Genomic DNA, 57,671 nt, shown 5'->3' with positions numbered 1-57,671 from the left:
TTTTTTAAGAATATTGGATTGCCAATGTTGGCAATATGATACTATTTGCATTTTTTATTGTTTCACACACGGAAAGACCGTCAGTGCACGGTGCAAGTCCCTTTTATATATAAGGGCTTGCACCGTGCACTGAAATTGTAGCCGGAATCTTTCTAAAAGATTTTCAATCAAATATTTGGCGGCAGTTCATATTTTTTGTACCTTTGAACACGATAAATACAAGTGTGTATTTCTCATAACAGTATCTATGGGTACTCTCAAAATACTCTCTTGTGGCTACAATTTGGTTACAGAGAGAAAACTGGAAAGTATAAATTGCTATGATACAAGGAGTTGAGAAAAAGGTTCATTTTCCTCTCTCTCCGCTAATAGGCTTCAAAAGGGCTTCACAAGGGTTGTCAATTTAGCCTTCAAAAATTAGCTAATCGTTGTAAAATCAAGGTTTTACAACGATTTTTCTTTGTATATACCTCCATTGCCTGACGGCATAATCCTATATTTTGACAGTCATCTTTCGGTCAAATTCTGCTACACTTACTGCTACACAAAAATTGCAGTAGCAAAAAATGTAGCAGTGACGGGATTTTGAATACCATATTGACGGCGTCAACTCTTTCTTTTTCAATGTATTAAGTATTAACTTTGCAGCCGAGTGCTACACAAAAGAATGATGCATTATGAGAACAAATTTCAAGGTGTCCTTCTACCTACGTTCAAACTATGAGAACAAAGAAGGAAAGTCGCCTGTAATGCTCCGAGTATTCCTTAACGGAGAGATGGCTAATTTCGGATCTACGAAAATATTCGTGGACAAGTCGCTGTGGAATAACACTACCAGCAGGCTCAAAGGTCGGACGGCAGAAGCCTTATCCGCCAATGCCGCATTGGACTCCATTTCCACAATGCTGAATAACATTTACCACAAATTCGAGGATGATGAATCCTTGTCATTGGATAAAATCCGCTCATTCTTTGTCGGGAAAGACAGGGAGTACACGACCTTTCTCCCTATATTCGACAAGTTCAACGAAGATGTCAGACAGCGTGTCGGACATACCATCAGCAAGGACAGCCTGCAAAAGTACAGCGTTTTAAGAAGGCATTTCGCAGAATTCCTTATCTATAAGTATGGGAAGAAAGATATTGGACTGGCAGAGTTCACGCCATCCGTAGTACAGGATTTTGAGTTATATCTGAGTACGGCGGCTGGGTGTGCCTATAACACATCAGTCAAGAAATTGAAGGCACTGAAAACCGTGACCATCTATGCGCAAAAGCGTGGCTATCTTCTTCACGACCCATTCCTCAATCATCGTTTCCACTTGGAGCCGGTAAACCGTGGCTTCCTTACGGACGAGGAAATCATGAAGATTGCCAACAAAGAACTGGATATCCACCGCTTAGAACTAGTAAGGGACGTTTTCATCTTTTCATGTTTCACAGGTCTGGCATATATTGATGTTTCCAATCTCACACCGGACAATATCGTAACACTTGATGATAAGCAGTGGATTATGACCAAGAGACAGAAAACAAGTGTGGAGACAAATGTTTTATTGCTTGACATTCCCAAGAGTATCATTGCCAAGTACAGTCATAAGACCTATCGGGACGGCAAACTATTTCCCATCCTAACGAATCAGAAAACCAACGCATATTTAAAAGAAATTGCCGACCTTTGCGGTGTCAAGAAAAATCTGACCTTCCATCTTGCTAAACATTGCTTAATTTACAAGTAACTATATTTCAACGGATTGAAATAATGAAAAAGAAGAGTCGGTAACGATAAGGAAACCAGTAATACTCTATATTCTTCCTTATTTTGCATTTTCAAAGAATCGCTTTTGAATACGGCAAAGGTAATATTATCTACTGAGAAAAACGAAACTTTCTCCATTTTTGTTGTGACCATCTGGAATTTGATGCTGCCATTTTGACGCCAAGACTAGCAAGATGTTGACTTGGTATGATTTTTGCACTAAATAAAATATTGTTCCTATTCTATTACTGAGACACTAGGTATGGGATATGTTATTAACGTCTTTGCAAGAAGACTAGTATTAATTGGCCATTATGGCCCAAAAACGGATAAAGTATGAAGAATTTCAAAAAACCGATGTTGATGGCCCAAGGTTCTGTAAAAATGGCAGATTGCCGTCCTAATAGCAGACCTTGCGGTAGACCTTGTAATCCTCCTGGACCTGGAGGTCATCGCTAAATTTACATATCAGATGGAATCGTAGAGACTCCGTCTGATATGTTCAATTACTTCTTATGGCATACTATAAAATTAATCCTCTTGTACTTTTCCGTAATTACGGAGACTTTGGGTATATAACGGATAATCGAAATTTTGGCTATAATTTCACAGGTACTAATTTTATTCTCGGTGATCAAATTGTTTCAGAGACAGGTGCAGATATTCTATCTTGTCTCGAAAAACGCCCTCTTTCTCTCAAAGAAATTATGGATAGGGTTTCTTTGCTTTTTGAAATTGAAGAAGGATACGACTTACAGAAAGATATTGTTGAATTTCTTGATTTGCTAAACTTAAAAGGATTTGTGATAAAAGGCGAATCTCTACAAGAATGTAATAAGCATAATGTTTCTCATATTCGGGTAGTAAATGGGATCATTTCTCAAAATCTAAACAAAGGAGAATATGAGTTGATCGAAACTCAAGAGTTTTTGAGCAAACGTTTTGGAGAATCTCCTTTTCCAACCAGTATTCATGTGGAGGTTGTTAGTGAGTGTAATGAAAGATGCATTCATTGTTATATACCTCATGAGCTAAAAACAGAATTGATGGATGACAGATTCTTTTATAGCATTCTTGACCAAGCCCAAGAGATGAAGTTACTTCACATTACAATAAGTGGTGGAGAGCCAATGCTACATCCACACTTTATTGATTTTGTAAAGAAGTGTAGAGAATGCGACATGTCTGTCAATATTCTTTCTAACCTCACATTACTTGACGAGAATATGGTAAAGGAAATGAAAAAGAATCCCTTACTTAGCGTTCAAACTTCCATATACTCCATGAGACCAGAGATTCATGATGGGATTACTATGCATAAAAATAGTCTGAAGAAAACCTGTAGTTCTGTTCTTAAACTAATAGAGAATGGTATCCCCGTACAGTTAAGCTGTCCTATTATGAAGGCCAATTATGATAGTTATAAAAGCGTCCAACAGTGGGCGTTTGAGCATAATATTCCTGTAGGCTTCGATTATTCCATTATTGCCAAATACAATCATAATAAGGATAATCTAAACTGTAGACTATCAGACGCTGAACTATACGAATTCATTGCAGATAAGATGACCAACGATTCTTCTTATATGGAAGATATTGAAAAAGAAATCGCAGATAATAAAAAGAAATCTGCCGACGATTATATTTGTAGTGTTTGCAATTCCTCTATCTGTATTAGTTCTCAAGGAGATGTCTACCCTTGTGTGGGATGGTCCGATAGAATTGTAGGAAATCTAAATCAGGACACTCTTAAGAATATCTGGTTTAAGTCAGAAGAAATTAAAGAACTGCGTTCAATACGACGCAAGGATATTCAAGAATGCAAATCATGTACTCAGAAAGATTATTGTTCTGTTTGTATGGTTAGAAACTCGAATGAAAGTTCTATGGGCAACCCTTTTGAGGTGAGTAAGTATTTCTGCAATATTGCGAAAACAAAGAAGATATTGTATGAAAGTAAAAAACAATGATTGCGATAAGTAGTGTTTTGAATACAGACAACATAAGACTTCGTAGTGTTTGTTTTTTTTATTTGCAGCATTTTATGTCGGATTTGCTCTGTATAAATTGCAGAAAGAACTGCTATTTCTGTGGATATTTTTGTTTTATTTAATTGAATATTAAAAAATATAGGGCATACAATCAATGCTTGTATGCCTCGCTTTTTTAATGAAACAACTTCTTGTGTCTCTTTTTTTGCTTTAAATTCTATCTACTTATGCATTCTTTATTATAGAGTCTTATTTATGAATCCTGCTTCTCATTTTTTCTCTGCCATCTATGGTGTTTCTCAACATTAGTTCAAGTTTCTCTTTGAAAATTATTTTCGAGGATATTTGTGCGGAAATTTGAGGGATGTTGACGTAATAGTATGATTGTCAAATGCATTCTATCTGAGAGAAACGGGAAGGCCGAAATATAGGACTCATTTATATCATATTTTTGTTGCTTTAATAACAAAGTGGCGTATTACCCCCTAATCAAATATAAAGCAAAAAACATAGAAAAACAAGCAAATTAGAAAGATTAAATCAGAAAAATCAAAATATTTGTAGATCACAAAGAAAACAGGCGCAATCAAATGAATTATAGGTGATTACGTTTGGTTATTGTGACATTTGGATTAGATTCGATATTTTCGCGTCGGATGATTCGTTCTGTCTTCTTCGGCGAAGGTAGTTCCGGCGTACTGCGGGCAAGAAGGTCAAGCGGCAAGCCGTTAGGGCAACAATCTCCACACTTCCATTTCATTACAGGTAGTATTCTTGCCCTAAACCTTGTTGTCCTTGCCCCCTACCTCTTTGTTGCCTCGAAACGAAAACGACCAACCCGATGGAAAGACGCATAAAAATGTTGATAACGCGAGGACAGAGAAAAAGAAAAATGGAAACTCAACTCCCTCTTCTCTGGAATCCGCATAAAATCAAAACATCCGATTGGTCATTATTGAAGAGTAGCAGGATGTTGGCGAAAGGCGATTTACAATAGCTTCCTAAATTTCATCTCAGCCAATCTGTTGATTTCATCTTTGTAGGTCTCAAGGTGGTGGAGGATGATGTTCTCCACATAGATGCCGATGGTCATATCTCTGTTTCTCATCGACATGACTATCTCCGCCAACGTGTCTTGCAACTCTTTGGCAATATAGATGGTCTTGCGATTTTTCAAAGTGTTGCGACAGATGAAAAGTGACTCATAATCACCTTTGTCAGCCTTTCGCCTTTCTCTTCTTGGGGCTTTTGAAAAATCCTTTGACATTGGTTCGTCATTGGGACGTTCCGATTCAGTACACTGCTCTTCTGATTGAGAGCGTTTTATCTCGCTCTCTTTTCTTTTCATGGGAATACCCTGTGAAATAAGTTCTCGGATGGCAACGGGATCTACCTTGCCGTTTTGTTTTTCTGTCATACTTACTTTTATTGTTATACAATTCACTGTTCATTTCGTTGTCGGTATATTTACCGATGAAGATGAATACGTCCGCTATCGAAGATATGCCCAACAGTCGACTTGTACCAGCAGGGCTACATCCTTTCGTTCATACCCTTTCAGTGGAGATGTTCATTGGTGTCCATCAATACAATCATTCGATTGTATCTGCTTTCGCACATTCCCACGTTCAAGTGAAAGAATCAAGGACATGTTCTTTGATATACACCCTCGCTCATATCGCTCATCGAAACGTGATATTATCGAAGATGCATCCCTCCACCGACATATTCGACAGTGCAAATATATGGCTCGGAGATGCTGTAATCAGCGTGATTTCCTTTAGTGCGTACTTGTGGCGTTAATTTGGATAGTTGTGGCTTCATATGAGGTAACGGAGTTAGACACAACGCTTAGTAACTTTGCACCCAAGCGGTAAGCCGAAGCCTTCGAGGCATAAAACCTTTCTTTTAGAGAAAGAAATGCTCCGTTTTTCGGGATGGATTTATTTGCATCGGGCAAATAGCAAGGTATGTTTTATGCAGCACGACTCCGTTTTTGCAGCATAAAACCCTTGCTCCCCGAGAGAGCTGAAAAACTCCGAAGTCGTTTTTCTTGAAAGAGACAATATCATGTTTCGAATACTGCTTATGCCGTGAAACACTAAAATTCAAAGTAAGAAATGAAAATGAAGAAAATTCGGAGCGTACGCTCCAAAGAGAAGACAGAGAAGCGTGTTTCGGTCAATTTCACACCGACGGAATACGCTCATTTCCTCACGATGAAAGAGGAAAGCGGTGTACCAAGTCTGTCACTTTTCATCAAGGCAAGAATCTTTAATGAGACTTTTCGGGTGATAAAAGTGGATCGTTCGTTGCTTGACTATTATCAAAAGCTGACGACTTTGTATGGACAATTCCGCAGTGTGGGAGTCAATTACAACCAGACAGTAGTTGCAATGAAGAGCAACTTTACAGAGAAGAAAGCCTTTGCAATGCTCACAAAGTTGGAGAAACTGACACTTGAACTGGCAATAATCGGAGGGGAAATCGTGCAATTGACTCGTGAATTCCAAGAAAAATGGCAACATCGGCAGTAACCATTTTACATTGTACTGTTCTTTATGGATGAAAAAATCAGGCTTCCATCTCGTTTGGGGAAGCCTGATTGATTATTTGCATGCAATTACCGTTTTTTGAATTTTCCTCCTTTCAGGTCGCTCTCTACCATTCGTTTGTTCAGTTTCTCTCGGAGTTCGTCAAGGAAATATGTGCGACTGTCGTCCTTGCGACGTTTCATATTCATATAGACGTTGTAGCAGTTCTTGATTTCCACACCGAAGATTTCAGAAAGAGCGTCTGCCAGTTCCTCTACACCAATCTCTCCATCATTGATACAGTCGCAGGTGTCAAGGGCATAAAGTAGTTCCACCAAGTCTGTCGCCTTGCCTGTCCAGTGGAGTTTCTTGGTTGGTTTGACAGACAAAGCAGGAAGAAGCCCCTGCATTCGCATCTTCAGCAACTTCAACTCTGTGTCAATGACACTGAGTAGTTCTGACACATTTTTCCCCCTCTCCGTTTAAAGGATACGCCTTTTGCATAGCTTGTAAGCGACAGCGAGTGTAGCGGAGGATACGAAACAACGAGACAGTATCTTCTTCTGTATCACATAGAGCAACGACCTTCAATATAAAATTGTCCGATGCCTTTTGTACTTGCTCTTCTGTAGAGCAAGACGAAATTATCGTCTTGAAGTCTTCCGTTTGAGTGAGTCTCAGCATAATTATATCTTTTAAGTTCAACATTATATATTTTCTGTCGTGAGATGTGATTGATGACCTATCTCCCTGTGAATTCGGACGGCAAAAAGCAGCGTCATCAAGGTTGCAAAGACGTCGGCAATAGGCTGTGCATAAAGCACTCCATTTAGTTCCCAATACGATGGAAGCAGCAATATTATAGGGATAAAAAACAAACCTTGCCGTCCGATGTTTAGCAGAAGACTTTGCCTTGCTCTTCCGATTGCCATATATAGTGTGGAATACACAAATTGGAATCCGAAAGTGAAGAACATAATCGTATTGGCCCTAAGCGCAATTCTTGCTATTTCCTGCATTGTTTCGTCTTTACCGAAACAACTGATGATAGGAGAGGTAAAAATGACTATAAGAATACTCCAGAGCACACAAAACGAGGTTGTGAGTATCAGAGAACAGCACACCGCTTCCCTTAATCTTTGAAAATTGCCTGCCCCGTAGTTATAGCCTGCCATAGGTTGGAGTCCTTTTACAAATCCGAAAACTACGTTTGTTCCCAATGTGACGATTTTCAGGACGATACCCACAGCCGCAACAGCCTCTGCCCCATATTTCACAGCGGCTTTCTGCAACAAACTGATGGAAAGGGTCTGGAGTAGTTGCAAAAAGAGCATAGAGATACCAATCTTAATGATGTCTGCGTATATTCTTATCGTGGGAGCGAACAAGGCAAGAGATACTTTTACCTCTGCTTTCGTAAGGAAACGGATGTAAATAGCTGTCGTGATGATTCTTGAAAAAATAGTTGCCCATGCAGCACCTTCCACACCCCAATTGAAAGTGTAGATAAACAAGGGGTCTAATGCAACATTAACGATAGAGCCGATGATCATTGCCGACGCAGATGTCTTCGACGCACCTTGTGAAACAATGATATTGGACATGGACACATTCAATGTTCCTATGACACAACTGATGATAAAAAGCCTGCCGTAGGATTCTGCCAAACTTATCATCTCCTCGTTTGCTCCCATGAAAAGTAGGATGTCCGGCAGGAACGCATTGCACACAAAGGCAATGAGAGCTGCCAACATCACAGAGGTAATCACTGAGACGGAAGCGACCTGACTTGCCTTGACAACCTGTTTCGCTCCCAACAGACGGGATATATACACTCCGCCTCCGACACCGAACATCAGTCCTATCCCAAGAAATAACAACGATATAGGGAAAACAACAGATACAGCGGCGACAGGAAGAGTTCCAAGACGTGCAACCCAAAAAGTATCTACCACATTGTATATTGCCATAATCAGCATTGCGATGACAATAGGTATCCCCAACTTTGTCAGGGCTTTCATCATACTTCCTTCTCGCAAAATATTCACAGCGTTGTTCATCCTTATAATCCGTATCTTTTTAAGTGAATAAAGTTCGCTGCAAAGGTACGGTGGGATACAAGCTGTCACAATAGACGGATAATGGTAATGATAGCACTATTCGTGGTAAGTCCTTCTGAAGAACGTGGGAGAAACGCCTGCAACCTTGGTAAACAGCCGTGTGAAGTAGGAGTAATCGTTAAAGCCTAAACTATGTGCAATCTCTTTGATGGAATCTGTAGTATAGACCAATTGACGTTTAGCCAACAAAATAATCTCGTTTTGGATATGGTGGCTCACACTTGTCCCCAGAACAGAATTTACAGCTTCATTCAGGTAGGCAACGGTAATGTTCAGCCGCCCGGCATAGAATGATGGCGAACGTTTGCTTCGGATATTGCTTTCCAACAAATCCCGAAATTCCCATACTATTTCCTTGTGTCTGGTCACTGTCCCCTGCAATTTGGATTGAGCTATCGTTGCATTTACAATGTTCTCCACGACTAACCCTACAATGACGGTGGTCAGTCGCTGAACGACTGCTTTGGCAGATGGATTTTTCATGCCACTCAGTTTGCAGTCAAGAAGTGATAATAATAGTTTCTGTTCCGATATGTCGGATAGTTGTATTTGAGGGCGACCGTATCTCTCAAGCGTTCGTTTTTCCTCCTTATCCACCAATACCGAGTCGATAACCAAGAACTTTGCGGAAAGATTGAAAGCGTCGATGATACGGTGTACTTGTCCCGGACGGATGATAGCCAGGCTTCCTTTCCCGAAAGTGTATTCCTCAAAATCAATATTCAGACGGCATTGCCCATCCTCTATGAAGCCGAAGAAATAATAATCATCGGTATGGGAGAAAGCATATCTTTCTGAAGGTGTCGATGTCCGAAAGGCGACCGTCTTCAGATATACTCCGAATTCTGTGAGTTGCGAACTTCTATGGATGGGGAATCGGGACATTCTTTCTATTACTTTATTATTGACAATACGCTCTCAATGTTTCTCCTGCCATTGTTGAAATTTGCTCATCACGAAAAAAGCAGAGAGTAAACTAAGCACTGTAAGGATAATCCCGACAACTGACCATAAGAACATCTGTAAAGGAGATAGAATGGAAGTCTTTTCCAATTCAACAAAGGCATAGACACAATAAGGCAAAGTCAAAAATGTGGTAATGATAACAGGTATATATTTTCGGTATATTGTCCATTGAGCAAGATGTACTATAAGGTGGAAGGAATACCCTGCAAATGCAGCGAACCACCACTGATAAGCACCCAACCATACGGCACAGAAAGAAATGAGGGAAATCAGAATGAACTCGTGGGCAGTCCCAATGGCAAATGTGGCTGTGGAATAATCAAAATGTCTCCTGCGTGCAAGAAACCGCTCGAATTTCGGGAAACGCCTTTTCAATTCATCCCTATTTCTGTCTAGCCAATGCCTGAACATGATAATCTCTTCGTATTCGTGAAGCATGAACACAACAGGGAGAAGCAGCATTATTAATTCTAATTTCATCATATTGGTTTCCAAAAATCTATGGCTGTACTCTTTTCAACACGTTTCTTAAATCTCTGACATACTTGGCTTGCCGATATTTCAAATAAATCTTCACAAATGGAATCATAAACCATTTCTTAGGCTCAATGTGTTCTGTAAAGTCAATCGTAGCATTCTTTTCATTGCCACTGAAAACACCGATCCAATGTCCTTTCATATTGTCATTCTCCATGTCAAACTCCCAAAGACAAAAAGGTTCTTATCTTGTTACCGTGAAAGTTGTCTTATATCCACTCTTCGTTATTTCTACAAATTGCGTGTCTGATATGACCTCTATCTTTTCAACATCACTTCTCCACGAATAGTCTGTTAGCGATGTTACAACTTGCCAAACGCTCTGTAAATTGCACGAAAACGTGGCTTTTATGTTTGATATTACGACCATATAATTTCAGAAAAATAACTTTATCTCACAAATCCGTTTTTATAGAAATCATACCATGACGCAATGTTTTCCGGAGTATTGGCTTCCAGCAATAGAAGCATCTCTCGAGTGAATTCCAAATGCCCTACACCGTTTGCCGTAACAATATTCTTGTCACTAACAGCTTGTGCTTCCACATAGTTTTCTGCGTTAGTGTAAACGATATCGCCCCATTTTTTGAGTTGGTCGAGACCGTTGCCTGTATGCTTTACATTGTTCAGGAAACCGTGTGAACATAGGAATGAAACACCGTTACATATCGCCCCGATGATTTTACCTTTATCCAAAGCCTCCCGTACCAATGGTACGAAAAGTTCTGCTTCAGGAGAGTCCCAACGGTTGCCACCGATAAGCACTAAAGCGGCATAATCTTTCGGCATATTCTCGAAAGAATAATCGGGCAAGGTTCTGAAACCTCCGATGGAACGGACTGCGTCCGATGTCGGGGCAATGGTATGCACTTCGTATTTTATTTCACCGCCCGGTATCACGCCCACATGAAGAGTCGTGGAGAGAAAAGCCCCCTCCCAATCTGTGTATTCATTCAATATGATAAATAATACTTTCTGTTTCATTGATATATCTTTTTTACTTTAACAACTTCGCTGCAAGTTTATAAGTGAACATAATTCGAGGATTGGATAAATCCCATTGCTCCACCTCTTGCCGTATCAATTCTGCGTGCTTCTTGCTTATATCCCTTAGAGCGTTTCCTACGGATTTCCGAAGATATTTGCTCTCGTGTGCTTTATGCTTACTGATTAATGCAATAGCCACCGATGGATTTTCTTTGAAGAATGGGCGACTTGTCCAAATCCTCAGCCCTTCTGTTACGGCACGGACTACATTCGGATTATCGTCATTTATCCACTCTTCGATGAGAGATAAGGACATTTCATATCCTCTGCGTTTGCAAACCTCATCAAAAGCCTTTGCAAGCATTTCCTGAACTCGCCAATTCTCGTCTGTGCTGACTTGCTCTTTCAGAAAATAAAGGGCATCATCATTCGTTGTTGCCAATCTTCCCAATACCGTTGTTGCCAACATTCGGGCTTGATAGGCTTCGTGCTTAAACAATTCAAGAGCAAATTCAAAGCACTGTTCCTTTGAGTATGTCGAAAGGATTCCATCAGCCCCATCAAGGATGTGCTGAAAGCCATTCTTAATTGCTATAATATCACTTAATACTTTATCTATGCACATTACGGAATCAATAAATTATTTAAGGCCTTAGAGAGGGACGTTCCTCCTTTGAAAACTACTTTCTCGGCATTGACATTTTGAGACTTTCTCTGTAACGCACGAGTAATCCAATAAGCTTTCTCGATAAATTCTGGTCTTATATTCAAGATGTTTGCTGCAAAATTGGGTGGTTGGGCAAACAGAGGTTGATTTTCGTGCAGTTTCATCTTATATTCCATTTCTTTTGATTAGGCAATATTTCTTGCGGAATTGATAAGTTATAAAATGTCTGGTAATTAAGCGACATTTGCAATATCAGAACATCTTCGTTCGGATTCAACACTTCAAGCATTGCACCCAATAATGCGATTGTCTGCGGAGTGTATTTTAAAGCCAATTTTTTTATTTTGCTGCGTTGAATTTCACTTAACTTATATAATAGCCCCAAGAGTTTTTTACTGCTATCCGCAGGGTTAGTGTCAGGAATATTTTTGAAGAAACGAAGGCAATCGAGCAACTGCAAAAGAGGAATATTCTCTTTGGTGATTGTATTCCATTGTTTTATAAATTTCATCCTGTAATAACCACGCTTTGTGCTTTTCTTATCTTTGATGGTTCCTATCTGCAAAATGGCAGAAACTTGTGTAGTCAATCCAAGCTCATTAAAAATTTGATATCCTGTAATATAACCAATCAGTTTGCCGTTCTCTTCCAGTAAGTCCTTTACAATCTGATAACTGCTGGGCATAAGCTCACCAAACTCTGTCATTTTTGTTTTGTAATATCGACCTTTCGACAAACGTCGAATTTCACCAGCTTTAGTCAAGTTTTCCAAGACCTTGTTTACTGTTTTTTGCTTGGTAACTTCAACAGGAAAATCGCTCGCGGAAAACACGATGCCATAATCCGTTTTCTCTATTTTTCTTCTTACTATTTCTGAAATATTTTCGTTCATGAATTCGTTTTTTACTCCAACAAAAACACGAATGATTTGTCGCACAATTCACTCTTCATCTGTATAATATACCTTGTAAAATTTTCCACGATCATCTTTTCCCTGTTCTATATTTTGGCGATTGCCGGCAATGACGATTTGGATTTTCTTGTCCAAATTGATGACACGTTTGTAGGAGCGCTGCTGCTTTTTACAAGCGGATTCGGAAATTTTGAACTGATTATCGATGACAATATCACTTTGGTCCTCATACTCTTGCTTATACTGATGAAATCTTTCAATCACTTCGGGTTGAGCAATTACTTCATGGGAAAAATCATTAATATTAAAAGTTTCTTTCTCTTTGAAAAAATGCAACGACTTGTTGAGCAAATCAATTTGGTCTGCTTTGGAAACCTCAAATTCCTTAGGCAATTCTTTGATTACAAAGTTCTTTGCTAACGCCATAAAATTTTGCGTATTAGCGTATTCGTCCTTCCGTTGTCGGACATGTAGAAAATCATCAATCCAGTATTGAGCTTCTACGTCCTTATTGGTATTATCAACCACAGCAACTACATATCCGTTTTCTCTGTCCTTATTGAAAATCAGGCAGCCTTTGTCCAGCTTTTTAATGTTGATACCCTTGTCGCTCACTAAGTTGAAACTGCCGTTTTCACGCAACACCTTCAAAAAAGTCTCTTTATTCTCCGATTTGAATAAACCAACCGCATCAAGAGTTTCTCCGTCAAATATACAATCTTTGAAATACACGGTATAAAACTCACCACCTTTGATTCTAGGGTGGGTGCTTTGCTCATACAAATGTTTTGCCAGATTTACCGATTGTTCATAAAGTTGTTTAGGCTCATCGAAAATCTTGGAGACATAGGTATAAACCTCATTTAATACCAAATCACTTTCGTGGTAGAGTTGGTAGTATTCTTCAGTTTTAAAAGACTGCAAATAATACATGTTTAAAACACCTACTAAATCCTCATCAAGAATTGTTTCTGATGCAGAATAAATAACATTTTCATTAAATGACTTATTCCCAACTATATGTACGATCACATACTTTAATGCTGATTTTTCACAATATATCATTTTGCTTTTTTTATTAACAGGTAAAACATTTCTATAAATTGAAAAGTGTCAATTACAAACCAAGTGATCAATCCTCCAAAGACACTTATTAATAATCTTCTAATGTGAGGAATGATTGGATTAGTCTCTAAACTTAGTTCGTGTATTAACCATTGAAAATTAAAAAATCGAAGCGTGTAAGCATAAATGGATATTATAAAAGAAAGAATTACAATATGCTTGTTATATTGAATGAATCTATCAAATAACGTTTTGCGGCTTTTCATCCACTCAATTGTAGAACTATTTCCTTGTAATATAATGCTTAGCAGTGTCAATAAAAAGCCGAAAGTACACATCCCTATTGAAGGAATTTCCTTGACAAAATCTTTCCAATTTGAAAGATGAGGATTAACGATGAATAATAGGATACACACAATTATTCCAGCAAGCAATCCTCCAATGGTTTCCACCCAATAACGATATGACTTTCCAAATATTCCCATAATTAATATCCTATTAATTGTCTTATTTCAGGTAGTAGTTTATCATATAAATTTTCTATTCCCTCTTTTCTTTCAATTTGTTGAACATCTCTATGGACTTGAATATCAGTAATTTTAAAATATTCATCAAAAGAGTCTGCAATAATATCAATAGGTTTACATCTATTAGGATCTTCGCTGTCCGAAGTATAACCCTCTACTCGTAATGTCTGTACATTCTGACGATGTCCACAATCTACGATATTAAGTTTGACAGCATCAACTAATCCCTTTACCATAGAACGGCTTAATCCCATAGGATTGATTCTTTTCCGTAATGCTACTTGCTCTATCGTTATAGTATTTGCATTACTTTGAGTCCCCATCTCTATGTTATGCTTTAAAATATTCTCATAAATCGATAGATTCTCCTCTGCAATGCAATTTTGCAACTCAATTGGATTATATAATTGGATGCTTATTTTTTTATATCTATCCATTCGAAGCATTCGAGCATATTCATTTGCTCTTACCACAGAAGGAAATGTCAAATCAAATTTTACATTATCTTCATCTGCATTCCAATGTGAATAAATAAATTCTCGAAATTGATTGGGATAACAACCATTACGATTTATTTCATACAATAAAATATTTCTCCGATGATCGTACAGGAAAATATTGGCATATGCAAATCCTTCTTCAGTAGTATTAATTTGAACCGGACTATAATTACCCGTATTCTTATTTCGTTTTGGAGGAATGTCAGAATCTTGCGTCGTTACTATAATACCTAAATCACAATCCGCCTTATCTGTACGTAACATGTTAAGATTGAATATTTTCTCATTACACCGATATTCTCTGCCATTTATATAATTAAGAATATCTACAAAAGAGACAATATGACTGTCATCGATAAATCGGAGATTAACTGATAGGACATCAACATTTCTTCTTTTTTTTGCCATAGCTACTATATTAAAAAACTACACTCTTCCTTCAATTATCACCTCTATCATTAATGCCTGCCTATTTTCTTTCAGGTTAATCTCATATAGAGGTGAATGACTTGTAATACCATATCATTGTTCTAAACTCTTTTGAAGAGTTGTATTCCAAGTCGTCACAAAGGTATACATTTTTCGTGTTTCTACCAAAGAAAACACGAAAATATTTTTTAAGTACTTCCGAAAGGAAGCATATAACTGTGGATGATTGAAGACTTGCTTTCTCTTAGAGTTGGTCTTCTCTACTGACTACCATCAGCAGAGAATCCTTGACTTCCGCGTTTATAAGCGTAAAAACAATTAAACAGAAACATCTATATCGCATAGTTTCACCAAACAATCCTTATGGAAAAGCATAGTGTCTTTTTCTATTCTCATAGAAAACATCTTTTCTGAACATGATGAGAAGATTACAGAGTTAGTTCTGTAAAACACCGAACAGGTCGGCAATCTCACAAACAGACATCCAAATGGTAGTCGTAGGAATGTGTATATTCCCATTCTCGCTGATGGTTATGATTTCTCTTTTCATGGTAATTCAATATTCATTGTTCTTTCTTCTTTCGATTAACCTATCCATATCCTCCGCAATCTTCTTCTCGGAAATCTTCGCATAGGTTTGCGTACTGGTGATAGAGGCGTGCCCCATCATCTTGGCAATGCTCTCCGTGCAAATCCCCTCGGAAATCAGAAATGAGCCGAAGCTATGTCGGGCTTGGTGGTAGGAGAGGTTCTCCTTCCGCCCGATGATAACACCGAGCTCGTGTATTTCGAACCACATAGAGTCTCTGCTCGGCAACGGAAAGACCGGCTGTGTGTCATCGGTCGTATTGTACAAATCAAGTATTTGCTCCGCTATCGGATGCAAAGGAATGAATGACTCTATCTTTGTTTTCTTTCTATTGATTCGGATGTACCGTCTCCCTTCTGCCGTTCGCCCGATATGGTGCGGATACAGCAGCTGGGTATCGACATAGGCAAGTCCTGTAAAACAGGAGAAGATAAAAGCCCGGCGAGCCAATTCCTTCAATGGGTCATTGGCGGGAAGTTTCAGTTCCAACAGTTGTTTCAGTTCAGTCCTGCTGATATGCATTCGCTTGGAGGACGGTTTCTTCTCATACTCCAACTCCTCCAAAGGATTGGCACGGATAATCTCATGGTCTACGGCAAGGTAAACCAATCGGTTCAGCCAGCAGAGGCAATGGTTGGTCTGCGATGCCCCGAAGTTCTTGTACCGCTTCAGGTAGACCTTGTATTCCCGTCCGAACTCCTCGGTGATGTCTGAAAAGGCAATGTCTGTCTTGCCTTTCGAGTCCAAGAACTCACGGATATAACTCTGGTAATACCGAGAACTCCTGTAGGTCGAAGTGGAGTCGATTTCCTTGGAGCGGACGGCAAGGCGTTCCCGTTCCCTTTCTCCCATTTTGAGCAGATGGGTAGGAATGACCGCATGACCTGCAATTTTGTTTTTCAATAGTTCGGCACTGACCACCCCCTGCTCTTTGAGCATTTCATCATAGAGCTGCTCCGCATGCTTGCGAAACTCTTTCAGGCGATTGTTCGTCCGCACCTCTATGGTCTCCGCCTTTTTGGCATTCCACTGTTTGGGATTGCAGGAGATGCCGGTGGTTATCGTCGTGCTTTTCCCGTCAATGGAGATTCGGCAGAGTACGGAAGTTGTACCATCCACACGTACCTTGTTGCGATTGATATAGAGTAGTAAAGAAAATGTGCTACGCATAAATTCGTTTATTATCTATGGGGTGTTATAATACAAGTTTCAAATCCTTTGTCGCTTCGATGTATTTGTCCATATCCTCGAAAAGCTTCTTGGGCGTAACCTTCGCATACACCTGAGTAGTTTGCAGGTTGGAATGCCCCAGCATCTTGCAGATGGTCTCGATAGGAACGCCGGCTTCCAAGGTAATCAGCGATGCAAACGAGTGCCTGCCAGCATGGTAGGTCAGGTCTTCCTTGATGTCGGCAAGGACAGCCAGACATTTCATGAGGCGGCGCATATTGGGATAGTGCAACATCGGGAAGAGAGTCTGACGGTCGTCATCCCTGTATTTCTCTATCAAGGCAAGGGCTTCGGGCAGCAGCTTGACACAGGCACGAAGCTCGTTTTTCTTGCGGCGGTATTTAAGCCACAGCCCGCCATTGTCATCCGTGAACAGATTGTCACGTGTAACGGAAACGGCATCGGCGTAGGCTGTTCCCGTATAGCAGGCAAAGAGAAAGAGATCTCTTGCCAAGATATGGGAGGCGCGATGTTCGGGGATTACCAAGTCACGGATTTTCTCGAAGGATTCTCGGCTTAGGGTTTTCGGCGTTTTTTCCTTTGGTTGGGGAAGACTGAAGTGGGCGAAGAAGCATCTGTCGGCATGTCCCTCCTTATAGGCTTTTCGGCATACTTTCTTGACGATAGCCAGATAGTGCCGGCAGGTATCTATGGCAAGTCCTTTCTCGTCCAAGATGAAACTCTGGTAATCGTGGATAAACTGCTCCGTCATCTGACCGAAAGCAACGTCTTTGGTGCGAAACTCCTTTTCGATGAACTCTGCCAAGGTTCTCCGGGTATAGATATAGGCAGGGTAGGTTCCTTTTGCCCGGTCTATCCCGATACGCTTCCTCAGTTCCTCACAGACGATGTCCGTCATTCCCAACAGGGGCATCTGTGTTTCGAGGCTTCCCTGAAACAGGTTCTTGAAAATGAAAGGCAATCTTGTCGTCAATTCGGATGTTTACCGCCACACATTGCAGCAATGGGACGAAGCCATGCTGGAGAACGGGTTCAATGAGCTGTATGTTACAAGAGAAATGGTGTCGGCGTGGGAAAACTCTCTAAGGAATATCTGCGACAGGACATCCTATACCAAACATACCCAACTCATCCAGTTCCTCAAATACATGTGCCGACTCGGCATAGAGTGCTTTGTGCCAAGGATTCCAAAGCGTCCATCAAGTATGTACACTCCCTATGTGTTCACACATGAAGAAATGTCCCGAATCATGGAAGCCATTGACAAATCGGAACAGAAAGGCTTCCGTCCCAAAAGTTGCCTTATCTGCATGCCATGCCTATTCCGGCTATTGTATTCGACTGGAATGCGAATCTCGGAGGCTCTCAACATTAAGAATGGAGACGTCAACTTTCAGTCAGATTCAATTTTCTTGACAAAGACTAAGAACGGCAAGGAGAGGATAATCCCCATGAATCCGGAATTGAAAGTGGTGTTGTCACAGTACTTGAAATATCGTGACATGATGCCGGTGGAAGGAATCTGCAAGCCGGAACGCCACCTGTTTGTGTCAGGAATAGGCAAGCCGTTCACGGCAACCACACCATACACTTTCTTCAAAAAGATACTTCGGCAATGCGGGATAGCCCACAAAGGCAAAAACCAAGGCCCCCGGGTTCACGACCTCCGTCATACGTTCGCAGTCCATACCTTACAAAAGATGGCAACCGAAGGCGTGGATCTGTATGCCGGATTACCAGTCCTGTCAGTTCTCCTCGGCCATGCGAGTGTCAGGGAAACGGAGTGGTATCTGAGGCTTACGCGTGAGTTCTATCCCGAAGTGATTGATATAATATCTTCTACAACTGGAGGCATCTTCCCGGATGTTGACAAAAACAATATGTATTATGGAAAAGGAAACTGACTTTGCCCGGCACCTCACAATTTTCTTGTCAGACTATCTGATGAAAGAGCGGGGCGTTAGCCACCACACACTTAGGAGCTATGCCTACACGTTTGACCTGATGCTGGACTATATGTTGGAGGTGAAGAAAATACCAGCAGAACGAATCGAGCTGAAACACCTTACACGTGATTGCACGACAGGGTTCTTAGACTGGCTACAGACTGAAAGGAAATGCACCGACAATACACGCAATGCACGCCTTGCTGCGATACATGCGTTTTGCAAATATCTACAATACGAGGATATTAAAAGAATCGGTTGCTGGCAACAAATAATGACAATAAAAGCCAAGCATAAAGTCTCAGGCACCATATCCTCATTGAGCATCGAAGCGATGAAAACTCTCCTTGCAGAGATACCGACTGACACAATGCAGGGAAGACGGCATCTTGCCATATTATCATTACTTTACGAAAGTGGTGCTAGGGTGCAGGAACTCATCAACCTTACTCCAAACGACTTGTCGCTGGAACTGCCCGCATATGTAACTTTGTTCGGAAAAGGCCGTAAGAAGAGGGTTGTGCCATTACAAAAGCGGCTGGTATCCATAATGAGACTGTATCTGGCCGAACATAAACTCGATTTACCGGGAAGAGAGAAAAGGCATCTCTTCTACAATAACCGTGGAGCGAAACTCTCAAACTCCGGAATAGCGCATATCATTACATTGTATGCAAACGATGTAAGGGTTAAGCACCCCGGACTTCTCCCAGATAAAATATCCCCACACTCTTTCAGGCACTCGAAAGCCATGCACCTGTTGCAGGCCGGTGTAAATCTTGTCTACATACGGGACATATTAGGTCATGCGTCCATCAAAACTACTGAAATATATGCTCATGCAGACTCTAAGCAAAAGAGGGATGCGCTTGAGAAGGCTTATGCAAACATCACCCCTGAACGCCCCGAGAGGGGAGAGTGGGAAACTAAGCCTCACATAAAAAACTGGCTAAAGCAGTTTACACGGAAGTAATATTATCCCAAGCCATTGCAGCAAGTAATGACGGTATATGCTTAATACTCAACGCTTGTCGTTATTGGCTTGGGATAATCTTGGAGTGGGGATAATAATGCTTATCACGACTCGCGATAATCACTACTACGATGAGGACGATATAGAGGTCGGCAAGGCTGTTTCCTGCCAAGTTGCCGTTAATCACGTTGTGGAACTAACGGAGGAAGAAAAAGCCGAAGCAAGACAGGAAGCCATTAAGCAATATCAGCGTGAGGAACTTGCCAAGTTACAGAGCCGTAACGCACGAGTAAAAAAGACTGAGAACGCAGCAACCCAAGTACAACCATCACTATTTGATTTTTAAGCCTATGAAACCGAGAAACAAATTTGAGAAGGCAGTTTTGGAACAAAGCAAGCATCTTCGCCCGATAACCAAGACACAAAGTAAGTGGGCATTCCGTGAGTGTATTGACCACTTCGCCTACCGCTTGCCAAAAGGTCGCACCACTTGTATGGATTGTGGGCATAGTTGGATAATGGACAAACATAGAGAAACTTGCACTTGCCCTCATTGCAGGGCAAAGTTGCAGGTCAAGGAAACCTATGAGCGCAAGTTGCAGCAGAAGCAGTATTTCACTATACTTACCACTTGTGGAGAGTTTCAAGTATTACGTATGTTCCTACTTATTGTGGGTATGGAGAAAGGTTACAAAGCACAGACTTCTATAATTGAGATTGGGCAATATTGGTGGAATATGCAAGGACGAAAAGCTGTGGTTGCCATACAGAGGGTATTGGGACACTATGTTGATACCTTTTCCTATTATAGTCCTATGGCGATACGCAACGATAATGAAGCCTATCAGCATATTGCCTACTCACCGATATATCCGAAGTTCAAGGTTACAGACATACTCCGCAGAAATGGTTTTAAGGACAATTTCTATGGCATCGTGCCTACTCAGCTTATTCCTGCATTGCTTACAGACAGCCGTGTAGAAACATTGCTAAAGGCAGGTCGCACAGACCATTTACGTTACTTTCTTGGCAACAGGAGGACTTTTGAGGAACTATGGCAGTCCTACAAGATTGCAGTTCGTAAGGGCTATGAGATTGTGGATATTTCCCTTTGGAGTGATTATGTAGATACACTTAGAAGATTAGGTAAGGATATTCATAGTCCAAAATATTTATGCCCCGCAGACCTTAAAGGCGAACACGACCGCAGGCACGAGGAACTTCTCAGACTGCGTGAAAGGGAGGAGATAGAACAGAAGCAAAAGAAAGCAATGGAAGATGAAAAGCGTTTCAAGGAACTTAAATCCAAGTTTTTCGGTATCTGTTTCACGGACGGCACAATCCAAGTCCACGTATTGGAGAGCGTGCAGGAACATTTGGAAGAAGGTGTATCAATGCACCATTGCGTATTCTCTAATGCATACTACCTCAAGGAGGACTCCCTTATCCTTTCGGCTACCATTGAAGGCAAGCGAATAGAGACCATTGAAGTATCATTACGAACTTTGGAGGTGGTGCAAAGTCGTGGGGTGTGCAACAAGAACACAGCATATCACGAGCAGATAGTAAACCTTGTTAATGCCAATCGAGGACTTATAAGCCGAAGAATGAAAGCGACAGCATAAAGTATGAACCATTAAATTATCAGAGATATGAAAACAGAGATTGAAAACATTATCTACAATTGGACGGATGAGATACCGCATATTCTCATTAGGGTTATCAACGCAATAACCCTATCCGACAGCAAAGAGGAGTTAAGGTCAGCTATCAACAAAATAGCTGAAGAAACAGAGCTTGATAAGTTCTTTGCCTATGGTTATGGTGCGCATCACTTTTGGCTCAAACATCGCAGATTATCCAATGGAGAGCCAAAGGAATACAGATTGTTAAAAGTTGAATTTTAAGTTTACAGAGTACGGACGCAATACATCTTCGAAGGAGTGTTTGATGTAGTTGCGGATAGCAAGGAGGAAGCACGGCAGAAAGTCCTGCAAAATTGTGGGCTAGTCATGGATGGAAGCATTCACTGCACTTTGCCCGATGATGAAATAAATTGGGCTTTTGACAGACATTCTAACAAACGAATAAGTAGAATAACGAAAGTGCAAAAATATCTTTCTGAATAATAGTAAAAGCCACGCAAGCCGAAATTTGCGTGGCTTCTTTTCTTTCTCTTTGAACGAGTAGGCAACCAAAGAAAAGAAGCAAAAGAAAGTCGCAGGAAAGCCATGTAACTAATATCTCAATAAAAAAGCGGAGCAAACACGTTGCTCCACCCCCGGAAACTTAATCCGTTCCATTCTTGCTGTTATACAGCTAATAACACATTATAATAGCAGTAACTATTATACTGGCTTTCAGATTTATCAAACCAATAATCAGCGGAATTATATTTGTAAATATAATCATAACTTTCTTGTTGGTTATAAACCTTTTGAGGGATTGACTAAGTTTTTTACTTAAGTCAATCACCTACTTTCTGAAAACATTATTTGTATTCATATGTAAATAATTTGTTAAATAAAAGACCCTACCGTTATTGGCTTTACGTCCCGAGCCTGTTTAATGGACGTGGCAGTACCTACTCTCCCACAGAATATGCAGTACCATCGGCGCAATAAGGCTTAACTTCTCTGTTCGGAATGGGAAGAGGTGTTCATACTTATGCCATAACCACCTTTGTTATATCTAAGAGAAATATTTATTGATTCTTCCAACGATAACGACGCGTATATCCACCTTCGGTTTCAAACACTCGATTGTCATCTTGTAGAACACCTTTCAATATTTTACCTGCGTCCTTGGCAGCTTGATCAAAGGCATATTCATGACCATACCCCGCATTTATATGGCGGAAATACAAGACACCTAATGGATAGTGCTCCCAATAATAATTATCCCCTCCTATAAAATCTCTGGCACAAAACCATTCGTTTTTGCGAGTGATACACCAAGAATACACAGCTCCTTGCAGGAATGCTCTTATTTTTTGCATATCAATATCCTCAAGTCCATGTACCGTTCGTATCGTTATGTTGTCCCCTATAAGCATAATAAATTTAATAATGAAAAACTTTGCAAAGATACACAATTATAGCGAAGATAACAATTTATTATTTAACAAAACTTCTTGATAATCAACAAATCCATCATATTTCATATTTGCTAAGGAAGAAAGAACAGGGCTAACTCCACCTGTCTGCGCCTGACCAACCCTCTCAAAACCTTTCCCTTATATCGACAGAACGAAACATACTCCCGGTAGAAGTTTCTGTCTCCTGCCTCTATCTTTCGCAACAGCCTACTCTTGGGGTGCTTACCATAACCAAGCAATCGCCCGACACCCACATTATAGGCAAGCAAGGTCAGCAGCAGGGCATCCTTGCCATATCCCTTGAAGTGTTCAAAGCATTTCCAAAGGTCGGCACGGAGCAGGGAGTCTGCCTGCCGTTCCGTCATATCTGCCGTAAAATGCTCTCCTGGTTGCAGCTGATGCCCATAACCAACATACGGATTATCAAAACCTTTTGATAATCCATATGTCGGTTATGGACACAAGCTAAGACCAGGAGAGCATTACTCTTCTAATATGTCTCTGAGGGAAGCCGATGCACTCTTACGCAAAGACCTGAAGGAACTATGCACGATGTTTCAACAATATGGAAAAGACTCCCTCCTACTCGCCGCACTGGCATACAATGTCGGGCCTTATAGAATCCTCGGTAGCAGAACCAAGTACCCCAAAAGCACACTACTGAAGAAGATTGAATCTGGAAACCGTGATTTCAAAGGTGATTACATCCAGTTCTGTCACTGGAAGGGCAAAAAAATACCGTCTATCGAAAGAAGACGGTATATGGAATTTATTTTACTATATGTTCCATGATCTCAAAGTGCATCTATCACTATAATCATGAAATAAGCAAAGGATGTAGTGAACAAACGACTAATATAACGAATTTATCCAAGTTGCTATTTTTTGCAAAACCTCCGGAGATATCGTCTCTTCTATTTGTTGGTATTCCATCACAGACCCAGTTTTACAATGTTGAAATAAATGATTAAGATTATCAAATGCTGCAATATCACACTTAGTATTATTCATATGTTTTGCTAAAGCATCAAGATTTGTCTTACATTCGACCTGGGTGTCAAGTTTACCATTTAGTGCTAATACCGGACAACGAATTTTAGAGAGCGATTTACGCACATCTATTGTAATAAAGTCACGGATGTATGGTGCTGAGCAATTCTCCTTCAGTTTAACAATATCAGAAACAAATTCTTGTGGAACAGCAGACAAATCTATTGTTTCCGGTTTACCTTCAGATACGCGATCCAACACGTTCCCAATAGTACTAACATATCTATCGAGTTTGTCTTCAGGCAAATTAAGTGTTTCCAGTAATAAACGATTCTGATATAACAACGTTTCTTTCCCAGAAACAACCATACCCGCCATTGAAACAACAAAATCAATTTTACCTTCAGACGCAAGCATCAAACCTATTGTTCCCCCTTCACTATGACCAATTAACCCTACTTTTGAAAATTTGTCACGAAGGAACTCAATTCCTGCAAGAGCATCTTTCTTATAGTCACCAATAGTAATATTCTCCAAAGAGACATTAGAGACATTATATCCCCTGTCATCATAACGCAGGGATGCTATCCCTTTACGTGCCAAAGCATCAGCAATTACAGCGAATGGTTTATGTTCAAATATCTCTTCATCACGATTTTGCACTCCACTTCCAGTCAGCAAAAGAACAACTGGAGTTTTTGAAGAATAATCTTTTGGTAACGTGAGAGTTCCAACGAGAGTATAATTATCACGATTGAATGATACTTCCTCCGTTGAATAGTCAAATGGACCTACAGGCGTTTGCGGTCGTTTTACACTTGGCACATCAACAGTAAGGGTGAGAGGGAAGGAATAGCCCCCCTGCTTAAACTGTCCTGTTATCTTATTACCGTCTACATCTCCTTCATATGTAACACCAATAGAAGGTACAGCGACCTTGACGTGATTACCTTCCGAGATTCTCTCCGCCCTTATGCCTTTTGCCCCTTGAGCCGGAGAATCCAAGGTACATCCATCGTCAGAAAAGTGAAATACGACTGGTAATATTGTACCTTGAATATCAAGTTTTCCATACCATGTCCCCTCTTGAGCGTTTGCCGTCCAAGTAGACAAATAACAAATTACAAACAGTAAAAAACGTTTCATAATTTTACAAATGTTTTTTTATTTCCTTGAAAACCTTAACAGTTTCATCAGATTTCTGACAACTCAAATAATATACTTCGTCTTTTTTCGTAACAATTCGTATAAAACAAGAATCAGAATGAGTAAACAACATTATATGTGAATCATCTTGAGTAATGAAATTACCCAATCTGGTATATCCTACAGCAAAACCATTAGAGCGAAACTTTATTTCTGGCAAATTACTCTTTAGTCCAATCTCTTTAATGTCTCTATATGATATGTTGGTGCCATATAATCCGTTAATAACTAATTCATCTTGGTTCGTAACAATATCTAAATTACCATTACCATGACAGGAAACTGCCAATAATCCAAATAATTCAAATAAAACACAAATAGAAACAATTGTAACTATTAAACCATTTTTATTACTGCTCCCTGTGTAATTAGATCTATTTTTTTTACTATATGCGTACACAATCCCAAGAGGAACTGGAAAAGACACCAATAAAGAGAATATCAGGATATTCTCAAAGCAAACAGCAACGATTCCACCAATTAAAGTTAAGATGTTGCCGATGACAATCATTCGGCACAACAAATTAACCCAGTTTAATTTTTCAACAATTTCATTTTCAGAACCCTCCAATTTGAATCCAGAAATTTTCTCGGGATGCTTTCTTATAAAGAACACTATGACAAAATTTGTTGCAACCACAAGAAATAAAAAAACAAGAAAAATAATATTATTACTCATAAATTCAAAATTTGTTTTTATTAAGATTTTCTTTTTAACTTTACTAAAGATTGACTAAATGACTTTTCTTAAAAATTAATTTATCAATTTCTGTCAACAACCTTATATTACGTTTAATGATTATCCGCATTTTGGTGATACATACCCATACATTCGATGTTCGAAATTCGGTTTGTAGGACACAGCAGCTATGACAAGTCTGTCAAACACTCTATCCCCGAAATATCTGCGGTTAAAATTGTAACAGAACTCGTTGAGATATTCTTGCAGGAATTCGTCCTTGATGCCGTGAAACATATCCCTGAACAGGCTCTTTGCATTTGCTATGGCCGTGTGAACCCATGGAAGAGCCTTCGGTGTGTCTTTCGGTTTTACAACCTTTGCATTAACCTCGGAAACTACTTTTTCAAGCTGGCCATGTGACGGATATGCGTCTGAGTCTATCTTTGCTCCCTTGGAAAGCCCTTCGCCGACAAGCTTGTTTACCGTCTCTGGCTTCAGATCCTTCATCACCTTCATATTCAAGTGACCCACCTTACGACATTTCTGCCCTTTCTTCTTTGGTTCACATGGCTCGCTCTCTGCCATAACAAGCACAGAGACCTTCCTTTCGCTGCCCAGACCGGACTTTAAATGATCCTTCTTCTGACCATCATTCCGTTTGTCATCACAAGTGAAGAACCCCTCGTCCAGTTCAATCACACCGTCCAGGTTGTACTTGCCATCGCGCAATCCCATTACGGAACGTAGTTTGTGCATCATTTCCCAAATGGCCTGGTAACGCTTGTGTCCAAGCTGACGTTGCATTTCAAAAGCCGAAAAAATCTTCTTTGTTGAGGTCATCAGGTGGATAGCGGTAAACCAGTACATCAACGGCAATTTGGAGCCGTGCATGACAGTTCCGCTACGCAAGGTGGTGTGATGCCCACATTTGCTGCATACCCAGCATTTATTGTACTTGTCCCATCTGTGATGCGTATAGCCATAATGACTGCAAACCACACCTGCTTTCTCACGCTCTTGCTTCAAATGCAACTCACATGATTCCTCATCGGGAAAACGTTTCGTGAACTCTAACAATTTCATATCTATGAACAATTTTCAATAAAGATACCAACATTTGGGCACACAGCCAAATCCACAGAGTTAAATAACACCAAAATGCGGATGATTATTTTCGTTTTATTCACAACTATAGTGAAGGAAGTTATCTATATCTTTTTTTATAGCGAATATGGTCGGAGAATTTATCTTTACTGGCATTCTGCTTATATGGTCGGCTATTTCATTTGCCTTACGCATATTATTCGTCTCTTTATATATTTTAAACAATTCGTATTTATATCTGAAACGATTTGGACATATATAAGAAGCCAGTTGTAATTTTCTTTCTGCCAATTCATATCTTTTATTTCTTCTCAACATTTGTCCTTGATGGAACAAAATATCGGAGTGAACAACCAGTTTGTCCAATTTATCATTCAACCCATCTGAATTATCAAAAGTTGACAATGATGCCAAGAAAATCTTATTTTCTCTAAAGTTATCAACAATATATATCTTTTGTTTATCACTAAGCAATCTTCTGTCAATGCACTTCCTAACACTATTACTGACCCTAAGATGATCTGCAGAATAAACAAGTCCAGCAACACAAAGGGCACTTAATAGCAGACTATTAAACCTAGAGAAACTAATCTTTAATAAAACCGGAGAATATGCAGATGCAACAATGATACATATAACACCTAACGCACAAAACAATGCTGCATGTAGAATATAGTAGAATAAAGCCGATATAAGAACAGAGAATAACAACACATTACGGAAATAACCATCTTTTATATGTTTTATTGCATAATAAATCATAAATACGACAATCCCCAACCCTATTATTCCTACTTCACATAGTAACTGAACGAATTCATTACACGCAACAATTACATTATCTGCAACTAAGAAATAATCATCCATCTCTGTATGAGTCGTGAAATATTGTGCCTGTTTTATTGAATATTTTACACCAAAACTACCAATACCCCCAGTACCAACCAATGGATTATCAGCAAACAGAGAAAAACAATTGCGTAATATAAATGAACGTCCAACAAAAGATTGAGATTTCGATTCGTTACCGATGATAGCGAACGCAAAAACAATTACTATAACGCCCAACAAACCATATCTAAGATAACGTTTGTTATAGGAACTACAAACAAGCAAGAATATTGATATGACAATAAATGCTGTACGACTCTCAAGCATATATATATATATAACATCAACTGCAATTAACAAGGTGCATCCCACCTTTACCATTATTTTATTACAATTCTCACTGAACGTAATCTTTAAAAGAGTACATACAGATATCGATATGAATATTGCCAATATGCCACTGTTTCCAACATGTAGTATCATAATGTTACCATCAAACAAAATTGCCACTAAAATAACAATATTGATTAACAGAGTAACACAGATCAAAGACTTTTTCAACAAGGGTAACCTTTCACAAACATAGTTCTTTGAAACCATTACTAACAGAGTTGATGACATTATTCCATAATAAATAAAATGGCTTACTGGATATTCCTTGATTAATGCACTTGATAACGATATGACACAAAGAAATGCCATACACACCTCAGGACTAGATATAGATATAGTATCTTTATTTAACCATTGTCCAATGATACCAAGTCCGGCAAGAATGCTATTATATACTATTAGAACATAAAAATTAGAATAGTCTGCTTCATTCCCAAGTATTGACAACAACGGAAGAAATGAAAGAAGAACTACATATACATTTTTAAACATAGCATTTATTTCATAAATTATAAGTGATGCAATATTTTTAATTTAAGCTCAATACATCCCTTTATTAATAAGGGTTTCAGAGCAGTCTTTGATTTTTTGATTTGAAAATGACAGAGTAATTTTGCGATCTAAACTGTAAGATTATGAATGTCGGTAGCTATATTTTCTCCCAAGTTGTGGATTACATCCCTCGTTATTAGTTCGACAAACTCGTAGATAAGTATCGTGGAAACTGGCACGCAAAGGACTTGACCTGCTACAACCAGTTGCTACACCTGTTGTTCGGTCAGATTACAAGCTGCGACTCCCTGCGTGATATATGCATGTGCCTCGAAACACATAAGCCAATTCTCTATCACCTTGGTTTTCGCAATACTGTCAACCAGTCGTCACTCTCCCGTGCCAACGAAAAGCGGGACTATCGCATATACGAGGAGCTGGGAACATATCTCATCAGCGTTGTAAGGCCTTTGTATGCAAAGACTTCCATTTCTGAGATAACCATTGACAATGTTCTCTATGCACTTGATTCCACAACCATCTCCACCAGTATAAAGCTGGCTACATGGGCCTTGGGGAAATACAGCCGGGGTGCTGTGAAGATGCATACGCTGCTGGATTTGCGAGGCAGCATTCCTGCCAACATCCATATCACCAATGGCAGATGGCATGACAGTAACGAACTGGACGTCCTCGAACCTGAGCCTCTCGCCTTCTATATGATAGACAAGGCTTATGTCGACTTCGATGCACTGTTCCGTTTCCACTTGGCAGGTGCCTACTGGGTAAGCCGCCCGAAGGAGAACATGAAATATGAAGTCTTAGGACACAGGAAACTGAGTGCTTCCGATGTGGGAGGTGGCATCAGAGGTGATTTTACCATTCGCCTGACCACAAAGACGGTTGCCCTCTATCCAGAGCCGATACGCGCAGTATGCATCTATGATGAAGAAGCCAAAGAAGAAATCGTATTCATTGCGAACAACTTCGAAATCAGTGCATTGGAAGTGGCTTGCCTGTACAGACACAGATGGGATATTGAAGTTTTCTTCAAATGGGTCAAGCAGAACATTGTAGTGAAGACCCTGTGGGGATACTCCGAGAATGCCGTGCGCACCCATTTGTGGATAGCAGTCATTGCCTATCTGATTATAGCCAGAATCAAGGCGGACTACAAAAGTCCATATTCCATCACCGAGGTGGCTACGCTGATAAGGATATCAGCTTTGGAGAAGACTTCACTCAGAGAACTCATCACCAAACCACGCGAATCTGTCAGTCTCAATCAATCTGTCAAAGAACTCACTCTATTTGATAATGTATAACTTAACGCGATTTTATCGCATCAGTAATATTCATAAATATTATATCACAATAATCACCACCAAACTTGTTTGCCATTTTCATAGGTAAAGACGCGTTCCTCCTTACCTTTAGAAATATCTTTTAGTATATACAATCCCTCGCTTGGTACATTATTTATTACGAGTTTAGTAGTTTCTGCTCGCATCAATGCAAGATATACCCATCTACCTTTATCATACATAAGAAGATGATACATGTCACCAACTTCCACGCAGTTTCCATCATTGCGAGGCATATACCTAATCTTAGAAACGTCTGAAGGTCTAGAAAGGTGAAGGCCGACCCAATGGCCATCAGGACTAACACCATTGAACCCCGTAAGAACATCGCCATCAAATACCGATTCTTTAGTCTGCTTATCGGTTCCCTGTGTGCCAATGATTTTTCCTGTCAGTTTTTGGTTCCTACTGTTGTAAAACTCGATTTCATTCACATTACAATAAGACCCCTGGTGACCAATATAACGAAGATATCTATAAGTCTGACTAGATGGCGTGAGATTTGCCTCCAACCAACATCCTTCTGTAGCTCCCTCATGAGTGTAGAGAGTTGACTCGTCAGAGAAATCCCCCTTGTTACTTCCTTGAAAACGTCCTAATCCCATACGTCCATTAAACTCATCAAACTTTGCAAAGAAAGGATATTTGCGATATAAGGTCATAGATTGTTTTTTCTTCTTGTTGCATACAATTTCCTTAATAGAACCATCAGTTTTGAGAACAAAGGGATGTCCAAAAGGCACAATCTGATTGTTTTCCCAGACACCAACAGTATAAAGGATATTAGGCCCCATAGACTTAAACGTAACAGTATTCCTTGAAATCTTTCCATAATGAACCGGAATCCAATTTTCTCTATCGCTTACACAGATATATGCAATTTTATGGTTTGCATATTTCTTAGGAATATAACGAGTTACATTCTTTGTGTCGTAATATTCGTCTGTTACATCTATAAAATTAGGAGCCTTGAACATTTCAGGGACGCTTTTCTCTTCACTCAAATCCTCTGCAATTTCATTATTTACATTAAAACACCTTCTGAATATTTTGGGTTTCAAATAACTATGAGCATATTGAGCCGTATCGCCAGGAGCAAAGCCCATATAAAAAGGTACAGATTTACCATTAGGCATAATAATAACAGCCCAAGAATGGTGATTTGGACGATTGCCCCAATGTGGCACGAAATCCACTGCAGTCGGCATACCCAAATATCTTGATAGAGCAACCGTATATGAAGTCTCGTCTTGACAAGTTCCAGTACGATACATACAAACAGATGATAATGATGGAGTTATATCGCCTCTACTTGTAATGAACTCAAATTGTTTCATGACATCAGTAACTCTTAGACCATATGATAACATACTACCTATCTTGAAAAAAGATTTTGCATAAGTATTTGAGGTTTTCTTTATTATTCTCCACTTTTGAGACATTTTACCAGAATAAAAATTCTGTATGAGTATTTCCTTGCCAGTCTCTTTATCAACAGTTGATTCCCAAAACAAACCAGTCAATTTGTTCATTATCTTAAACATACCCCCCTCTACAGGAATAATAACCCATTTCTGATGAGCATCACCTTTATTACTGCCTATAGTCTTATATTTACTAACAGCATCCTAAGTTAATATGCAAATAAAATGATGAAAAAATGAAGAAAAATAATTCACATGTAGCCTTAGATGCTCATAACGAGCACCTAAAATGGACTTTCATACCCAATGACAGTTCTCTATTTATGTTAATACACCAAGAAAAAAGAAATACTCATCTTATAGATGTCCCTTGTATACAGAGTTTTGATATTGGGATTTTACCAATAGGCATATTTTTGTATATCCACAAATGGAGTTCCTCTCTTAACGATGGCAAATACACGGGCTATCAATTTATTCCTTACGATATTGATTGTTGCCATTTTAGATTTTCCCTCGGATTGCCTGCGAACATAGTAGTTATGCAGCTCAGCATCAAAATGAATAGCCGTCATCGCCGCCAAATGAAGAAGTCGCTTCATCTGCTGGTTGGCTATGGAACTTACCTGTGTCCTAGCATGGACACTTGTTCCGGATTGATATTCAAAGGGAGCAATGCCGGAATAGCAGGCAAATTTTCGCCAATTTTCAAACCTTGTGAAATTACAGGTATACACTATCAAGAACGAGGCAACGATGAACCCAATCCTCTTAACTGTCGTGATAAGTTCAAAGGTCTTCTTCAATTCTTTGTTCGCCATAATGACAGACCTTATCTCCCGTTCCAGGTCATGCACTTCATCCTTGAGAGTAGAGATAATATTCTCATAGACAGAAGACAATACGGGGAGGTCCCTCTCTGGTATAACCCTAAACAATTCGTTCCGAGAGGTAATATAGCCACCCATGTTTCTCATCATCTTATCGCGCATTGCCAGCAGGGAATGAAGTTTCCTTATATCCTCGGCAGGAAGTGATGTCGGCGTTACCCTATCGTTGAAGCGATAGGCGAACTCCGCTATGCGCTTAGCGTCTATCTGGTCGTTTTTCCCTCTGGTAATACCCAACGATCGTTTGATATCTAACGCAGGAACCATAGCGTAGGTAATGTGTTCACGTTCAAGGAACAGAGCGAGGGAAAGAGAATAGAGCCCGGTATGTTCAAAGCAAATAAGCAGCGATTCCCAACCCTCTCCAATGTGCTCCTTAATCCATCGGATAAGCTGTTTGAAACCGGATTCTTCATTCCTGAATTGGCGATGAATACGAGATTCTCTGATAAAGGCATCAATACTCAATTTGGAAACATCAATGCCAACATAATTTTCGTACAACATGATAAATAAATTGTTAGTTAAAAATGAGTTGCTTGCAACTAAAGCTGTTAATAGACCTTATGTCTAAAATCCTAACTGGTGCCTGGCAACATAAAGGCAGCTTACAGGGACAAATGCCAATTAAAAGCCTTTAAGCTTAGCAAGGTGTTATGTTCACCCCGCAGCTGCATATTAAAGATAAGTCTAAATCATAAGAAAAAATATTATTATCAGAATTATTACTGGAGCGATAGCTCTTTGACTCTACAAAGTAACAGCAAGGTGTGTCTTTGTAACACAAACCGCCGTTTGTACCACAAAGACCCTTGCCCCGAAAGGGGAGATGAATTACTCCAAAGTCGTAATAAGAAAGAAAAATGGATATGGATAAGAAAGAGGAACATCATTCAGAACGTAAGGCGGCAGAAAAGCTACGATGGGACAATTGGCATGTACGCCTGCCCAACCCGAAAGACCAGCAACGGGCAATTGATTTGTTCCATAAATCAGGTGCGGAAACCAAGTCGGACTTCGTGCGAGGTCGCATTCTTGGGGAGAGTTTCAAGGTGATTACGGTGGATAAATCCGCCGTGGAATATTATCGAAAGCTCTCCGAACTGACGGCACAGATCCACAAGATTGGCGTGCTGTATAACCAAGCCGTGCGTGCTATCAACAGCTATCATAGCGTAAAAACTGCACAGATACTGCTTGAAAAGTTGGAGCATTTATCGGCTCAAATTATCACCTTGCAGGAGCAGGCTATCAGTCTTACCATAGACTACCGTAAGAAATGATTGCCAAGATTTCTGCAACGGAGAACCTTGGAGGGGCATTGGGTTACAACTTCAAGAAAGTAGAGAAAGAGGAAGCAAGCATTCTTCTTGCCCAAGGCTTGTATCAAAACAAAGAGGAAACTTATACGATGGCAGAGGTGTTTGCCGATATGCAAGCACTTATCCCTGAGAAATGCCGAACAAAAAAGACGGTGTTCCATTGCTCCCTCAATCCGCATCCAGATGAGAAACTATCCGATGAAACACTCACACAGATTGCCAAGGAGTATATGGAAGCACTTGGTTATGGCAAACAGCCCTACATCGTGTTCAAGCACAATGACATTGCCCGTGAGCATATACACATCGTGTCGCTTCGAGTAGACAGCAAAGGGCGAAAGCTCAACGACCGTTTCGAGAAACGGCGGAGCAAGCAGATTACCGATGCCTTGGAAAGGAAATTTGGTCTCATTCTAAGTTCAAAGGTTACTGACAAGGCGAAGAAAGAAACGCCCATGATAGGTCTCAGCAAAGGGAATATCAAGGAGCAGGTGGCAAGTGCCCTCCGCATGGTGCTGGGGCATTATCGCTTCTGCTCCTTGGGCGAGCTGAATGCCATCCTTTCTGCATACAACCTTGCCGTAGAGGAAATCAAAACAGAGTTTCGGGGAAAGAAATATGACGGACTTGTCTATGTTCCGACAGATGGCAAGGGCAATAAAGTAAGCACACCCATCCATGCCTCAGACATCGGCCGTGGTGTGGGCTATACTGCCGTACAGAACAGGATGCAGAAATCAAGACAAGCCGTCAAACCACTGATACCAAACGTCAGGAACAAGGTGTTACAAACAATGCGTACCTCTCCCAATACGGAGAAAGAACTTCGGCAACGATTGGAGGGACAGGGGTTGCGTGTGACAATCCGAAAGAACGAAAGCGGACGAATATATGGCATCACTTTCATTGACGATGAAGAGGGCATTGCACTCAATGGCTCACGATTGGGCAAGGGATATGCCGCCAATGTATTCAATGGCTATTTTTCCAATCCTACGCAAAACCCATTCTTGGACGAAACGCTGTATGGCAGTACGTCTGTACACTTGGAACCATCGCCAACTGTTCAACCCTCTCAATCAGATACGGAAGAGGGGGACAACCTTGTCGATGAACTTATCGAGGATATGGTGGGTGACTCTTTCACATCTACGGGCAATGATGATTGGAAGGAAGCGGCTTGGCAGCGTAAACTCCGTAGACAAAATAAGGTTAATCTTAGACGAAAGAAAAGATAGGTAAGGTATTTCAAACTTTGTTTGAACAACATTCAAATGCAATTCAAATAACGATAATACAACAAATATAAAAACAATATAATTATGGCACAGGAAGATGATTTAAGAGCATTAGGTAAGGTCATGGACTTTATGAGGGGCATTTCAGTGATATTCCTCCTCGTTAACTGTTATTGGTTCTGTTACGAGGCATTTCAGCAGTGGCACTTCACACTTGGAATCATTGATAAGATACTGATGAATTTCCAGCGTACCACAGGATTGTTTTCGTCCATCCTCTGGACAAAACTCTTTTGTGTGGTATTCCTTGCTCTCTCCTGCTTGGGGACAAAGGGTGTGAAAGAGGAGAAAATCACATGGTCGAAGATTTGGACGGTGCTTTTCTCAGGCTTTGTCTTTTTCTTTCTCAACTGGTGGCTACTGGTATTGCCCATCGGCAAGATCGGGGCAGCTTCCCTCTATATATTTACGCTTTCCGTTGGCTATATCTGTCTGCTGATGGGTGGCGTATGGATGAGCCGACTACTCAAAAACAACCTGATGGACGATGTTTTCAATACAGAGAACGAGAGTTTTATGCAGGAAACCCGATTAATGGAAAATGAGTACTCGGTAAACCTTCCTACACGCTTCTACTATAAGAAGAAGTGGAACAATGGTTGGATTAACGTAGTCAATCCGTTCCGTGCCTCAATGGTACTCGGTACACCGGGTTCTGGTAAGTCCTACGCTATCGTGAACAACTACATCAAGCAGCAGATAGAGAAAGGCTTTGCCATGTACATCTACGACTACAAGTTCCCAGACCTTTCCGAGATTGCCTATAATCACCTGCTCCAGCATTTGGACGCTTACAAGGTAAAAACACAGTTCTTTGTGATTAACTTTGACGACCCACGCAGAAGCCACCGTTGCAATCCCATCAATCCAGCCTTTATGACGGATATATCGGATGCCTATGAGAGTGCCTATACGATTATGCTCAATCTCAACCGCTCGTGGATTCAGAAGCAGGGAGACTTCTTTGTGGAGTCCCCGATTATCTTGCTCGCTGCCATAATCTGGTTCCTCAAAATCTACGAGAACGGAAAGTATTGCACATTTCCACACGCCATAGAGTTCCTGAACCGCCCCTATGCACAGATTTTCCCGATACTCACTTCCTATGATGAACTTGCCAACTACCTTTCTCCCTTTATGGACGCTTGGGAGGGTGGAGCGCAGGACCAGTTGCAGGGACAGATTGCCAGTGCCAAGATACCGCTTTCACGCATGATTTCGCCGGCTCTTTATTGGGTGATGACGGGTGATGATTTCTCGCTCGACATCAACAATCCTGATGAGCCGAAAGTCCTTGTTGTGGGTAACAACCCCGACCGTCAGAATATCTACTCGGCTGCACTTGGTTTGTATAACAGCCGTATCGTGAAGCTCATCAACAAGAAGAAGCAACTCAAATCCTCAGTGATTATCGACGAGTTGCCGACAATCTACTTCCGTGGCTTGGACAATCTGATTGCCACTGCACGAAGTAATAAAGTAGCAGTGTGTCTGGGTTTTCAGGACTTTTCACAGCTCACCCGTGACTATGGAGATAAGGAGAGCAAGGTGATACAAAACACAGTAGGCAATGTGTTTTCCGGGCAGGTAGTTGGTGAGACGGCCAAGACGCTTTCCGAACGGTTTGGTAAGGTACTTCAGCAACGACAGTCCATGACCATCAATCGAAACGACAAATCCACCTCCATTTCCACGCAAATGGACAGCCTTATCCCTGCAAGTAAGATTTCCAACCTCACACAGGGTATGTTCGTAGGGGCTGTGTCCGACAACTTCGACGAGCGTATCGACCAGAAGATTTTCCATGCGGAAATAGTCGTGGATAGTGCCAAGGTTTCTGCAGAGATGAAAGCCTATCAGCCCATTCCTGTAATAGCAGACTTCAAAAACAAAGATGGCTCCGACAATCTTAAAGAGACCATCGAAGCCAACTATAAATGTGTTAAACGAGAAGTATTGGCATTCGTGGAAAGCGAAATAGAGCGAATTAAGAATGCCCCAGAATTGAAGCATCTTATCAAAGAATAATCTTGCCATTAAGGCAATCTTACAAATTCCTTACAACATTTCGAAGACATAGCAAAGAGAATATAGATATTATCAAATATAATCGTGAGTTTATGGAAATTTACACATTCCTGTCCGTTAATAAATAGTCTCTTATAATTTGAATATTAGGATTTTGTAAACATTTGATTATGTGATTTTACCAAGTATCAAAAATACTACAGGGATGTTAAAATCCAGTCAAACTTTTTAGTCCATCTCCAAACGGTGGTACGGGGCAATCCGGTAAGGTTTATAATTTGCGGATTGGCCAGCCCAATGCGCATCAAGTAGCATACGTGCATTTCATCCTCATTAACCCTATCCAGATTATGGACCAACAAATCTTTGAATGTAGGAAAAATCTCATCGACAGCTTGTTGGAAACTTATCCATTCTTCTGGTGACAAATGACGCCTGCCTTCGGATGACAGACGAACCGATTGAATCACGTCTTTTGCCCTCACGCCAAACTCCGATTGGTGCATGAGCATAATCAGTTCCTTGTTCTGATTGATTTTCTCTGACAATTGGTGTCTATTTTGTTGGAGTTCCTCTTCACTTTGCAGGATTTTTGCGGCTAGCATGGCTGCTTCCTCCTGTGTGCATCTCAATTTCTCATTTAGTGCCTGCCGATTCATTTCGCTGTCTTCCACCTCTTTTTTCAACTCTTCAATTTTTATCCTTGACTCTTCAAGCATCCTGTTCTTCTTGATGATAGTTTGTAACCGTTTCCCTCTGCGATAAAATAGCATGGTGATCAGTGAGCTGATAACAAGAACCGAAAAAATGATGATTCCAAAAATAAGCTGCAGATAGGATTCGTTCTTCCTGAAGATTTCCGCTTCTTGAATCTTGTCCCTGTGATATTGGAACTCATTGTTTACCGTGGCAGCCAATTGCTGTCTTCCACCTAAATCCAACTTTTCTGTCATCTTTACAAAGGCATTTGCATAATAGTCTGCTTTCTTATAGTCTCTTTGCCCGTGATAAATGGTATAGAGCATTTTACTGGCATCATATCTTCCTTGTAGACTACAGGAATCGTTCAATGCTTTCTGGAAATAAACTATGGCCGAATCTGAGAGATTGCTTATCATGAAATATTCTCCCAATGCCAAGTAGTCGTCTGATGTTTGTGGTTGGCCGCCACTTTGCTGTTCTATAAATTTGTAGCAATCTGTTGATAGTGCATGTAATCGCATTACCGAAAAATGGTAAAGTAAAGAATATAAGTCCTCATGATAGGGGATACACTTGGAGTCTTTTATTAATCCGAACGCTTTTGAAAATTTTTCTGTTGCCTCTAAATACCTTTTCAAGCGAATGAGGGAGGCTCCCGCATGAAGCAGGGTCGAGGCATCCAACATTCCAATTTTTCTTGCAATGTGTTCTTCCGCCTGTGCCATCTGCAATGCCTGATGGTAATTTTGCACCTTATAATAGAGGGCGTGGAGATTGGAATAGGTATTTCTCAACATCAAGGTGTCGAATGACAAACCTCGCTTGCATTCATCGGCAGAGCGTAGGAAATTCTCCAAGGCTCTGGGCATGTCATGCAAGTCTCGATACACACTTCCCGCATAATAGAAGGCTTCCTGCTTTTCAGTATTATCTCCTTTCCGGTTATAATAGTCCACGACCATTCTGATTTTAAAGTCTGACATTGCCGGAATATAGGCTTTGTCATGTAGCCTCACATCCAACAGATCATACGCCTTCTGTATATGTTCAGTTTCTGTACGCACAGTTATACTCATTGAGTCCAACATACGCAGTGCCAGAGTGGGGTCGCTGTTTCCAACCCTTTTGATTTGATGGAATTTATCTGTCAGTTTTCTTTCATTATCACAAGATAAACACATCGTCAATATGATACACAACAAGAATAGTTTTCTCATGCCAATACACTTTTTGTGCAAATTTACATAAAAGCTGTGATTTATAAGCCAGTGGGAATAAAAAACCGAAAATAAAATCCCTGACGGTTACCCTTGTGACTGGAAAAATGTCAAGGCCAGCATAGATTTGGAGACGGTCCTGTACGCACCGGATGTGGAGCAAGTGCTCGAATACCGGGCGTTTTGAATTATCTAGACGGGCATTTATTTTCGGTTTTATAGAGGAAAGATACGTTTTTCTTGCATTCACAACAAGTAATCTTCATTTTCGTGTTGTTCCATCGCGTTCCACAATCGAACTTTATTTTTGTTCTTTTATAAGAAAATTAACTCTCCTGCATGCTCATAAATACCTAACAACCAGCACTTTTGATTTTCCTACAACTAATATTAACTTTCTTTAACTGTACGTGGGGCGAGATGGAACACAAAATGTTTTCATCCTGTTTCAGAAAACACTATTTTTGCATCCAAACCTAAAAGATTAGAAGATGAAAACATCGATTAAAAAACTGTTTGTCATAACCCTGCTGTCATGCATCGCTTCAACCGCATTTGCCTCAAATTATAGTCTACATGAACGGATCATGATGTCGTATGTTGCAGGATACACATTGGGACATGACGGGAAAACACATCGGGCCCCACCGTTTATTATGCCATGCCTAATAAGTGTATATTTAGATGCAACGGCTTCATCTTTATATTTCGATAATGCCAATGCAGATAGTTGCGTAAACTTAAACTATTACATTTATAACTCGAACAAAGAAGTTGTTAGGGGGGGGATGATGGTTGGTGGCATAAATGGAACCGTCAGTCTAAATGGACTGGGCAAAGGTGCCTATATTCTCCAGATTGTTGTTGACGGCAATACATATAATGGCGATTTTACCTTGTAATTGAATATATCATGGAGCGGCGATTTCAAGAAAAAGTGTTGGTTGCGGGCGGTGCAGGTTTTATTGGAAGTCACTTGTGTAACAGGTTGGTTCACGACGGCTATTCTGTTGTCTGTTTGGACAATCTGTATACAGGCAGTATGTCCAATATCGAAAAACTGATGGATTCTCCTCGTTTCGATTTCATCAAGCATGACGTTATTTTCCCGTATGAAATCAATGACATATCCATGGTATTCAACTTGGCATGTCCCGCTTCTCCCGTCCATTATCAGAGAAATGGTGTCTATACAACACGGACAGCGGTTGAGGGCACTATCAATATGCTCGAAATTGCGCGAAAAAACAAATGCCGGTTCTTGCAGGCTTCTACCAGTGAGGTTTATGGGGATCCGTCCGTAACTCCCCAATCTGAGACCTACTATGGCAATGTGCATACCGTAGGCGTAAGGTCTTGTTACGATGAAGGCAAGCGTTGTGCGGAGAGTTTATGTATGGACTATTACCGTGAGTATGGCGTAAAGGTGAAAATTATCCGTATTTTTAACACTTATGGCCCCAATATGGCTGTAAATGACGGGAGAGTTATGTCCAATTTCATCATGCAGGCATTGACGGACAAGCCATTGACAATTTATGGTACGGGCAAACAGACGCGCTCTTTCCAATATGTGGATGACTTGATAGAGGCGATGCTGAGGATGTCCGGTACACCTGACAATGTTACAGGGCCAGTCAATATCGGTAATCCCGATGAAAGAACTATTGAGGATATAGCTGATTGCATAAAGGCACTAACACATTCAAAGTCAGCATTGGCCTATGCTCCCCGGCCGGTTGATGATCCCTGCCACAGGTGTCCGGATATAAGTTTAGCAAAGAATATGCTTTCAGGCTGGGAGCCAAAAGTGGGGCTGCATGAAGGAATACAAAAGACTGTCGAATATTTCAAACACAAGGCTGCCCAATGAAGAAGGAATATGACTATCTTTTAGTTGGAGCAGGCTTGTTTAATGCTGTCTTTGCCCAACAAGCAAAATTGCACGGGAAGCGATGTCTTGTTATAGACAAGCGTTCGCATCTTGGAGGCAATGTTTATTGTGAGAATATTGAAGGCATCACTGTACATAAATATGGGCCGCACATATTTCATACCAGCAACAAGGAGGTGTGGGATTACGTCAACTCCTTTGTGCCTTTTAATCGTTTTACTTTAAATACCATTACTTATTATAAAGGTAGAATATTCAATTTGCCCTTTAACATGAACACTTTCCATCAGATGTGGGGCGTGGTCAGGCCAGAAGAAGCAATGGCAAAAATTCTGCAACAAATAGGCGATATGGGTAGTCATGCTGCGCCCTCTAATCTGGAGGAACAAGCCATTGCATTAGTGGGCAATGATATTTACGAGACATTGATAAAGGGTTACACTGAAAAGCAATGGGGTAAACCATGTTCTGAACTACCAGCATTCATCATTAAACGCCTTCCTGTACGCTTTACGTATGACAACAACTATTTCAACGACTGTTACCAAGGCATACCCGAGGGCGGCTACAACCAGTTAATTGATGCCCTATTGGATGGCATAAAGTGTAAAACCAATTGTAACTACTTTAAGAATAAGGACTATTTTGACAGACTTGCGTCTGTACTGGTTTATTCAGGTTCTATTGACAAATACTTTGGCTATCAATTAGGGCATCTTTCATATAGAAGTCTCAGGTTTGACAATGAAATCATTCATAATAGCAATTATCAAGGAAATGCCATTGTGAATTATACGGATTTTGAAATACCTTATACAAGAATCGTTGAGCATAAGCACTTTGATATCAACAATAAGGAAGTGATAAACTCTAACTGCTCAGTTATCACGCGAGAATATCCCGTGATACGACCTTCGAACTCAAATAGTGAACCGTATTATCCAATAAATGATGATGTAAATAATAAGTTGCATGACGCATATAAGGAACTTGCCATAACTGAGAGGAATGTTATATTTGGTGGACGACTGGCTGAATACAAGTACCTAGATATGCACCAGGTAATTGAGCGGGCATTAACATATTGGAAAAATAAATGTAGCTAATAATATAAAGCTATGACAGAATATATCACACCAGAACATGTGTTGAGCAATCTTGCAAATTTACCTCAGTTAGTTTTTGAGGTAACAGATGCATGTAATTTGAAATGTAAATACTGTGCATATGGAGAATTTTATGGTGATTTCGACAAAAGAGAAAATAAAATGTTGTCAGTGTCTCAAGCTATTCGCCTGTTTGATTATCTCAATCAATATTGGAATTCGGAGCGGAACACGTCACCAGAGAGTTTTATGTACATCTCATTCTATGGGGGTGAACCGCTGATGAATTTCAACTTTATCAAAGAAATAGTTGAATATGTAGAAACACGATTGGTCTGTCCTCGCAGGAAGTTTCTGTTTTCCATGACAACCAATGCAATTCTTCTGCATCGATACATGGATTATCTTGTCGAACATGATTTCCATATTCTCATCAGTCTTGATGGAAATGAAAAAAATGACAGCTATAGAGTGGACCATCATGGCAACAGTAGTTTTGAGCGGGTCGTGAAAAACGTAGATTTACTACGTGAAAAGCATTCCGGCTACTTTGACAAAAATATAAGTTTCAACTCCGTATTTCATAATCGGAGTACAGTAGAGGAGGTTTATAGATTTTTCAAAGACAGATACGGTAAGATACCAACGATTAGTGAACTAAACAACTCTGGTATCCGTCCCGAAAAAATAGAGGAGTTCAATTACACATATAGGAATTCAGAGGAAAGTCTTCATCAGTCAGAACACTATGAGGAGATTGAGAAAGACTTGTTCATTGGTATAAGCAGCTATAAGAGCTTAGCCCTATATCTTCATCAGTATAGCGGCAACTATTATCGTGATTATACAGATTTGCTTTTTGATAAGGAACATATTAAGTATATTCCGACCGGAACTTGTTTGCCATTTTCAAAAAAAATGTTTGTAACGGTTAATGGCAAGATTCTCCCATGTGAGAGGATAGGACATCAATTCGGACTTGGGTATGTTACAGGAACTAGCATAGAGTTAGATCCTGTAGGAATTGCACGGAAATATAATGAGTATTATCATAAGATGGAAAGCCAATGTTCTCATTGCAAAAACAGACCTTCATGCATACAATGTCTTTTCAATCTCAAGGATGTCGACAATAAGCCTGTATGTTATGGCTTTATGAACGATACTATGATGGAGCTATTTAAGCAACAGCAGTTTCAATTTATACGTGAACATCCAGAGGTATATCGTGAGATTATGGAAAAAATCATAACGCTATAGTTAAAAGCGTAACTATACGTTCAATTCACTCAATTATTAACATTTTAAACTAAAAATTTTATGAAAATCAAACGTTTCAAACTAAATGCTCTTTCCGCAGAGGGGCTGCGACAAAAGGAGATGAATGCCATCATTGGCGGTAACTCATGTGGTTGCAGTTGTGCATATGCAAATAGTGGCGGATCAAGCACAAGTGCAAACATGTCTGCCAATTACGGCTATGACACAAGTTCGTCCTATGGGTGCAACCAGGTTACAAAGGATGACTATGGATTAGGAGTTGTAATTCAGAATCATGCTTAAGGTGGGTTCTATTAATTACCACTGAAACCAAATCATTAAATCATGGATTACGTTTTGCCATCTTTCGGACTCTCTTCGGCTTAAATTGTCCGTTCACTCAGTCGTTATGCCCGCATAACTCCTTCGTTCACTTGCAATTTAACCTCGAAGATAGTATCGATATCTGACAAAGCTAATTAATAGAACCCACCTGAAATGACTATCTTAATGCCCCACAGGTTAACAGTCTATTTGCTTGCGGGGCATTTGAAGTCGCCCAAGACAATTGAAGCTTATGAAACGGATATTATTGACATTGATTATCGCGGCATGCCCCTGTCTGCTTTTTGCGCAGCCCAAAAGGAATGGATGCGTACCAGGCCGCGAGAAACGCGGTTACGACCAATGCATAGTGATCGACACCGCACGTGTACGGGTGCTCTACGCACTCAACGCCAAAGACATCAAGGACGAGAACACCTATATCGACCTCGGAAAACTGGAGGTGGGCAAACGGGTAAGCAAGTACAGCAGCGAGTTTCTTGATCTGTCAGACAAAGAAATCATCAAATGGAAAAAGGAGAAAGGTCATAAGGGGAATGTCCCCAAAAGCTTCTTCATGGGTGGTCAACGAGAGCATAAAGAACATTGGAGCGAACTGGTTTTCTCCGACTATATTATCCATGCAGGTCAGCTGAAGGAGTACGCCTGCTTTCCCTTATGGGCTGAACGTGATAACAGCAGCTACACGGAGCCTTACCCACAGATGAAATGGCAATTAGCGAATGAGCAGCAGACCATTCTAGGGCATCGATGCCAGAAAGCCACATGCCGCTTTCGCGGTCGTGACTTCGTAGCGTGGTTTGCCGCTGACGTACCCATCAAAGGAGGACCGTGGAAATTCGGAGGCTTGCCTGGCTGCATTCTCAAGGTATATGACGTGCAGAGATTATACGTATGGGAGGCCGTGGCCATTGAGCGTGGCACTTACAAGATATCCCAATACCCTGACAAGCTATATCCCAAATCCACTCGTAAGAGGGTCTGGCAGCTTCAGAACAAATACAATGAGGACTACTGGAATGCCATAGGCTGGATGAGCCAGGAAGGGAAAAGCAGGTCAAAAATAAAGAATTTCGAGCCTTTAGAAAAAGAGTAGATGAAAAGGTTAACGACCATCCTTGGCCTCCTCGTCATCGTGTGTGGCGGGTTAGCGGCGCAGACAATCATCGAAGGCACCGTACTTGACGCGCAGGGCAAGGCGGCAAATGCATATGTCACGGCGGCTGTCAAAGGTACGGAAACCACACTCAGCTTTGCAGACACGGACGACAAGGGATACTATAGACTGGAGATACAGGTCAACGCCGATTCGCTGACGGTGACGGCGGCAGGGCTGGCCGTCGGCCGGCAGTCAAGGACGGTAGCCAACCGCTCGCAGCGGCTGGACTTCCGGCTGAAGGATCAGGTGGTGCAGATTGAGGAGATCAGCGTCCGCGCACAGAAAATACGGCAGAGCGGCGACACAATCAACTACCTCGTGGGAGCCTACCAGCAGCAGGGCGACCGCACGATAGGCGACGTGCTGAAGCATATGCCGGGTATCGAGGTGTCTGAGGGCGGCGGTATCAAGTTCAACGGAAAGAGTATTACGAAGTTCTATGTAGAGGACATGGACCTGCTTCAAGGCCGTTACGGGCTGGCCACGAACAATGTCAACGCACAGGACGTGGCCACGGTACAGGTGCTGGAGAATCACCAGCCCGTGAAAGCACTACAGGGCCGCACGCAGACCGAAGATGTGGCTATCAATCTAAAGCTGAAAGATTCGGCCAAGGGGACAGCTGCCATCAACACTATGCTCGGTGGCGGTGTACAGCAGGCTGGCGGATGGGGGGTGGGAATGCGCCCGCTGTCAGACGGGCAGACCGCCATCGGACGAAATCCGCTATGGACAGCAGAGGTAGTGGGCATGTATTTTGCCAAACGGCGGCAGAACATGACGCTCTACAAGGGAAACAATACCGGTGAGGATGTGTCGAAGGAACTGTCATCATACTATTCCGGCATCAACAGCGTAGGACTTTTCCCTTTCTGTCCGATAGGTGCGGAAATGCCGTCGGGCAGTGGACTGCCGCAGAAACGCACGTTCGACAATCACTCGCACGTCGTGGCGATGAACCATCTGGAAAAAGTGGGCGGTGACACGGAACTGACCATGAATGTAGCATACCATCATGACCGCATCCGTCAGGAGGGCATATCAGAATCCGACCGGTTTTTCAGCGACAGCCAGCGCCTGCTGAGCAGTGAGACGTTGACTTCGGAGACGCATATAGACAACCTGAGCGCGAACCTGCGTTACTGCCGCAATGCAGAGAACGGGTTCACGGCCGATGTCATCAAGTTTGACGCTGGATGGAACAGCGACGACGTGTCAAGCCTGCTATCCTCAAGACTCACCGGGGCGCAGCCCGTGAACTATGGTGACAACAGCGTCAGTCAGCATTTCCACCGTCCCACCCTCTTGGTGAGTAACACGCTGAATATAATCCGCAATTATGGCAAGAATACGCTTGACCTGCACTTCTCGGCAGGCTATGCCCAACGCCCCAACACGCTCACGGTTGAGGTTGACTCGCTGCTACAGGCCACATCGGCACGCTATGAACAGGACTTGACATCGCGACATATCGCCGGGAACTTCCATACCAACTACGCGTATAACCCCGGTGCTTTCTCGCTGAACTATGGGATTATCGCCAATGCCAGCCTGCATGGTGTGCAGACTGATCTTGACGGTTTTGTTCCTCCGATGACGGACGGCGGACATGAGGCAGGACAGCCTTCCTTGCTGAATGATTTGTGGTATAATATCTATGAGCTGACCCTCGGCCAGCAATACAAGTTTGAGCAGATGGGCTGGCGACTTTCGCTCAGCTGTCCGTTAAACCTGTATACACAGACCCTTGACGACCGCATCCGCCACGACAAGCGCAGCTACACCCATCTGCTCGTCTCGCCTTCGTTGTCGGCAAGCTATGAATGGCGTGACTGGAGTGGCAACATCACTGCATCCTATTACAAGAATGTTGGCGATCCGGGCGGCATCTACAATGGCTACATCATGAACAACTACCGCTCGTTCCAGCGGTCGTATGTGGAGCAAATGTCAGAGACCGACCGGCTCGGAGCGGGCGCAACCATCGGCTATCGCAGTGCCATCAATGCCACCTTCTTCCGCATCAACGCCAACTACAGCCATACACGCGACAACCAGATCTATGGCTACAGCTACGAGGGTGCGACAAGTGTTATCCAGGCCGTAGACAAAAAGACTGCCACCGACAGTTACAGTCTCGGCTTTGATGGCAGCAAGGGGTTCGACCAGATGCAATCCAACATCCGTGCCTTCGGCGGTTATAGTTACAGCAAGGGTGAACGGCTTATCGCCTGGCAGCTCTATCCCTTTCACTCGCGCGTCATCAGTATTGGCGCAGGCGGCACCATCACCCCACTCCCATGGTTTAATATCGTCGTGAGCAGCGGCTATGCGTGGAACGTCTCGGCTACTGACAGCGGTAACGAAGACCTGGCACAAACCATGCGCACCGCCACCCAGCGCATCAAGCTGAATGCATATATCACCAAGCAGATTACTCTCACCACCACAGTCGAGGACAACTACAACAACTTAACTGCCGAGAACCGCCACGCTTGGTTCGGTGACCTTTTGGTCAAATACAAACTGAAGCATGTTGACTTAGAGCTACAGGCCAACAACCTTTTCAACCAACGTCAGTACACACGCGTCTATTACAGCGGCCTCGACATCTATAGCACCACCTCGCAGCTGCGACCCTTCAACATATTCGGGACGGTAAGATTCAAACTCCTATAGTATAGGGAAAAAAGAACCGAAGGCATGACTTCCTTAGCTATAGGCATCTTGGCTATAATAGGTATTTCTAAAGCATCATCAATAAGATGTAAAAGAAATATTTCGTATGATTCCTGATTCATATCTATCAGATAAGCTACAGGAAACGAATATAATAACTCACTTTAAAATATGCAAAGCAAGATATGCGGAGATTTCTTGATAATATAAACTTGAATATATAATGAAAAAATATTGGTTCTATCTTGAGTCATATATATATGTGAGCTTCAAGACAAATAAGATGCTGTTGTACGATACACATACAGGGCTAAGTACAATCGTAGAGTCACAGGAAGTAATAAATATTATTCGTGCAATCTATGCAGATGGAAACAGCGGCTCTGTGGAGTTGAGCCAAACTGATGTTGACAGCCCAATTGTCAAGGATTTTATAGACAAGGTCATATCAACTGGAATGGGAAATATACTGGAAAAGGGAAAACATCCAATGAAGCCTGTTATCCTACTGCCGATTCTTTCCTTGAATCTTGATGTGGAAAAAATCAGGGATAAGAAAAATGTAGACTTGTTTCTTGCCAGAAACATCAGCAAATATCTGTTGGATGTAAATATTGTCTTGAATAATTCGTGTCAGCAACAATGTCAGCACTGCCAGAACTATTGCAAACAATTCTTTTGCTGTAGCAAAGGAGATTCACAAGGGAGCTTATCACAAGACTCCTTAGTAACCCTGTTGCACCAAATAAGGTACTACCCTGTGCGTACAATAAATATTACCGGCGGCAACATCTATCAGTATCAAAGCTTGGAAGTTTTCAATATCGCCAACGAAAATGCAAAGAAAATCCTTAATTTTTATATACACTATTTGAACTATCAGGAAAACCTTTATGTTGACAAACAAAATGTTCATCTAATCATTAACGCTCCTGTAAACATGGACAGGCTTAATGAGGTATATGCTCTTATGAAAGAAAAAGAGGTGATGTTTCATCTTATTGTGGAGGATGATGACCAATATGATGAATTGGAGTTAGCAATGTCTAAACTCGGAATAGAGAATTTTGAAGTTCACCCGTATTATAATGGACAAAACATCCATTTTTTTGAAGAGAATGTGTATCTGTCAAAAGAAGACATTGTCGCCAAACGCATTTCCATGCGCGAGATATTCCGCAATCAGAAATTGAATGCTAATTCTTTTGGAAGCCTGTACATTCTTTCTAATGGAGAGATAAAGGCCAACATCAATGCAAAAACAATAGGAAACTTGAACAGAGACAGAATCATAGATGTCATCAACTATGAAATGATACAAAATACGGCATGGAGATGGACTCGCTCGGCAGAACCATGCGGTAGTTGCGTCTATCAGTATTTGTGTCCGCCACCATCTAATTACGAAAGGGTATTAAACAGGCAGAATTTGTGTCACGTCCATCTTTAAATTGATCATGTCATGCCAACAATAACAAATTTTATCAATCATTTGGCCATACAAATGGCTCTGATGTCTGACAAAAGTCTTTATCATGGAAGAATGGGAATTATTCTAGCTCTTTATTGCTATGGAGTAACTCACGATAATCGTTTTGTTTGTGATTATGCAAGAGACGTTCTCCAGACTTCTGATGACTACTGTGATGGAAACATAGGTATAGAAAATGGCCTTGCCGGTTTGGGACTTGGTTTCTCACTATTGTACAAGGCAGGAATGTTCAAGGACAATCTGAATGATTTGCTTTTTGATATAGACAAGAGAATCATGAGTGTAGATCCGAGGAGAATGGAAGATTTCTCCTTTCGGAAAGGTGCCTTGGGAATACTGTACTATATTAGGACAAGATTATCCATTATCGACCAAGAATGTATTTCTTTAAAAAATGATTATTTGAAAGAACTTGAAGCCAACATACAAAGACATTTTAACGGGGGTGTTGTGCAAAATTCATTGATAGATAGCCTGAGGCCACCTGTATGGAAAATGAAAGAATATTTAGGAAAAGATGCAGGCATAGATAACGGTAGTGCATATTATCTAATTAAGGGTTCATATGATAAAATATTTTCTTGTCAATAATGCCAGTCGGGCAGCGGCGTATGGGATAGGCACATACATCAAGCAGATAGCATTTTGTCTTCGAAACAGCCTGCCACAATACGAATTGTCCTTTCTTGACATCCATTCAGATGTGGGTGAATTTTCTATTAGCAAGGATGAAGAAGACAATCTGCATTATCGTATTCCTTCGGTTCGAGGTGACGATAATGCCATTGCCTATTATAGAAGTATTCTCTTCTTACTTAGCCCGTATGTGGGCGAAGAAGAAGTGGTGGTTTTTCATTTCAACTACAGTCTGCATTTTGACTTAATGAGACTTGTTAAGGCAAAGTACATGTTTTGCCGAATTGTCTATACCATACACTATTTTGATTGGTGTTTCAGCTTAGACGGCAATCTTACACGATTCAGAAAGCTAATTTGCGATGACGATATTGAAGATGTAATGAAAGAAAACATACGAAGCAATTATCAGCATGATAAACGTTTGCTCTCGATCTGTGATGACGTGATAGTCCTCTCTAAATTTACGTACAATTTACTCAGGAATGAATACAAAATGGATGGTTCAAAACTCCATCTTGTGTATAATGGAATGTATAAAGACGAGAAAATAATCCAACACAGCAATGTAAAAGGCATACAGAAAGAAATATTATTCGTTGGTCGTCTGGATAAAATCAAGGGCATTGAATACATCATCAAGGCATCCAAGATGATTATTGCCCATGATAAGACCATCCATTTAACTTTGGTCGGGGATGGCGATTTTAGTCGATATCTGGCACTTTGTGAAGGGATATGGGATAATATTACATTTACAGGAAAGCTATCTAAGGACAATTTGGAACAGTTTTATCATCGTGCTACAATTGGGGTACAACCCTCATTTCACGAGCAATGCAGTTATTCCGCCATAGAAATGATGGCTCACGGCATCCCCTTTATTGCAACAGATTCAACGGGATTAGGGGAGATGATGGATTATACTCCAGAGTGCTTAGTGCATATTGATGAGGAAAATTTTCAGCCAGATGAATTTGTGAAACAACTGGCAGATAAAATGACGGCCCTTATCTATAATGACCAGTTAAGAGAACATTCCTCTCTGAAATTGCTGCAACTTTTCCAAAAAAGGTATTGTGTTGATCATATGAAAAATTCTATAAAAAAAATATTTGCAGCTCCTACAACAAAAGTTGGTGAACTTTCAAAGGACTTCATGCCATATCTTGATAGCGAAGTTATTCGCCTCATTGCCCGAAGACCAGTACTTGATATGGATTATGTTGGCCTTACAGGCATAGGATGTTATTTGTGGTGGAGGATTGAAACTTTAAAAGGTGTAAAAGACAAGACCGAATTGTATACTTCTATGAAACTTCAAGAAAACTTGATATATTATATCGATTGGTTATATGATGTCATTGAGGAAGATAGAAAAAATGCTTTTTCTTCCCTCTTTGAACTTTCTCCTTTAAAGTGGTTGCTGAAAGGACTGAAGAATGCAGGCTTCTATAAAACAAGGGTAGAAAAAACCATCAAGCATATTCATGCTTTAGGGGTCAATTTGGGCATTGACCGTAATAAGTACATCAACAAAGCAGAACTTATGCAAACTGCACTGAAAATATACAATTTAAATCTATAAGTAATGAATTTAAGCAATACCTGTACTTTTATCATACCTCTTCGCATTGATAGTCATGAACGTCAGCGTAATCTTAATTTTGTCCTTGGTTGGTTAACACAGCTGAAGGCTAAGATTATCGTACTTGAGGCGGATGTGCAACCAAAAGTTGACAAGAGTTATTTTCATAAAAATATAGAATATATTTTTGTGAAGGATTCTAACCCTCTATTTCATCGTACCCATTATATCAATATGCTTTTGAAAAGGGCAGACAGAAAAATCGCCTCTATATGGGATACCGATGTAGTGACAGCATATCAACAAATCGGAGAGGCTGTCCAAAAAGTACAAGCAGGCTGTACACTTGTTTACCCTTATAGTGGTGAATTTGTTATGCTTTCTCCAGAACATAGTAATGAATTGATCAAGGAGGGCAACTTGTTGTTTTTGGAGGAACAAAATTTGAATCCTGTCTTTAATCGTCCGTTTTGTGGCGGTGCCTTTTTCGTGAACAGACAAAAGTACCTGGCACTGGGTGGGGAAAATGAACACTTTACTGGTTGGGGACCGGAAGATGTTGAGAGACTGAGACGAGTACAAATAATGGGACACCAGGTCAAATGGACTGAAAAAGGAAAAGCATATCATTTGTATCACCCCAGAAATGAAAACTCACGCTTCTTCGATGAGGAAACGGCCATTAAAACGAGAAAAGAGCTGGTGAAGGTATGCAGTATGAATAAAGAAGAATTATCAGAATACATAAAAACGTTTGCAGTATGAAAGACTTGACGATATGGATAACTTACCACAACGATCAGCAGATCAAGGAGTATGGTTTGGAAGAGGATGAAACCTTCCGTCTGTTCAAGGGAAATGACCTTTGCGCACAGGGTAAGAACATCAACCAACTCAACCAGTTCTATTCGGAACTGACGACGTTCTATTGGGTATGGAAAAATAAAATCTACAGCAAAGTTATCGGGTTCTGTCATTATCGCCGGATATTTACACATGTCATGGATATAGAGCCTGGTATATGCCAAGTCATGCGGATTGCAAATATGGGATATACAGTTGAACGGTATTACAGATTGGCCCATAATTATAATGACATGTATGACATCATCGAGATTCTGAATGAAAGGTACGGAACAGAAAATGCTTACTCCAAATATCTTCTGGAAGCCACCGTCTTTATTCCATTCTGTTGCTTTGTCATGTGCTATGAGGATTTTGAGGCGCTCTGTGAATTCTTGTTTCCCATCCTTTTTGCTTTCGACAGGAAAAACGGCCTGAACATGGATCCAAAGAACTATAGGCAAAAGGCTGAACGGGACTTCAGATATGATCAAGTAGACTACCAGCAGAGGGCAATTTCTTTTTTGGCAGAAAGAATAATCAGTGCCTATCTTGTGAACCACATGAAATTGGTAAGCGTGCAAACCCTTAATCAGTAAGGAAAAGGATGAATGTAAAACGCTTTCCACATTATCTCCAGCATGATGCGGCTGACTGTGGCCCCACGTCCTTGCGGATGATTGCAAAACATTACGGCAAAGAGTATTCTGCAGAAATGTTGCGCCAACATTGCTACATTTCCAGGGAAGGCGTTTCCATGCTCGGTATCAGTGATGCAGCAGAATATATTGGATTTCGAAGCATAGGAGTCCGTATTACTTTTGAGCAGCTGGCAAAAGAAGCTTTACTCCCATGTATCCTTCACTGGAATCAGAATCATTTTGTTGTTTGCTACAAAATAGAGAAAAAGCGTAAAGAAAAATACAACATATACATATCAGATCCTGCATCTCAGCGTTTGTGCTATACTAAAGAAGAGTTCCTGAAATGCTGGCTGAGCACGAAATCTGGCAATATGGATAAAGGGGCAGCCTTACTGCTTGAACCCGGTGTCGATTTTGGGAAACGGGAAGAAGAGGTGGATGCAAAAAAGCACAGCCTCTCTTTCTTCCTTAAATACTTTCTGCCCTATAAGGGGCAATTTGTACAGTTATTATTTGGAATGTTGGTGGGTAGTCTGTTGCAACTCATATTCCCTTTTTTGACACAGGCTATGGTAGACTGGGGTATTGGAGAGAAGAATCTCAGCCTGATAACGCTGGTTCTCATAGCTCAGCTAACTATCTTCCTGGCACAACTTTGTGTTGGATATATCCGTAGTTGGATTCTACTGCACGTTAATTCACGGATAGATATCTCGCTCATTTCCGACTTCCTTATCAAACTGATGAACATGCCCCTGCATTTCTTTGATACAAAACGTACAGGTGATATTATGCAGCGCATCGGTGATCATGGGCGCATCAAAAGTTTCTTGATGGGCAATTCTCTCAGTATCCTCTTCTCGTCAGCCAATTTTATTATCTTTGCCAGCATCTTGGCTTACTATAATATGAAGATTCTAACAATATTCCTGATAGGAAATACTTTCTATGTGTCATGGATCCTCTATTTCATGAAATACCGGCGGGAACTTGACATCAAGCGCTTCAATCAGGCATCGACAGAACAAAACAAGATTATCCAGCTTATACAGGGAATGCAGGATATCAAGCTCAACAATTGTGAAAAGCAAAAGAGGTGGGAATGGGAACGCGTGCAGGTAAACCTGTTCAATATTAGTGTACGCGGATTGACAATCGGACAGATACAGCAGGCGGGTACGGCGTTTTTTACACAATCAACGCATATCCTTATTTCATTCATTGCTGCAAGGGCCGTAGTAGAAGGACAGATGACACTCGGTATGATGATGTCGCTTACTTATATCATTGGTCAGATTTCAGCACCTATAGGTAACTTCATTGGCTTTGCCCAAGCATTGCAGGATGCCAAGATAAGCCTTGAGCGACTGAATGAGATACATGCACAGGAGGACGAGGAACAAGACATCGCCTTCAAGACCTCCATTCTGCCAAAAGACAAGAGCATTCGCATTGACCATCTGAGATTCAGCTATGATGGTTCAGAAAGGAACTATGCCCTGGATGATGTGAACCTTGTCATACCGGAGCATAAGGTTACAGCTATCGTTGGGGAAAGCGGTAGCGGTAAGACAACGCTCATCAAGCTTATGCAAGGTTTCTATCAGCCTAATAGTGGCAATATCAAAATAGGCAGTCTTAGTCTCAACACTATCAACCCTCATTTGTGGAGAAGCAAGACCGGAAGTGTGATGCAGGATAGTTTCATTTTTTCAGATACCATAGCCAATAATATTGCTTTGAATACGGATGATATCGACACGGAGCGATTATACCACGCAGCGGTGATGGCCAATGCCGATGAATTTATATCCGAACTGCCATTAGGCTACAATACCAAGATTGGAATGGAAGGTTCCGGTGTTAGCCAAGGACAACGTCAGCGGTTGTTGATATCGCGTGCCATCTACAAAAATCCTGAATACATCTTCTTTGACGAGGCGACCAATTCTTTGGATGCCACCAATGAGCGTGCCATTATGGATAATCTACATGAGTTTTATAGGGGAAAGACGGTCGTGATTGCGGCCCATCGGTTGAGTACGGTGAAAGATGCGGACCAGATAGTGGTAATGAAGCAAGGGCATATCGTGGAAATAGGTACACACGAGGAACTTGTTGAAAAACGGGGAGATTATTATACATTGGTTAAAAATCAGTTGGAGTTGGGCCAATAATGGAAAAAAGACAGCAATTGCCAAATATAGAACTGCGCAGCGAGGAAGTGCAGGAACTGATGGGGAAAATTCCGCCAGCTATTTTGCGTGTGGGAATTTCTGTCATCCTCAGTTTTGTTTTGCTCGTGTTCACAGCCAGTTATTTCATAAAATACCCTAATACAGTAACCATCCCTATTGTGGCAAAAAATGTCAATCTTATGACAGAAGTCAAAGCTACATGTTCCGGCCAAATTATTGATCTGAATGTGAAATCCGGACATATACATAAGGGCGACACCTTATTGAAAATTGCCATCAGCCATGAAGATAAAGCTGGTATACTATCTATAGAATCTCCTCTCTCCGGAAGCGTCCGCCCTTGTGGTATATTTCAAGAAAACGATTATGTGAATGAGGGAGAAGGGCTTTTTTTTGTTGTGGACTCCATCAGGAAGAAGATTATCGCCAAAGCATCAATTCCTGTTGGCTTGAAAAAGAAAGTTACAATTGGGATGTCTGTTGAATCAAGCATAAACGATATAGCTTTGAAAGGAAAAGTAACTTCAATTGCAGAGTACGCAAATCCAAATAACGGTACATACGCTATAACCTTGGAATTCGCAACACCACGAGAGCTGGCAAGCTCAATAGTTTGGAATGTACATACGGATGCAAAGCTGATAATAACAGAGCGGACAATTTTTGAGAACTTTTTCAAGGATAAAATTATGAACTTTCAAAATAAGTAATAATAGAGAGTGCTTATGACCAATAGAGAAGTTATTCTTCTGTCTACACATTTTGTTGATGGATCTGTGATAAAAAAATACAGAAGATTAAATAGCGAACTGGACAAAAAAAGGTATGCCGTCATACTTCTTGTGAATATGGAAGAAGGAGAATCATGGGAAATTCCTGATGACATTACATGTTATTTTACTGATGGCAACTCCATAAATGAATTGGGCTATAATCCGATGGAAGAGACCTTACTCCCGGGGAGCTGTCATTTTCCTGTCCTACGCTTCTTCATCGACAATCCTTTATATAAGTTTTACTGGTTTATTGAATACGATGTGGAATTTACTGGAAACTGGTCCATCCTGATGGACGATTGTCATAAAAATCTACATGACTATGACTTTCTAAGTTGCCATGTTGAAAAATTTAATGCAGATAAGAACAGGAGTTGGCTCTGGTGGTATATGGGCAACAACTTACCTAATGATTTAAACAAATGTATAAAGGGATTTAATCCTATATGCAGATACTCAAAAGAGGCATTGGCATATTTGGATATTTGTCAGAAAAAGGGCTATTCGGCACATTCCGAAATTTTGATTACCACATGTCTATATCATGGTGGATTCAGGATTGGCGATTTTGGAGGGGATGGGGAATTTGTACCCGACGGGTTTATTCGGAAATTTTACATTCCACATAAAAATGCTGTAAATGATGGTACGATGCGGTATAGACCGGTTTATAGTTCTGAGGAGATTGAGAAATGCAACTTGCAGAATATGTTATTTCATCCCTTAAAGCATTAGAGTTAAAATCCAAATCATCGAAAGTATTTAGCCTTTTTGTCTTCGTGAAATTTTCTTTAGCAGCAGTACGCTGGAAACTGGATAATTCTCGCCACCCAACTTGTAAGGGTTGCGTCAAGCTGATTGCAATCCGATTGCGTATGGTTCTGAAAAAGCGAGACCTCTGCAAAACCATCCTAGAGATTCTTCATTTTTACCTGTCAATACATTAAAGTGATAAACAGCGGGATATTAGGTAAAAAACGGCAGCTAAAGCCTTGTTTCGTCTGGTATTCCTCCTTTATTTGAGAGAATTGGACACAATTATCCCAAGGGCTCGATAAAGACTATATGCCATAGCCTCCATCGTGTGCTGCGCATGCGTCTTTGATAGTCCCACATATCTTGCTACCCCTCCAAGAAACCACCTGCATATGGAACCAAAGGTGCGCTCGAACTTGTATCTAATCTTGCTGATGGCAACATTGACACGCTGCTGCCTTTTGGTAACCTTCTTACCCATGGTTCCCTTGTGCATGATGCGACTTTTAAGCTTCATCTTTCCGAGTGTCTTCCTGTTTTCTGCCGAATCGTAGCCTTTATCGGCATAGACAGGTGTCCCTTGTGGGAGGTCGGCTTTCTTCAAGGGCGTTTCAAGATACTTGATATCGCTCTCGTTGGCAGCCGTTGTCTCCTCGGCCAGAACCAACCCATTCTCATCAGTTACCGTATGACGCTTGTAGCTAAAGTGAAGCTTTCCCATCTTCTTTACCCAACGGGCTTCTGCATCTACATTGGATTTGACAACTTCCTTGAGCATTGCCTCTTGCGAGGTTTCTCGGCCGTCCTCCTCATGACGGTCTTCCACCACCTCATATTCCTTGCGCCCACGGGGACGACGAGGAGTGTCCGTAATGCTTGCGTCTACGATGGCACCGCGCTTGACGATAACACCTTTCTCTTCAAGCTGACGATTTATTTTACCCAGAACCGCATCGTATAGGTCGGCTTCCACCAGTGTGTTCCGAAAACGGCAGACTGTCGTGCTGTCGGGAGCAGCGTCTTCCATGCCCAAACCGACGAAACGACTGAAAGAGAGGCGGTCGTTCACTTGATCCTCAACCTCACCGTCACTCAGGCCATACCATGTACGCAGAAGTTCGGTCTTGAACAACACCAAGCTGTCATAACTCGGGCGACCCGTTGATTTATTGCCCTTGGTATAGGCGATTTCTATAATGCTTCGTATGGGAGTCCAGTCGATTATCTTGTCTATCTGGGAGAAGAAGGTCTGCTTGACCTTGCGCTGACCGAGGAGCAGCTCGGCAAGACTGGGAGAGGATGGCTTCTGTTTCATGATATAAAGGTAATAACTATTTCTGACATGAACAAATCCGTGGGTGATAGTTTTGCAGAGGTCTCAAAGCCTGTCGGTGTTTTTGTCCACTTTATAGAATATCGTTCGACATACCCCTTCCGCCTATTGATACAAATGCCCATGACTTCCTCCTTTGCTGGACGGAACGAGGTGGGCAGCTGTCGAACGAATCCTGCACCGGCATAGAGAAAGGCGCCAACCCTACATTGCTCTTGCCAATATCTA

At 41.1% G+C, this 57,671-nt stretch carries 49 protein-coding genes, 1 rRNA gene and 5 pseudogenes; 29 read left to right on the top strand and 26 right to left on the bottom strand.

Features of this window, described 5'->3' with window-relative positions; genetic code table 11:
- The first annotated feature begins 677 nt into the window (after positions 1-677).
- Complete coding sequence (locus HMPREF6485_RS10585) at positions 678-1,739, top strand: site-specific integrase (protein ID WP_004346457.1); 1,062 nt, start codon at positions 678-680, stop codon at positions 1,737-1,739.
- A gap of 535 nt (positions 1,740-2,274) precedes the next feature.
- Positions 2,275-3,729 carry a radical SAM/SPASM domain-containing protein gene (locus tag HMPREF6485_RS10580; protein WP_004346456.1) on the top strand — a complete coding sequence of 485 codons (1,455 nt, stop codon included), beginning with the start codon at positions 2,275-2,277 and terminating at the stop codon, positions 3,727-3,729.
- A 1,009-nt stretch (positions 3,730-4,738) separates the two neighbouring features.
- Here the strand turns inward: HMPREF6485_RS10580 and HMPREF6485_RS10575 are convergent.
- A complete protein-coding gene (locus HMPREF6485_RS10575; protein WP_004346454.1) occupies positions 4,739-5,167 on the bottom strand; it encodes a DUF3408 domain-containing protein in 429 nt (142 codons plus the stop codon).
- Positions 5,168-5,870: 703 nt separating this feature from the next.
- Here HMPREF6485_RS10575 and mobA point away from each other — a divergent pair.
- Entirely contained in the window at positions 5,871-6,287 is a 417-nt protein-coding gene (gene mobA, locus HMPREF6485_RS10570) for a conjugal transfer protein MobA (RefSeq protein WP_004346453.1), read from the top strand.
- Positions 6,288-6,373: 86 nt separating this feature from the next.
- Here mobA and HMPREF6485_RS10565 read toward each other — a convergent pair whose 3' ends face one another.
- The 13 genes and pseudogenes from HMPREF6485_RS10565 to HMPREF6485_RS10500 all read right to left on the bottom strand — a co-directional run.
- A complete protein-coding gene (locus HMPREF6485_RS10565) occupies positions 6,374-6,700 on the bottom strand; it encodes an RteC domain-containing protein (RefSeq protein WP_009162533.1) in 327 nt (108 codons plus the stop codon).
- Between the two features lie 291 nt (positions 6,701-6,991).
- A complete protein-coding gene (locus HMPREF6485_RS10560; protein WP_004346450.1) occupies positions 6,992-8,344 on the bottom strand; it encodes an MATE family efflux transporter in 1,353 nt (450 codons plus the stop codon).
- Positions 8,345-8,440: 96 nt separating this feature from the next.
- On the bottom strand, positions 8,441-9,289 hold the full coding sequence (locus HMPREF6485_RS10555) for an AraC family transcriptional regulator (RefSeq protein ID WP_004346449.1): 849 nt from the start codon (positions 9,287-9,289) through the stop codon (positions 8,441-8,443).
- A 33-nt stretch (positions 9,290-9,322) separates the two neighbouring features.
- Positions 9,323-9,853 carry an HXXEE domain-containing protein gene (locus tag HMPREF6485_RS10550; protein WP_004346448.1) on the bottom strand — a complete coding sequence of 177 codons (531 nt, stop codon included), beginning with the start codon at positions 9,851-9,853 and terminating at the stop codon, positions 9,323-9,325.
- A gap of 444 nt (positions 9,854-10,297) precedes the next feature.
- Positions 10,298-10,891 (bottom strand): type 1 glutamine amidotransferase family protein, encoded by a 594-nt coding sequence (locus tag HMPREF6485_RS10540; RefSeq protein ID WP_004346445.1) that lies wholly within the window; start codon positions 10,889-10,891, stop codon positions 10,298-10,300.
- 13 nt (positions 10,892-10,904) lie between these two features.
- Positions 10,905-11,519: a DNA alkylation repair protein gene (locus HMPREF6485_RS10535; RefSeq protein ID WP_004346444.1), complete on the bottom strand. Its 615-nt coding sequence runs from the start codon at positions 11,517-11,519 to the stop codon at positions 10,905-10,907.
- Entirely contained in the window at positions 11,519-11,725 is a 207-nt protein-coding gene (locus tag HMPREF6485_RS10530) for a nucleotidyl transferase AbiEii/AbiGii toxin family protein (RefSeq protein WP_248622296.1), read from the bottom strand. Before HMPREF6485_RS10530 ends, HMPREF6485_RS10535 begins: the two co-directional genes overlap by 1 nt.
- The gene (locus tag HMPREF6485_RS10525; RefSeq protein WP_004346441.1) at positions 11,722-12,453 is read right to left on the bottom strand and encodes a DUF6088 family protein; all 732 of its coding nucleotides are present in this window, start codon (positions 12,451-12,453) and stop codon (positions 11,722-11,724) included. Before HMPREF6485_RS10525 ends, HMPREF6485_RS10530 begins: the two co-directional genes overlap by 4 nt.
- 48 nt (positions 12,454-12,501) lie before the next feature.
- Positions 12,502-13,539 carry a nucleoid-associated protein gene (locus HMPREF6485_RS10520; protein ID WP_004346440.1) on the bottom strand — a complete coding sequence of 346 codons (1,038 nt, stop codon included), beginning with the start codon at positions 13,537-13,539 and terminating at the stop codon, positions 12,502-12,504.
- Positions 13,536-14,024 carry a hypothetical protein gene (locus HMPREF6485_RS10515; RefSeq protein WP_004346439.1) on the bottom strand — a complete coding sequence of 163 codons (489 nt, stop codon included), beginning with the start codon at positions 14,022-14,024 and terminating at the stop codon, positions 13,536-13,538. The genes HMPREF6485_RS10520 and HMPREF6485_RS10515 overlap by 4 nt, the downstream gene beginning before the upstream one ends.
- 2 nt (positions 14,025-14,026) lie before the next feature.
- The gene (locus HMPREF6485_RS10510) at positions 14,027-14,974 is read right to left on the bottom strand and encodes a hypothetical protein (RefSeq protein ID WP_004346438.1); all 948 of its coding nucleotides are present in this window, start codon (positions 14,972-14,974) and stop codon (positions 14,027-14,029) included.
- A gap of 577 nt (positions 14,975-15,551) precedes the next feature.
- Positions 15,552-16,754, bottom strand: a complete 1,203-nt coding sequence (locus HMPREF6485_RS10505; RefSeq protein ID WP_004346436.1) for a site-specific integrase — start codon at positions 16,752-16,754, stop codon at positions 15,552-15,554.
- Between the two features lie 25 nt (positions 16,755-16,779).
- Positions 16,780-17,721: pseudogene (locus HMPREF6485_RS10500) on the bottom strand (tyrosine-type recombinase/integrase); the annotation flags it as partial.
- A 4-nt stretch (positions 17,722-17,725) separates the two neighbouring features.
- Here HMPREF6485_RS10500 and HMPREF6485_RS10495 point away from each other — a divergent pair.
- The 6 genes and pseudogenes from HMPREF6485_RS10495 (at position 17,726) to HMPREF6485_RS14380 (ending at position 21,823) form a co-directional block, all read left to right on the top strand.
- A complete protein-coding gene (locus HMPREF6485_RS10495) occupies positions 17,726-18,679 on the top strand; it encodes a tyrosine-type recombinase/integrase (protein ID WP_004346432.1) in 954 nt (317 codons plus the stop codon).
- The gene (locus HMPREF6485_RS10490) at positions 18,663-19,694 is read left to right on the top strand and encodes a tyrosine-type recombinase/integrase (RefSeq protein WP_004346431.1); all 1,032 of its coding nucleotides are present in this window, start codon (positions 18,663-18,665) and stop codon (positions 19,692-19,694) included. Before HMPREF6485_RS10495 ends, HMPREF6485_RS10490 begins: the two co-directional genes overlap by 17 nt.
- A 121-nt stretch (positions 19,695-19,815) precedes the next feature.
- A pseudogene (locus HMPREF6485_RS10485) lies at positions 19,816-20,040 on the top strand (PcfK-like family protein); the annotation flags it as partial.
- Between the two features lie 4 nt (positions 20,041-20,044).
- The gene (locus HMPREF6485_RS10480; RefSeq protein WP_004346429.1) at positions 20,045-21,319 is read left to right on the top strand and encodes a PcfJ domain-containing protein; all 1,275 of its coding nucleotides are present in this window, start codon (positions 20,045-20,047) and stop codon (positions 21,317-21,319) included.
- A gap of 27 nt (positions 21,320-21,346) precedes the next feature.
- The gene (locus HMPREF6485_RS10475; RefSeq protein WP_004346428.1) at positions 21,347-21,601 is read left to right on the top strand and encodes a hypothetical protein; all 255 of its coding nucleotides are present in this window, start codon (positions 21,347-21,349) and stop codon (positions 21,599-21,601) included.
- Positions 21,602-21,625: 24 nt separating this feature from the next.
- Positions 21,626-21,823: a hypothetical protein gene (locus HMPREF6485_RS14380; protein WP_082231324.1), complete on the top strand. Its 198-nt coding sequence runs from the start codon at positions 21,626-21,628 to the stop codon at positions 21,821-21,823.
- Positions 21,824-22,266: 443 nt separating this feature from the next.
- Here the strand turns inward: HMPREF6485_RS14380 and rrf are convergent.
- From rrf to HMPREF6485_RS10460, 3 genes and pseudogenes are all read right to left on the bottom strand, one after another.
- Positions 22,267-22,378, bottom strand: a 5S ribosomal RNA gene (gene rrf / locus HMPREF6485_RS10470).
- Positions 22,379-22,398: 20 nt separating this feature from the next.
- A complete protein-coding gene (locus tag HMPREF6485_RS10465) occupies positions 22,399-22,692 on the bottom strand; it encodes a hypothetical protein (RefSeq protein ID WP_231294778.1) in 294 nt (97 codons plus the stop codon).
- 170 nt (positions 22,693-22,862) lie between these two features.
- Positions 22,863-23,213: pseudogene (locus HMPREF6485_RS10460) on the bottom strand (glycoside hydrolase family protein); the annotation flags it as partial.
- Positions 23,214-23,229: 16 nt separating this feature from the next.
- On the opposite strand from HMPREF6485_RS10460, the pseudogene HMPREF6485_RS14375 reads away from it, so the two are divergent.
- Positions 23,230-23,583: pseudogene (locus tag HMPREF6485_RS14375) on the top strand (glycoside hydrolase family protein); the annotation flags it as partial.
- A gap of 60 nt (positions 23,584-23,643) precedes the next feature.
- On the opposite strand, the gene HMPREF6485_RS10450 reads toward HMPREF6485_RS14375, so the two are convergent.
- The 4 genes from HMPREF6485_RS10450 to HMPREF6485_RS10435 all read right to left on the bottom strand — a co-directional run bounded on the left by HMPREF6485_RS10450 (position 23,644) and on the right by HMPREF6485_RS10435 (position 28,489).
- Positions 23,644-24,927, bottom strand: a complete 1,284-nt coding sequence (locus HMPREF6485_RS10450) for an alpha/beta hydrolase family protein (RefSeq protein WP_004346423.1) — start codon at positions 24,925-24,927, stop codon at positions 23,644-23,646.
- Positions 24,928-24,931: 4 nt separating this feature from the next.
- Positions 24,932-25,666, bottom strand: coding sequence for a PH domain-containing protein (locus HMPREF6485_RS10445; protein ID WP_004346422.1), 735 nt, complete (start codon positions 25,664-25,666; stop codon positions 24,932-24,934).
- A 120-nt stretch (positions 25,667-25,786) separates the two neighbouring features.
- Positions 25,787-26,752 carry an IS1595-like element ISPbu1 family transposase gene (locus HMPREF6485_RS10440; protein WP_004346421.1) on the bottom strand — a complete coding sequence of 322 codons (966 nt, stop codon included), beginning with the start codon at positions 26,750-26,752 and terminating at the stop codon, positions 25,787-25,789.
- A 96-nt stretch (positions 26,753-26,848) separates the two neighbouring features.
- Complete coding sequence (locus HMPREF6485_RS10435; protein ID WP_044126065.1) at positions 26,849-28,489, bottom strand: O-antigen ligase family protein; 1,641 nt, start codon at positions 28,487-28,489, stop codon at positions 26,849-26,851.
- A gap of 212 nt (positions 28,490-28,701) precedes the next feature.
- On the opposite strand from HMPREF6485_RS10435, the pseudogene HMPREF6485_RS10430 reads away from it, so the two are divergent.
- Positions 28,702-29,814, top strand: a pseudogene (locus tag HMPREF6485_RS10430) (IS4 family transposase); the annotation flags it as partial.
- A 53-nt stretch (positions 29,815-29,867) separates the two neighbouring features.
- Here the strand turns inward: HMPREF6485_RS10430 and HMPREF6485_RS10425 are convergent.
- Positions 29,868-31,385, bottom strand: coding sequence for a hypothetical protein (locus tag HMPREF6485_RS10425; RefSeq protein ID WP_248622292.1), 1,518 nt, complete (start codon positions 31,383-31,385; stop codon positions 29,868-29,870).
- A gap of 290 nt (positions 31,386-31,675) precedes the next feature.
- Positions 31,676-32,674, bottom strand: a complete 999-nt coding sequence (locus tag HMPREF6485_RS10420; protein ID WP_004346417.1) for an IS110 family RNA-guided transposase — start codon at positions 32,672-32,674, stop codon at positions 31,676-31,678.
- 362 nt (positions 32,675-33,036) lie between these two features.
- Here HMPREF6485_RS10420 and HMPREF6485_RS10415 point away from each other — a divergent pair, with 362 nt between their 5' ends.
- From HMPREF6485_RS10415 to mobC, 3 genes are all read left to right on the top strand, one after another.
- Positions 33,037-33,450, top strand: coding sequence for a plasmid mobilization protein (locus HMPREF6485_RS10415; RefSeq protein WP_044126405.1), 414 nt, complete (start codon positions 33,037-33,039; stop codon positions 33,448-33,450).
- Complete coding sequence (mobB, locus tag HMPREF6485_RS10410; RefSeq protein WP_004346415.1) at positions 33,447-34,727, top strand: conjugal transfer protein MobB; 1,281 nt, start codon at positions 33,447-33,449, stop codon at positions 34,725-34,727. Before HMPREF6485_RS10415 ends, mobB begins: the two co-directional genes overlap by 4 nt.
- A gap of 84 nt (positions 34,728-34,811) precedes the next feature.
- On the top strand, positions 34,812-36,815 hold the full coding sequence (gene mobC, locus HMPREF6485_RS10405; protein WP_004346414.1) for a conjugal transfer protein MobC: 2,004 nt from the start codon (positions 34,812-34,814) through the stop codon (positions 36,813-36,815).
- Positions 36,816-37,012: 197 nt separating this feature from the next.
- Here the strand turns inward: mobC and HMPREF6485_RS10400 are convergent, their stop codons facing one another.
- Positions 37,013-38,734, bottom strand: coding sequence for a hypothetical protein (locus HMPREF6485_RS10400; protein WP_004346412.1), 1,722 nt, complete (start codon positions 38,732-38,734; stop codon positions 37,013-37,015).
- Positions 38,735-39,225: 491 nt separating this feature from the next.
- On the opposite strand from HMPREF6485_RS10400, the gene HMPREF6485_RS10395 reads away from it, so the two are divergent.
- From HMPREF6485_RS10395 to HMPREF6485_RS10330, 15 genes are all read left to right on the top strand, one after another.
- Positions 39,226-39,636, top strand: a complete 411-nt coding sequence (locus tag HMPREF6485_RS10395; RefSeq protein ID WP_004346411.1) for a hypothetical protein — start codon at positions 39,226-39,228, stop codon at positions 39,634-39,636.
- 11 nt (positions 39,637-39,647) lie between these two features.
- The gene (locus HMPREF6485_RS10390) at positions 39,648-40,607 is read left to right on the top strand and encodes a UDP-glucuronic acid decarboxylase family protein (RefSeq protein WP_004346410.1); all 960 of its coding nucleotides are present in this window, start codon (positions 39,648-39,650) and stop codon (positions 40,605-40,607) included.
- Positions 40,604-41,734, top strand: a complete 1,131-nt coding sequence (gene glf, locus HMPREF6485_RS10385) for a UDP-galactopyranose mutase (RefSeq protein WP_004346409.1) — start codon at positions 40,604-40,606, stop codon at positions 41,732-41,734. Before HMPREF6485_RS10390 ends, glf begins: the two co-directional genes overlap by 4 nt.
- Before the next feature lie 12 nt (positions 41,735-41,746).
- The gene (locus HMPREF6485_RS10380) at positions 41,747-42,994 is read left to right on the top strand and encodes a radical SAM peptide maturase (RefSeq protein WP_004346408.1); all 1,248 of its coding nucleotides are present in this window, start codon (positions 41,747-41,749) and stop codon (positions 42,992-42,994) included.
- A 60-nt stretch (positions 42,995-43,054) separates the two neighbouring features.
- Positions 43,055-43,297 (top strand): TIGR04149 family rSAM-modified RiPP, encoded by a 243-nt coding sequence (locus HMPREF6485_RS13695; RefSeq protein ID WP_082231322.1) that lies wholly within the window; start codon positions 43,055-43,057, stop codon positions 43,295-43,297.
- Positions 43,298-43,571: 274 nt separating this feature from the next.
- Positions 43,572-44,435, top strand: coding sequence for a GLPGLI family protein (locus HMPREF6485_RS10375; RefSeq protein WP_004346407.1), 864 nt, complete (start codon positions 43,572-43,574; stop codon positions 44,433-44,435).
- Positions 44,436-47,177 carry a TonB-dependent receptor gene (locus tag HMPREF6485_RS10370; RefSeq protein ID WP_004346406.1) on the top strand — a complete coding sequence of 914 codons (2,742 nt, stop codon included), beginning with the start codon at positions 44,436-44,438 and terminating at the stop codon, positions 47,175-47,177. It abuts the gene before it with no gap.
- A gap of 223 nt (positions 47,178-47,400) precedes the next feature.
- Positions 47,401-48,627: a TIGR04150 pseudo-rSAM protein gene (locus tag HMPREF6485_RS10365; protein ID WP_004346405.1), complete on the top strand. Its 1,227-nt coding sequence runs from the start codon at positions 47,401-47,403 to the stop codon at positions 48,625-48,627.
- 12 nt (positions 48,628-48,639) lie between these two features.
- Positions 48,640-49,260, top strand: a complete 621-nt coding sequence (locus HMPREF6485_RS10360; protein ID WP_004346404.1) for a lanthionine synthetase LanC family protein — start codon at positions 48,640-48,642, stop codon at positions 49,258-49,260.
- A complete protein-coding gene (locus HMPREF6485_RS10355; protein WP_004346403.1) occupies positions 49,235-50,893 on the top strand; it encodes a glycosyltransferase in 1,659 nt (552 codons plus the stop codon). The genes HMPREF6485_RS10360 and HMPREF6485_RS10355 overlap by 26 nt, the downstream gene beginning before the upstream one ends.
- 3 nt (positions 50,894-50,896) lie before the next feature.
- Complete coding sequence (locus HMPREF6485_RS10350; protein WP_004346401.1) at positions 50,897-51,658, top strand: galactosyltransferase-related protein; 762 nt, start codon at positions 50,897-50,899, stop codon at positions 51,656-51,658.
- Positions 51,655-52,335 carry a DUF4422 domain-containing protein gene (locus HMPREF6485_RS10345; RefSeq protein ID WP_004346399.1) on the top strand — a complete coding sequence of 227 codons (681 nt, stop codon included), beginning with the start codon at positions 51,655-51,657 and terminating at the stop codon, positions 52,333-52,335. Before HMPREF6485_RS10350 ends, HMPREF6485_RS10345 begins: the two co-directional genes overlap by 4 nt.
- Before the next feature lie 8 nt (positions 52,336-52,343).
- Positions 52,344-54,557, top strand: coding sequence for a peptidase domain-containing ABC transporter (locus HMPREF6485_RS10340; RefSeq protein WP_044126063.1), 2,214 nt, complete (start codon positions 52,344-52,346; stop codon positions 54,555-54,557).
- Complete coding sequence (locus tag HMPREF6485_RS10335) at positions 54,557-55,288, top strand: HlyD family efflux transporter periplasmic adaptor subunit (RefSeq protein ID WP_004346395.1); 732 nt, start codon at positions 54,557-54,559, stop codon at positions 55,286-55,288. The genes HMPREF6485_RS10340 and HMPREF6485_RS10335 overlap by 1 nt, the downstream gene beginning before the upstream one ends.
- Before the next feature lie 15 nt (positions 55,289-55,303).
- Complete coding sequence (locus HMPREF6485_RS10330; RefSeq protein ID WP_004346393.1) at positions 55,304-56,089, top strand: hypothetical protein; 786 nt, start codon at positions 55,304-55,306, stop codon at positions 56,087-56,089.
- A gap of 280 nt (positions 56,090-56,369) precedes the next feature.
- Here the strand turns inward: HMPREF6485_RS10330 and HMPREF6485_RS10325 are convergent, their stop codons facing one another.
- A complete protein-coding gene (locus HMPREF6485_RS10325; RefSeq protein WP_004346391.1) occupies positions 56,370-57,425 on the bottom strand; it encodes an IS5 family transposase in 1,056 nt (351 codons plus the stop codon).
- On the bottom strand, positions 57,422-57,671 hold a 250-nt coding region (locus tag HMPREF6485_RS14245; protein ID WP_004346388.1), incomplete at its 5' end, for a hypothetical protein. The genes HMPREF6485_RS14245 and HMPREF6485_RS10325, both read right to left, overlap by 4 nt.

This window comes from Segatella buccae ATCC 33574 (assembly GCF_000184945.1).
Taxonomy (GTDB): Bacteria; Bacteroidota; Bacteroidia; order Bacteroidales; family Bacteroidaceae; genus Prevotella; species Prevotella buccae.
This window is presented reverse-complemented; position numbering and strand designations above follow the sequence as displayed.

What these genes read in the sequence shown, in the direction of transcription:
- HMPREF6485_RS10415 (WP_044126405.1), top strand. Translation starts at nt 33,037, where the DNA reads ATGGATAAGAAAGAGGAACATCATTCAGAACGTAAGGCGGCAGAAAAG.
- HMPREF6485_RS10575 (WP_004346454.1), bottom strand. Translation starts at nt 5,167, where the DNA reads ATGACAGAAAAACAAAACGGCAAGGTAGATCCCGTTGCCATCCGAGAA.
- HMPREF6485_RS10510 (WP_004346438.1), bottom strand. Translation starts at nt 14,974, where the DNA reads ATGGCAAAAAAAAGAAGAAATGTTGATGTCCTATCAGTTAATCTCCGA.
- HMPREF6485_RS10515 (WP_004346439.1), bottom strand. Translation starts at nt 14,024, where the DNA reads ATGGGAATATTTGGAAAGTCATATCGTTATTGGGTGGAAACCATTGGA.
- HMPREF6485_RS10400 (WP_004346412.1), bottom strand. Translation starts at nt 38,734, where the DNA reads ATGAGAAAACTATTCTTGTTGTGTATCATATTGACGATGTGTTTATCT.
- HMPREF6485_RS10365 (WP_004346405.1), top strand. Translation starts at nt 47,401, where the DNA reads ATGAAAAAATATTGGTTCTATCTTGAGTCATATATATATGTGAGCTTC.
- HMPREF6485_RS10540 (WP_004346445.1), bottom strand. Translation starts at nt 10,891, where the DNA reads ATGAAACAGAAAGTATTATTTATCATATTGAATGAATACACAGATTGG.
- HMPREF6485_RS10535 (WP_004346444.1), bottom strand. Translation starts at nt 11,519, where the DNA reads ATGTGCATAGATAAAGTATTAAGTGATATTATAGCAATTAAGAATGGC.
- HMPREF6485_RS10440 (WP_004346421.1), bottom strand. Translation starts at nt 26,752, where the DNA reads ATGAAATTGTTAGAGTTCACGAAACGTTTTCCCGATGAGGAATCATGT.
- HMPREF6485_RS10395 (WP_004346411.1), top strand. Translation starts at nt 39,226, where the DNA reads ATGAAAACATCGATTAAAAAACTGTTTGTCATAACCCTGCTGTCATGC.
- HMPREF6485_RS10450 (WP_004346423.1), bottom strand. Translation starts at nt 24,927, where the DNA reads ATGAAACGTTTTTTACTGTTTGTAATTTGTTATTTGTCTACTTGGACG.
- HMPREF6485_RS10325 (WP_004346391.1), bottom strand. Translation starts at nt 57,425, where the DNA reads ATGAAACAGAAGCCATCCTCTCCCAGTCTTGCCGAGCTGCTCCTCGGT.
- HMPREF6485_RS13695 (WP_082231322.1), top strand. Translation starts at nt 43,055, where the DNA reads ATGAAAATCAAACGTTTCAAACTAAATGCTCTTTCCGCAGAGGGGCTG.
- mobB (WP_004346415.1), top strand. Translation starts at nt 33,447, where the DNA reads ATGATTGCCAAGATTTCTGCAACGGAGAACCTTGGAGGGGCATTGGGT.
- HMPREF6485_RS10435 (WP_044126065.1), bottom strand. Translation starts at nt 28,489, where the DNA reads ATGTTTAAAAATGTATATGTAGTTCTTCTTTCATTTCTTCCGTTGTTG.
- HMPREF6485_RS10375 (WP_004346407.1), top strand. Translation starts at nt 43,572, where the DNA reads ATGAAACGGATATTATTGACATTGATTATCGCGGCATGCCCCTGTCTG.
- HMPREF6485_RS10565 (WP_009162533.1), bottom strand. Translation starts at nt 6,700, where the DNA reads ATGCGAATGCAGGGGCTTCTTCCTGCTTTGTCTGTCAAACCAACCAAG.
- HMPREF6485_RS10330 (WP_004346393.1), top strand. Translation starts at nt 55,304, where the DNA reads ATGACCAATAGAGAAGTTATTCTTCTGTCTACACATTTTGTTGATGGA.
- HMPREF6485_RS10425 (WP_248622292.1), bottom strand. Translation starts at nt 31,385, where the DNA reads ATGAACAAATTGACTGGTTTGTTTTGGGAATCAACTGTTGATAAAGAG.
- mobA (WP_004346453.1), top strand. Translation starts at nt 5,871, where the DNA reads ATGAAAATGAAGAAAATTCGGAGCGTACGCTCCAAAGAGAAGACAGAG.
- HMPREF6485_RS10340 (WP_044126063.1), top strand. Translation starts at nt 52,344, where the DNA reads ATGAATGTAAAACGCTTTCCACATTATCTCCAGCATGATGCGGCTGAC.
- HMPREF6485_RS10530 (WP_248622296.1), bottom strand. Translation starts at nt 11,725, where the DNA reads ATGAAACTGCACGAAAATCAACCTCTGTTTGCCCAACCACCCAATTTT.
- HMPREF6485_RS10420 (WP_004346417.1), bottom strand. Translation starts at nt 32,674, where the DNA reads ATGTTGTACGAAAATTATGTTGGCATTGATGTTTCCAAATTGAGTATT.
- mobC (WP_004346414.1), top strand. Translation starts at nt 34,812, where the DNA reads ATGGCACAGGAAGATGATTTAAGAGCATTAGGTAAGGTCATGGACTTT.
- HMPREF6485_RS10360 (WP_004346404.1), top strand. Translation starts at nt 48,640, where the DNA reads ATGCCAACAATAACAAATTTTATCAATCATTTGGCCATACAAATGGCT.
- HMPREF6485_RS10345 (WP_004346399.1), top strand. Translation starts at nt 51,655, where the DNA reads ATGAAAGACTTGACGATATGGATAACTTACCACAACGATCAGCAGATC.
- HMPREF6485_RS10555 (WP_004346449.1), bottom strand. Translation starts at nt 9,289, where the DNA reads ATGTCCCGATTCCCCATCCATAGAAGTTCGCAACTCACAGAATTCGGA.
- HMPREF6485_RS10505 (WP_004346436.1), bottom strand. Translation starts at nt 16,754, where the DNA reads ATGCGTAGCACATTTTCTTTACTACTCTATATCAATCGCAACAAGGTA.
- HMPREF6485_RS10550 (WP_004346448.1), bottom strand. Translation starts at nt 9,853, where the DNA reads ATGATGAAATTAGAATTAATAATGCTGCTTCTCCCTGTTGTGTTCATG.
- HMPREF6485_RS10355 (WP_004346403.1), top strand. Translation starts at nt 49,235, where the DNA reads ATGATAAAATATTTTCTTGTCAATAATGCCAGTCGGGCAGCGGCGTAT.
- HMPREF6485_RS10335 (WP_004346395.1), top strand. Translation starts at nt 54,557, where the DNA reads ATGGAAAAAAGACAGCAATTGCCAAATATAGAACTGCGCAGCGAGGAA.
- HMPREF6485_RS10465 (WP_231294778.1), bottom strand. Translation starts at nt 22,692, where the DNA reads ATGCAAAAAATAAGAGCATTCCTGCAAGGAGCTGTGTATTCTTGGTGT.
- HMPREF6485_RS10445 (WP_004346422.1), bottom strand. Translation starts at nt 25,666, where the DNA reads ATGAGTAATAATATTATTTTTCTTGTTTTTTTATTTCTTGTGGTTGCA.
- HMPREF6485_RS10490 (WP_004346431.1), top strand. Translation starts at nt 18,663, where the DNA reads ATGGAAAAGGAAACTGACTTTGCCCGGCACCTCACAATTTTCTTGTCA.
- HMPREF6485_RS10520 (WP_004346440.1), bottom strand. Translation starts at nt 13,539, where the DNA reads ATGATATATTGTGAAAAATCAGCATTAAAGTATGTGATCGTACATATA.
- HMPREF6485_RS10495 (WP_004346432.1), top strand. Translation starts at nt 17,726, where the DNA reads ATGAAAGGCAATCTTGTCGTCAATTCGGATGTTTACCGCCACACATTG.
- HMPREF6485_RS10380 (WP_004346408.1), top strand. Translation starts at nt 41,747, where the DNA reads ATGACAGAATATATCACACCAGAACATGTGTTGAGCAATCTTGCAAAT.
- glf (WP_004346409.1), top strand. Translation starts at nt 40,604, where the DNA reads ATGAAGAAGGAATATGACTATCTTTTAGTTGGAGCAGGCTTGTTTAAT.
- HMPREF6485_RS10475 (WP_004346428.1), top strand. Translation starts at nt 21,347, where the DNA reads ATGAAAACAGAGATTGAAAACATTATCTACAATTGGACGGATGAGATA.
- HMPREF6485_RS10525 (WP_004346441.1), bottom strand. Translation starts at nt 12,453, where the DNA reads ATGAACGAAAATATTTCAGAAATAGTAAGAAGAAAAATAGAGAAAACG.
- HMPREF6485_RS10370 (WP_004346406.1), top strand. Translation starts at nt 44,436, where the DNA reads ATGAAAAGGTTAACGACCATCCTTGGCCTCCTCGTCATCGTGTGTGGC.
- HMPREF6485_RS10585 (WP_004346457.1), top strand. Translation starts at nt 678, where the DNA reads ATGAGAACAAATTTCAAGGTGTCCTTCTACCTACGTTCAAACTATGAG.
- HMPREF6485_RS10350 (WP_004346401.1), top strand. Translation starts at nt 50,897, where the DNA reads ATGAATTTAAGCAATACCTGTACTTTTATCATACCTCTTCGCATTGAT.
- HMPREF6485_RS10560 (WP_004346450.1), bottom strand. Translation starts at nt 8,344, where the DNA reads ATGAACAACGCTGTGAATATTTTGCGAGAAGGAAGTATGATGAAAGCC.
- HMPREF6485_RS10480 (WP_004346429.1), top strand. Translation starts at nt 20,045, where the DNA reads ATGAAACCGAGAAACAAATTTGAGAAGGCAGTTTTGGAACAAAGCAAG.
- HMPREF6485_RS10580 (WP_004346456.1), top strand. Translation starts at nt 2,275, where the DNA reads ATGGCATACTATAAAATTAATCCTCTTGTACTTTTCCGTAATTACGGA.
- HMPREF6485_RS10390 (WP_004346410.1), top strand. Translation starts at nt 39,648, where the DNA reads ATGGAGCGGCGATTTCAAGAAAAAGTGTTGGTTGCGGGCGGTGCAGGT.